The sequence below is a fragment of the Gordonia sp. ALPHA1B1 genome (genome assembly GCF_005502615.1).
Classification (GTDB): Bacteria; Actinomycetota; Actinomycetes; order Mycobacteriales; family Mycobacteriaceae; genus Gordonia; species Gordonia hongkongensis.
In genome coordinates, this window is sequence record NZ_SCOC01000020.1 from 1 (window position 1) to 57,671 (window position 57,671).

The window sequence follows — 57,671 nt, forward strand, 5'->3', positions numbered from 1 at the left end:
CCATGACAGAAGGCATAGCTCGCTAGGGATGGTCTCACCTATCGACTTCGAAATCAGATCACACACAAGTCAGCAAACAAGCTAACCGTGTCCACTTTTTCAGGGGAACCTCACTTCGTCCAACGGTTGCCGTTGATGCCCGTAAAGGCACCCACTCTGCCAGTGTCGGACTGGGCACGTTTCCCTGGCACACTGATGGGGCGATCGCGCTGAACCCACCTCAGTGGATGGTTCTAAGGTGCATTGAGGCCACACGTCCGACGTCAACTCAGATCTGTTCGCCATCCGATGATTTAAAGCAAGCGCTTCGCCGTCTGACCCTGCTTATCCGCCAAGAGTCTGGTCGGAACGCTTATCTACCAGCCTTCGTCAGCTCTGGTCCGAACACCTGGAAGCTGCGTTGGGACCCGCGAGCAACACCCGTCGGCCCCGACTCAGCGCGCGCAGCCGTGGAGGGCGCCCATCCGACCGGTGAGGTCGCCTGGCAACCGGGCCGGATTCTCATACTGGATAATCATCGAGTCATGCACCGGCGGCCATCGGTATCCGCCGCCACTGGGCGTGCTCTGGTTCGAACGTTCATAATTAAGTGAGGCACTTCAGGTGTGGGACTACGACGGGTTTATCGGTAAGGCCAAGCTCTACTTCACACGTGGTGCGGAGCACGAGCACTCCGATGACGACGAATTCACGATCTGGCACCTTCTAGGGTTCGAGTTCCTGTTACGGGCGCCCTTAGCGAAACTACATCCAAGCCTCCTTGCCGCGACAAACGATAATGACAGTTTGCTCGCCGCTAACGGCGTCACGACCCCCAAGGACCCGAAGAGCGTAACGAGCGGTGTGGTGATCGACCGCTTGGCGCGGATTGTGCCAGAGTTTGCCGGCGGCGCAGTTGCCGACTCTTTGTTTCTCATGAATCTGAGAAACGCGGAGCTGCATGCGTCCAACGCCGCTGTGAGTGAAGTATCGAATGACGTCTGGCTACCTAAACTGGTACGGGTCGTCAAGATCATTTGCCGACAGTTGACGATTGATCCCCAAGATATCCTTGACGACGACGTCGTGAAGCTTGGAGAGCGACTCCTTGACGAGGCCGACAAGAAAGTTGCTCACGAAGTCAATTTGAAGATTAAGGCGGCGCAAGGCTTCCTGCACAAACTGAGACAGGACGAAATCGATGCACGCGTCGCGGCGGCTAAGCCAACTGGTCTGGAGTGGTTTACGCGGCAGCGTACGACTGCAACCGTGAAGTGCCCCGCCTGTGAGCACGAAGTTTACGCCCCGAAGACTTATGTCCGCAGCGCCCGTGAGCACTTGGACGGCGATACGGTAATTCGCGACGAAATTTACCTCATCGACGAACTTAAATGCCATATTTGCGGACTTGAGCTCCTGACCGCCCCTGAACTTGTTGCAGCACAGGTGCCCCAGCAGGTGACCGAGCAAGAGCACGAGTCATTAGATGAGCGATACCAGGTCGAACCCGATTACGACGGTCCGGAATATATGGACGAGTGAATTTGGTCGGACATAACCGCCGCTTTCCGGGTATTGGAATGGTGTGCGTTTGACTTCAGGTTGTCGGATCGAGGCGAGCCGTCGTCCGCTTCCGCCCGGTAAATCGATCAGAACTTCCGACCACGCGCCACTTCCATCCCTGCCTCCGAGTGCCAAAGGTGTTTCCAGGCAGCGAGCAGCCAACACAACGGTCCCTCAGCGCAGCGCGGCTTCGACCTGCTCGGCCATCGCCTTTTGACCGCGCGCGTTGGCGTGCATCGCGGGGAAGCTGACCGCACCCAGCGTCGGCTCGACCCATCGCCGTTCGCCCGCGCAGGCGTCGTGGCCCGCGGAGACCTTGGTCATGTCGACGAAGGTCACGCGGGTGGCTGCGGCGGCGCGGCGCATGGCGGCGTTGAGGGCTTTGAAGACACGATGCAGGTACGCGGTGTCCCCGGGCGTGGTGAGCAACGACGCCGAGCAGAGCGCCGAACCCGTGGCCGGGAAGATCTGCGGATATCCGACGAGGACGACGCGTGCGCGCGGCGCTTCGCGGCCGACGAGGCGCAGGGCGTTCACGAGGTCGGGGTAGGTCGAGGATTTGATCTCGTCGACCAACGAGGTACCGAACTCGTCGCGACATGGGGTCGCTGACAACGGCGCGGCCATCCACGCCCGCTGGCAGGCCGAGGTCGAATTGCTGAACAGTCCGTTGTTGTTCGCGCCGATCGTGAGGGTGATCAAGCGGGTGGCCGGTCCGATCGCGCTGATCTGCGGTCCCTGCCACCGATACTGCGACTTGGTGAGGTCTTCGGTCGTCGCGCCCGCGCAACTGACATCGACGACCTCGGTCCCGCGTCGTTTGGCAACGAGGCTGGAGTAGTTGATCGCCGAGTTCGAGCAGAAGGTCGCCGCGCTCGTCGCCTGGGGGAACACCGATGCGCCTGCGCTGTAGCTGTCACCGAGATTCACGTATGCGTATCCGTCCGCTGCCTGGGCCCCGCCGGCCGTGACGAGTCCGGCGAGGAGAGCGAGGATGGTGGCCGCCGCCGTCAGCAGGGTTCGGATGCCGAGGCCTCGGCGGGGGCTGCGGCCATACGGCACGGACATGCGGTGACTCCAGATCGTGGTACGCGTGTTACTGGTGTTGCAGGTGATACCAACACTACCGGGCCGACGGCCCGAGATCGGTGCACACGTACCCCAGTTTCCAATCTGATACACATGTCAAGTTTCTGTGACGCCGAAGGCACCGATCGCTCCGCACACTTGACCCTCACGCGACGTCAGGCAGCAGGGTTGTCGATGTGAGCGAGGAAAAGCACACTTCCAAGGTGGACACCCGGGAGCTGACCGTCGGTGTCGTCGCCGGCATGGTCGGCGTCAGCATCCGCACGCTGCATCACTACGACCAGATCGGCCTGGTGGTGCCATCCGGCCGGACACCGGCCGGGTACCGCGTCTACGACGACACCGACGTCGAACGTCTCCACCAGGTACTCACCTACCGCGAGCTGGGCTTTTCCCTCGAGCAGATTGCGACCCTGCTCGACGATCCGGACGTGGACCCCATGGGTCACCTCGAGACGCAGCGCGAGTTGCTGACCGAACGGATCGATCGCCTGCTCCGGATGGTCGCCTCACTGGAGGAGATGATGAACGCAAAGAAGGAAGGCATCGCCCTGTCGGCGGCCGAGCAGGCCGAGATCTTCGGCGACCAATGGCCAGGCGAGGAGTACGCCGCCGAGGCCGAGGAACGCTGGGGGAACACCGACGCGTGGAAGCAGAGCTAGAAGCGGACCGGGCAGTTCTCCAAGGAGGACTGGCAGCGCATCAAGGACGAGACCGACGACCTGGAACGGCGGCTCGCGGACGCGATGCGTCGCGGGGTGACTCCTGGTATTGCCGAGGCGAACTCGCTCGCCGAAGAGCACCGCGCACAGATCGGGCGCTTCTACGACTGCGATCACGACATGCAGGTCTGCCTCGCCGACATGTACGTCGCGGACCCGCGGTTCACCGCACACTACGACGAGCAGGCGCCCGGCCTGGCCGTCTACCTGCGGGAGGTGATCCACGCAAACGCGGGGCGAGGGTGAAAGATCGCCACCCGCCGGTCGTCCGGGTCGGATAGGTTCGATGTCCATGACCACCGACCCGGGCGTCCACAACAAGAGCGGTGGCGCCCGCGCCACCACCAACATCGGCGATGCGATGACCCTGCGCACCGTCTTCAACCGCGAAGGCGAGGCCACCGACCTCCCCAAGTTCGCGCTGGGCGACTCGATGTTGTTGCCCGACACGGCTTATCAGATCGTCCACGACGAGGCGATGCTCGACGGGAACGCCCGCCTCAACCTCGCGACCTTTGTGTCGACGTGGATGGACGACGAGGCGAAGAAGTTGTACTCGGAGACCTTCGACAAGAACATGATCGACAAGGACGAGTACCCGCAGACGGCCGCGATCGAGGACCGGTGCTGGCGAATCCTCGCCGACCTGTGGCACAACCCGGACGTCGACAACGCGATCGGTACCTCGACGATCGGCTCGTCGGAGGCCTGCATGCTCGGTGGGCTCGCGCTCAAACGGCACTGGCAGACCCGGCGCCGCGCCGAGGGCAAGTCGACCGAGAATCCCAACATCGTGCTGTCGACGGCGGTCCAGGTGTGCTGGGAGAAGTTCTGCAACTACTTCGAGGTCGAGCCCAAATGGGTACCGATCAGCCCCGACCACCTCGTCCTCGACGGTCACGAGCTCGAGAAGTACGTGGACGAGAACACGATCGGGGTCGTCGCCATCATGGGACAGACCTACACCGGGATGTACGAGCCGGTGACCGCGATCGCGGCCAAGCTCGACGAGATCCAGGCCGACACCGGACTCGACGTCAAGATCCACATCGACGGCGCGTCGGGTGCGATGATCGCCCCCTTCTGTCAGCCGGACCTCGAATGGGACTTCCGTGTCGATCGCGTGGTCTCGATCAACACCTCGGGCCACAAATACGGACTGGTCTATCCCGGTGTCGGCTGGATCGTGTGGCGCGACACCGACGCACTGCCCGAGAGCATGGTGTTCCACTGCTCCTACCTCGGCGGCGACATGCCGACCCTGGCACTCAACTTCTCCCGCCCCGGCGCACAGGTCCTGCTGCAATACTACGTGTTCCTGCGGCTCGGGCGCGACGGCTTCACCCAGGTCCAGCAGGGTTCTCTCGATGTGGCGCAATGGCTTTCCGGACAGATCGCCCAGATCGACGGCCTCGAACTGGTCAGCAAGGGCGACACGATCCCGGTCTTCGCCTGGAAACTGAAGGCCGGGCACAGCGAGAACTGGAACCTCTACGACCTGTCCGACCGCCTGCGCATGAAGGGCTGGTTGGTTCCCGCATACCCGATGGCCGACGACCTCGCCGACCTGACCGTGCAGCGAATCGTCGTGCGCGCCGGGCTGAGTCACGACCTCGCCCGTGCACTCATCGCCGACATCCGGACCGAGGTCGACTTCCTCAACCGCCTGGAGAGCCCGATGCCACGCGAGGGCGACGGGTCACACTTCCACCACTGAGCTCGCCTGCCGCCCCCCCTCAGCCCAGCAGCGCCTGGGCCACCCGCTCGAGCGCGGCGACACGACTTCCCTTGACCAGCACTGCGGTCCCGTCGTCGAGGTCGCCGAGTTCGGCCGACACGCCGTCGACGTCGGAGACGTGCCGGGCGGTGTCACCGTAGTCGGCCTCGGCGACCGCGATGACCTCGATCCCCAGGTCCCTGGCCTCCAGTGCGATCGCACGGTGCTGGTCCGGCGAGTCGGCGCCGAGTTCGGCCATGGTGCCGAGAACCGCCACCCGACGCGACGCGGGGAGTGTCGCCAGCGACCGCAGCGCAGCCGACATCGACGTCGGGTTGGCGTTGTAGGCATCGTTGAGGACCGTGACGCCTCGCGACGAGGTGGCGAGTTCCATTCGTAGACCAGACAATTCGGCGGCGAGGAACCCGTTGGCCATCGACTCGACCGGCACCCCGAGCCCGCCGGCAGCGGCCGCCGCGGCCAGCGCGTTGGGGACCTGGTGCTCGCCGCGGGCGCCCAGTCGGACCTCCGACGAGCCCCACGGTGTGTGCAGCCGGAACGTCGCGCGCAACTCGTCGTCCAGGACGATGTCGGACGCGTACACATCGGCGTCCGGCGAGAGCCCGTAGCGCAGGACACGCGCCGAGGTGCGATCCGCCATCGCCGCGACGTACCGATGGTCGGCATTGAGCACCGCGATCCCGTCGGCCGGGAGCGATTCCACCAGTTCGCCTTTCGCGCGCGCGACGGACTCGATGTCACCGAACAGCTCCAGGTGCACGCCCTCGACGCGGGTGATCACGCCGACCGTCGGTTTCGCGATGGAACACAGCAGGTCGATGTGCCCGATGCCGCGGGCGCCCATCTCGAGGACCACCGCCTCCACGTCGTCGGCGGCCGCGGCGAGGGTGATCGGGAGCCCGAGCTCGTTGTTGAACGACTTCTCGCTCGCCGCGGTGCGGTAGGTGGTGCGCAGCACGCCCGCGAGCAGATCCTTGGTCGAGGTCTTGCCCACCGAGCCGGTGATGCCCACCACGCGATCGGGGACCCGGGCGCGGACCCCTCGACCGAGGTCGGCGAGGGCGAGCGCGGTGTCGGCGACGCGGATGGCGGTCCCGCCGACCGGGTCGACCCTCGAGGTGAGGTAGGCGGTGGCCCCGGCGTCGAGCGCCGACTTGATGAAATCGTGGCCGTCGCGCTCGGCGACGATCGGCACGAACAGCTGGCCCGGCCGAACACTCCGCGAGTCGATGCTCGCCCCGTCGATCTGCACGTCGGGGCCCAGCAGCTCCCCGCCCACGGCCTCCGCGACCTCGCTCGCTCTGAAATGCACGGTCTCACGCTAGCCGACGACCCTCTCCCGCCGGCTGAGCCGGCGACGAGCGCAGCGAGGAGCCGAGTCCCCAACACACGCCGAGAACCCGATTGCGTGGGGCCGTATCGTGACAGGCATGTCTTCTCGGCTGTTGCGTCTGGTGGTTCTCTACGGTGGCGTCTCCGCCGAGCATGATGTGTCGCGGGTCACAGCGGCTCATGTCCTGGCCGCGGCCGACCGGACCAAGTACGACCTGGTCCCCATCGGCATCGCCAAGGACGGGACGTGGTTGCGCAACGACAAGGCGATCGCCGCCATCGCCGACGGCACGCCACTCCCCGACACCCTCGAGGTCGCCGGAACCGCCGTCGACCCGCTGACCGAACTGCGTGGTCACGCGGACGAGGCCATCACGGTCGTCCTTCCCCTTCTCCATGGACCACACGGTGAGGACGGCACCATCCAGGGGATGCTCGAGTTGTTCAAGCTGCCGTATGTGGGCGCGGGTGTGTTGTCGTCCGCGGTATGCATGGACAAGGCGATGGCCAAGATCGTCGCCGAGCAGGCAGGCATCCCGCAGTGCCGCTGGGTCGAGTTCCGCGACGGTGTCGACGACCCGGAGACGATCACCGCCCGCGCGATCGATGCGCTGGGGCTCCCGGTGTTCGTCAAGCCGGCGAACCTTGGCTCGTCGGTGGGCATCACCAAGGCGCACGACGAGGCCGAACTCGACACGGCGGTGAATCTCGCGCTCCGATACGACAACGTGGTCATCATCGAGGAGGCCGTCACCGGGCGCGAGATCGAGGTCGCCGTTCTCGGTGACACGGCGCCCGAGACCTCGGTGCCGGGCGAGATCAAACCCGGGAGCGAGTTCTACGACTACGAGGACAAGTACGTCACCGGCGCCGCCCAGCTGGTCATCCCCGCTGCGGTGTCCGACGCGGCGGCCGCCGAGGTCCGCGAGCTCGCGGCGAGGACGTTCACCGCGATGCGCTGCACCGGCATGGCCCGCGTCGACTTCTTCTACGAGGAGTCCGGCCGTGGCTGGCTGCTCAACGAGGTCAACACCATCCCGGGTTTCACCCCGGGATCGATGTACCCCAAGCTGTGGGAGGCGACCGGCGTGCCCTACCCGGACCTGATCGATCAGCTCGTCACGTTCGCGCTCGAGGTGCACCGCCGTCGCACGGGGTTCTCCACCGAGCACTGAGCGCGGCGCACGCTCGTGACGCCGATGTGCAGACGCGCGCATGTTCCAGGGCTCCACGAGGGTGCCGGGTTGTAGCATGCCAACCGTGACCGACTCCCAGTCTGCGCGGGCCCTGCGGGTGCTGGTCTATTCCGACGACGCGCAGACCCGCGCGCAGGTCATCGGCGCGATCGGAACCCGGCCCGACCCGGGCATCCCACCGGTCAGCTACATCGAGGTCGCCACCGCCCCAATGGTGTTCGCGCAGCTCGACGCCGGTGTCGTCGACGCCGTGATCGCCGACGGGGAAGCCACCCCGGCCGGTGGCATGGGCCTGGCCAAGCAGATGAAAGACGAACTCGATCCCTGTCCACCAGTGCTCGTCCTGCTCGGGCGTGCCGACGACCGGTGGCTCGCGGACTGGTCCCGCGCCGACGCCGTGGCCGTCCTGCCCGTCGATCCGATCACTCTTCCGCGTGCGTTCGTCGACATGATCGGAAACGCCGAACTCTAGAAAACAGTGACTCGCGCCACACACTCACACTAGGCTTGTGTTGCAGCTCACATTCGTACTGCCGGACCAGATCGGCCGACGGCACGGATAGGACAAACACCCGGGCCGGCCGCACCGAACAGATGCCTTCCGGTCGCCACAAGCGAGGAGGGGTCCGCGCTTTGAACGCCTACGTCCCGATCATGGTCCTCGGGGCAATCGGCGTGGCGTTTGCCGTTTTCAGCGTCTTCATCGGCATCGCGATCGGTCCGAAACGGTACAACCGCGCCAAACTCGAGCCCTACGAGTGCGGCATCGAGCCGGTCGAACAGAGTCTGCTCTACCCGACGCGACGCACCGCCGGCGGCACGGTGGCAACCGGCTCGATCCAGCGCGTACCGGTCAAGTACTACCTCACCGCGATGCTCTTCATCATCTTCGACATCGAGATCGTGTTCCTCTACCCGTGGGCGGTCGCCTTCGACTCACTCGGGTGGTTCGGCCTCATGGCCATGCTCCTGTTCATCGTCAACGTCTCCGTCGCGTACGCCTACGAGTGGCGTCGCGGCGGACTGAGTTGGGACTGAGCGCTTTTCACCGATCCGATACGGCAAGGAGGTCACCCATGGGACTCGAGGAACGACTCCCCAGCGGATTCCTGCTGAGTACCGTCGAGGATCTGGCCGGGTTCATGCGCAAGGGCTCGCTCTGGCCGGCGACTTTCGGACTGGCCTGCTGCGCCATCGAGATGATGGCCACCACCTCGGGACGGTACGACCTCGCCCGGTTCGGCATGGAGGCGTTCCGGGCGTCGCCGCGACAGGCCGATCTCATGATCGTCGCCGGCCGCGTCAGCCAGAAGATGGCCCCCGTCCTCCGGCAGATCTACGACCAGATGCCGGAGCCCAAATGGGTTCTCGCCATGGGGGTCTGCGCGTCGTCGGGCGGGATGTTCAACAACTACGCGATCGTCCAGGGCGTCGATCACGTGGTCCCTGTCGACATCTACCTGCCGGGTTGTCCGCCACGCCCGGAGATGTTGCTGCACGCCATCCTGAAGCTGCACGAGAAGATCCAGGAGATGCCGCTCGGTGTCAATCGCGAGGAGGCCATCTGGGCGGCCGAACGTGCCGCCCTCCAGGCCACCCCGACGATCGAGCTGAAGGGGTTGCTCCGATGACCACGCCCGCAGGCCATCAGGACCCCGAGAACCCGGCACCCCCTCCGCACGACGCGGAGCAGATCGGCGTCCGACACGGGTTGTTCGGTCCGCCCGGAACCGGCGACACGTCGGGGTACGGCGGCCTGGTCCGGCCGGTCACGCTGCCGCCCAGTACGTCCCGACCCTACGGCGGGTATTTCGACGAGATCGCCGACCGTCTGTTCGACGAGATGGGCGACGGCCACGACGACGCGATCGAGAAGGTCGTGATCTTCCGGGGTGAGATGACCATCCACGTTGTACGACAGCACCTTCCCGCCGTCGCACTGACTCTGCGCAACGCGCCCGCGTTGCGATTCGAACTCTGCCTCGGCGTGAGCGGGGTCCACTATCCCGGCGACCCGGGCCGCGAACTCCATGCCATCTATCCGCTCGCCTCCCTGACCCACGGGCGTCGCGTCCGCCTCGAGGTCGCGGCGCCCGACGCCGACCCGCACATCCCGAGCATCTGCGACATCTACCCCACCAACGACTGGCACGAACGCGAGACCTACGACTTCTTCGGCATCGTCTTCGACGGCCATCGCTCGCTGACCCGGATCGAGATGCCCGACGACTGGGAGGGCCACCCCCAGCGCAAGGACTACCCGCTGGGCGGAGTCCCGGTGGAATACAAGGGAACCCGCGTCGACCCGCCGGACCGGAGGAGGTCGTACAACTGATGACCGACACCCACACCTACACCGTGTCCGGACAGGACTGGGACTCGATCGTGTCCGACGTCCGCACCCGCGCCGAGCAGCAACCGGGAGACGAACGCATCGTCGTCAACATGGGTCCGCAACACCCGTCGACGCACGGCGTCCTGCGCTTGATCCTGGAGATCGAGGGTGAGACCGTCACCGAGGCCCGTTGCGGAATCGGCTACCTGCACACCGGGATCGAGAAGAACCTGGAATACCGCAACTGGACGCAGGGCGTCACGTTCGTCACCCGGATGGACTACCTCTCCCCGTTCTTCAACGAGACCGCCTACTGCCTCGGCGTCGAGAAGCTCCTCGGCATCACCGACGACATCCCGGAACGCGCCACCGTCATCCGGGTGATGCTGATGGAGCTCAACCGCATCTCCAGCCATCTCGTCGCGCTGGCCACTGGCGGAATGGAACTCGGTGCCGTGACGGCGATGTTCCTCGGATTCCGCGAGCGGGAGATGATCCTCGACCTGTTCGAACTCATCACCGGCCTGCGGATGAACCACGCCTACATCCGCCCCGGAGGTGTCGCGCAGGACCTGCCAGAGGACGGCATCGACCGGGTCGCCGAGGTGATCCGACAGCTCCCCGGCCGCCTGGACGAACTCGGAGACCTGCTGAACGACAACTACATCTGGAAGGCGCGGACCCAGGGCGTCGGTTATCTCGACCTCACCGGTTGCATGGCACTCGGGGTCACCGGTCCGGTGCTGCGGTCGACCGGCTACCCGCACGACCTGCGCCGCGCCGAGCCGTACTGCGGCTACGAGAACTACGAGTTCGACGTCATCACCGAGGACACGTGCGACTCCTACGGCCGCTACCTGATCCGCGTGCGCGAGATGCGCGAGTCGATCCGCATCGTGGAGCAGTGTCTGGAACGGCTCCGGCCGGGGCCGGTGATGGTCGCCGACCGCAAGCTCGCCTGGCCGGCCGACCTCGCGCTCGGACCGGACGGACTGGGCAACTCGCCCGAGCACATCGCCCGGATCATGGGCACCTCCATGGAAGCCCTCATCCACCACTTCAAACTCGTCACCGAGGGGATGCGCGTCCCGGCCGGCCAGTGCTACGTCGCCGTCGAATCACCGCGGGGCGAGCTCGGCGTGCACATGGTCAGCGACGGCGGCACCCGGCCGTACCGCGTCCACTTCCGCGACCCGTCGTTCACGAATCTGCAGGCCGTCGCGGCGATGTGCGAAGGCGGGATGGTGGCCGACGTCATCACCGCGGTGGCCAGCATCGACCCCGTGATGGGAGGCGTGGACCGATGACCGATCCCGTGTTCGTGGACCTGAGCACCGCACCCCCGCCGGAAGGATCGGCGCCGGCACACGGCACCCCGGTCCCGCCGATCACCTTCGACGGCCCGGCCGGGTATCCCGACGTGGTCATCGAACAGCTGACCGCAGAGGCACTTCCGATCATCGCCCGCTATCCGCAGGCGCGGTCGGCGCTGCTGCCGCTGCTTCACCTGGTGCAATCCCACGACGGTCGTCTCACGCGTGCCGGGATCGAATTCTGTGCCGCACAACTGGATCTGACGCCCGCACAGGTGGCCTCGGTCGCCACGTTCTACTCGATGTACCGGCGCACGCCCACCGGCGAGTACCTCGTCGGGGTCTGCACGAACACCCTCTGCGCGACCCTCGGCGGCGACGAGATCCTCCGTTCGGTCTGCGAGCACCTGGGCGTGGAACCCGGGGACACGACGGCCGACCACCGCATCACCGTCGAACACGTCGAATGCAATGCGGCCTGCGACTTCGCGCCGGTGGTGATGGTCAACTGGGAGTTCTTCGACGACCAGACCCCAGAGTCGACCATCGAGCTCATCGAGGACCTTCGCGCCGGTGTCGAGGTCACCCCGGCTCGCGGTACCGGCCCCGTGCGATCGTTCCGCGAGACCGAACGCGACCTGGCCGGGGCCCGTCCTCCGCTGGTTGAGCCGGCACCGAGCGCCCCTCCGCTGGTTGAGCCGGCACCGAGCGAAGCGAGGAGCCGAGTCGAAGCCACCTCGCAACCACCCTCTCCGCTGGTTGAGCCGGCACCGAGCGCAGCGAGGCGCCGAGTCGAAGCCACCTCGCAACCACCACAACCCGACCCCGAACCCGAACCCCCCGAGACCCCGGTCCTCTCCCGCCACTGGGACGAGCCGGAATCCTGGACCCTGAAGAACTATCTGCGCCACAACGGTTATCGAGCGTTGTCGACCGCACTGACCACTCCCCCCGACGACATCATCGAGACGGTCAAGGCCTCCGGTCTCCGTGGCCGAGGCGGCGCGGGCTTCCCGGTCGGGATGAAGTGGTCGTTCATTCCCCAGAAGGATTCCACGCAGACCGACCCGTCGGTCCCGCACTATCTCGTGGTCAACGCCGACGAATCCGAGCCGGGCACGTGCAAGGACATGCCGCTGATGCTCGCGTCGCCCCACACGCTCGTCGAAGGCGTGATCATCGCGGCGTATGCCATCCGCGCGCACCACGCGTTCATCTACGTGCGCGGCGAAGTCGCCTCGGTTCTCCGTCGACTGCGCACCGCCGTCGACGAGGCCTACGCCGCAGGCTATCTCGGCACGGACATCCTGGGATCCGGCTTCGATCTCGAACTGGTTGTCCACGCCGGCGCGGGCGCCTACATCTGCGGCGAGGAAACCGCCCTGCTCGATTCGCTCGAGGGCCGCCGGGGACAGCCGCGTCTGCGCCCGCCCTTCCCGGCGGTTGCCGGACTGTACGCGAGTCCGACGGTCGTGAACAACGTGGAGTCGATCGCGAGCGTCCCGGCGATCATCCGCAACGGCGTCGACTGGTTCCGGTCCATGGGCACCGAGAAGTCACCCGGGTTCACCCTCTACTCGCTGTCGGGTCATGTGACGCGTCCCGGACAATACGAAGCGCCACTTGGGGTTTCGTTACGGCAACTACTCGACCGGGCGGGCGGGGTGCGCGCCGGGCACGAGCTGAAGTTCTGGACACCGGGCGGGTCGTCGACACCACTCCTGACGCCGGAGCACCTCGACGTCCCGCTCGACTACGAGGGCGTCGGCGCGGCCGGTTCGATGCTGGGCACCAAGGCCCTGCAGATCTTCGACGAGACGACCTGTGTCGTCGGCGCGGTCCTGCGGTGGACGGAGTTCTACGAACACGAGTCCTGCGGCAAATGCACCCCGTGCCGCGAGGGCACGTACTGGCTGGTGCAACTGCTGCACCGGCTGGAGCACGAGGGCGGAACCGCCGCGGACCTCGACACCCTCGCCGATGTCACCAACAGCATCGTCGGGAAGTCGTTCTGCGCGCTCGGGGACGGAGCGGGCAGCCCGATCGTGTCGTCGCTGAAGTACTTCCGCGACGAGTACCTCGCCCACCTCGACCACGGGTGCCCGTTCGACCATTCACGCTCGACCGTCTGGGCAGGAGGCGTCCGATGACACTCACCCACGGGAGCGACCCGGCGGCCGCGACCGACAACCTGGTCGGCATCACCATCGACGGTCGCGCCGTCCGGGTACCCAAGGGCACGTTGGTGATCCGCGCGGCCGAACAGATCGGCATCATGATCCCGCGCTTCTGCGACCATCCGCTCCTCGAACCGGTCGGTGCCTGCCGGCAGTGTCTCGTCGAGGTCGAGGGGCAGCGCAAACCGCTCGCATCATGCACGACGGTGGCCACCGAGGGGATGGTGGTGCGGACGCAGCTCAGCTCGGAGATCGCGGCGGGAGCGCAACGCGGGGTGATGGAACTCCTCCTGATCAACCACCCGCTGGACTGCCCGGTATGCGACAAGGGCGGTGAGTGCCCGCTGCAGAACCAGGCGATGTCGGCCGGCCGTTCCGAGTCGCGGTTCGACGGCGTCAAGCGGACCTTCACCAAGCCGGTCCCGTTGTCGTCGGAGGTCCTGCTCGACCGGGAGCGATGTGTGTTGTGTGCCCGCTGCACCCGGTTCTCCACACAGGTCGCGGGTGATCCGCTCATCGAGCTCGCGGATCGCGGTGCGCTACAACAGGTCAGCATCTACGCCGACGAACCGTTCGACTCCTACTTCTCCGGCAACACCGTGCAGATCTGCCCCGTCGGTGCGCTGACGGGGGCGCAGTACCGGTTCCGCGCCCGGCCGTTCGACCTGGTGTCGACGCCGAGCGTGTGCGAACACTGTGCGAGTGGATGCGCCCAGCGCACCGATCACCGCCGTGGAAAGGTGCTGCGCCGGCTGGCCGGTGACGATCCCGAGGTCAACTCGGAGTGGAACTGCGACAAGGGGCGATGGGCGTTCGCCTACACGTCGTCGCCCGACCGGATCACCGCCCCGCTCGTCCGGGACCGGCACGGCGATCTCCGTGAGGTGTCGTGGGCCGACGCCGTGCGCGCGGCGGCCGAGGGATTGACCCGTTCACCGGGCAACGTCGGTGTACTCACGGGTGGCCGGTTGACCGTGGAGGACGCCTACGCGTACTCCCGCTTCGCGCGAACCGTGTTGCACACCAACGACATCGACTTCCGCGCCCGAAGCCACAGCACCGAGGAGGCCGCCTTCCTCGCCGCGCGCATCGCCGGTCACGGACTCGCGACCACCTACGACGACCTGTCCGCCGCACCCGCGGTGCTGCTCGCCGGTTTCGAACCCGAGGAAGAGTCCCCGATCGTCTTCCTCCGTCTCCGGCGGGCAGTACGCACCGCCGGGCAGCGCGTCGCGACGGTCGCCCCGTTCGCGAGCCGCGGCGCCACCAAACTCGACGCCGCGGTCTTCCGGTCCGTTCCCGGCAGCGAGGCACAGGTGCTGCAATCGGAGGAGGTGACCGCGCACCTGCGGCCCGCCGGCTCGGTCATCCTCGTCGGTGAACGGCTGGCCACCCGGCCCGGCGCGTTGGCCGCAGTCGCGGCACTGGCCGACCGCACCGGCGCCCGGCTGGCCTGGATTCCGCGCCGCGCCGGCGAACGAGGCGCGCTCGAAGCGGGCGCCTTGCCGGGCCTGCTACCCGGCGGCCGGCCACTCGACGACGAGGACGCCCGTACGGCGGTGTCGGAGATCTGGGGCACCGATCTCGCCCCGCGGCCCGGACGCGACACCGCCGGGATCATCGACGCCGCGCGCTATCACGGGCTCTCGCTGGTGATCGGCGGCGTCGACGTCGACGACCTCCCCGACCCCGTCGCGGCGACCGAGGCGCTGACCGCCGCACCGTTCGTCGTCAGCCTCGAGCAACGCCGCAGCGCCGCCACACGCTGCGCGAACGTGGTCTTCCCGGTGGCTGCCGTCGCGGAGAAGGAGGGCACGTTCGTCGACTGGGAGGGCCGCCCGCGGAGCTTCACCACCGCCCTGACGGACTCGGGCCACCTGTCCGACCACCGCATCCTTGACGCGATCGCCCGGCAGATGGGTGTCGACCTGCGGTGCGCCGACGTCCCGACCATCCACATCGACCTGCGACGCATCGGCGCATGGTCCGGCCGGCGGGCCCCCATCGACGCCGCTGACAGGCCCCAGCCCGACCCGGCTGCCGGCCAGGCGGTGCTGGCGGGGTGGCACACGCTGCTCGACGACGGCCGGATGCAAGACGGGGAACCGCACCTCGCCGGCACCGCCCGCCCGCCGGTGGCCCGGCTCGCGCCGTCGACCGCCGCCGAAGCCGGTGTCGGGTCGGGCGACCTCCTGCGCGTCAGCACCGCCGACGGCGCCATCGTTCTGCCGGTGGAGATCACCGACATGCCGGATCGGGTCGTCTGGCTCCCGCTGTTCTCTCCCGGCTCGCACGTCCACGCCACGCTTCGCGCGCAGGAGGGTGACCTCGTGGCCCTCGCGCCGGCCCCGGTCGACGCCACCGACGCCGCAGGGGGTGCCGCGTGAACCTCGCCACCGACTTCCCGACCCTCGACGACTTCGGCCAGGACCCGATCTGGCTCGTCGTCGCCAAGGCGCTGGCCGTGTTCGTGTTCCTTGTGCTCAATCCGCTCATCGCCATCCTGCTCGAGCGAAAGATCATGGCACGCATGCAGACCCGCCTCGGGCCGAATCGGGTCGGCCCCAAGGGAATCTTGCAGAGCCTTGCCGACGGCGTGAAACTCGCACTCAAGGAGGGGATCATCCCCACCGGCGTCGACAAGGTGATCTATCTGCTGGCACCGATCATCGCGGTCGTCCCGGCGGTGATGGCCTTCGCGGTCATCCCGTTCGGGCCGATGGTGTCGGTCTTCGGTCACCAGACTCCGTTGCAGCTCACCGATCTCCCCGTCGGGGTGCTGTATGTCCTGGCGGTCACGTCGGTGGGTGTCTACGGGATCGTGCTGGCCGGCTGGTCGTCGGGCTCGACCTATCCGCTGCTCGGCGGACTCCGCTCGACGGCACAGGTCATCTCGTACGAGATTGCGATGGGACTCACCTTCGCCGCGGTGTTCCTCGACGCCGCGACCATGTCGACGTCGGGAATCGTTGCCGCCCAGGAACACCACTGGTACGTGTTGCTGCTGTTGCCCTCGTTCGTCATCTACGCCATCTCGATGGTCGGCGAGACCAACCGGGCGCCTTTCGATCTGCCCGAGGCCGAGGGTGAGCTGGTCGGCGGGTTCCACACCGAGTACTCGTCGTTGAAGTTCGCCATGTTCATGCTCGCCGAGTACATCAACATGGTCACCGTCTCCGCGCTCGCCACCACTCTGTTCCTCGGCGGTTGGCAGGCGCCGTGGCCGCTGAGCACGTTCGACTGGGCGAATTCCGGTTGGTGGCCCGTTCTCTGGTTCACGCTCAAGGTGTGGGCGTTCCTGTTCGTGTTCATCTGGCTGCGAACCAGTCTGCCGCGCTTGCGGTACGACCAGTTCATGAATCTGGGTTGGAAGGTCCTGATCCCCATCTCTCTCACCTGGGTGATGGTCGTCGCGATCATCCGCGCCGCCTTCGCCGGCGAGGACGCCGACCTCACCCGCGCGCTGGTCTCCGCCGGCGCCGGACTCGTCGTCACCGGGCTCATCGCCTACGCGGTGTGGCGGTTGATGCGGGTCCCCGACATCCCGGACCCGACGCAGGACTCCGCAGACCCGTCCGCCGCACCCGACGAGTTCGACCCGATGGCCGGCGGATTCCCCGTGCCGCCGATGCCCAGCACCGTGAGGGAGACCACCGATGCCTGACTTCCTGAAACCGGTGAGCGGATTGCGCGTCACCTTCGGCGGCATGTTCCAACCCACGATCACGGAGCAGTACCCCGAGCAGAAACGGCCGACCGCAGCGCGCTATCACGGTCGCCATCAACTGAATCGGCACCCCGACGGTCTCGAGAAGTGCATCGGGTGCGAGCTGTGCGCGTGGGCGTGCCCGGCTGACGCCATCTATGTGGAGGGCGCCGACAACACACCCGACGAGCGCTACTCGCCCGGCGAACGGTACGGGCGCGTCTACCAGATCAACTATCTGCGGTGCATCGGTTGCGGGCTCTGCATCGAGGCGTGCCCCACGCGCGCGCTCACGATGACCAACGACTACGAACTCGCCGATGACAATCGCGCCGACCTCATCTACGAGAAGGACCGTCTGCTGGCCCCGCTGCAGCCCGGCGTCGACGCGCCGCCGCACGCGATGGCGCCGGGCTCCACCGAGGAGAACTACTACCGGGGCGAGGTGACGTCCGACGGGCGGGTCGCCCTGCCCGATCCGACTGTCCCGACCAGACGCGAGCCGCGGTCATGACTTCCGGTGGCACCCTGTGGCTCGCCGACGAGGTGGTGCGAACCTCCACCGGTGAGGCGATCCAGTTCTGGGTTCTCGGGGCCGTCGCGGTTGCCGGTGCGCTGGGTGTCGTCTTCGCCACCAAGGCCGTCTACTCGGCGATCTTCCTGGCCACCACGATGATCGTGCTGGCCGTCTTCTACGTCGCGCAGGGGGCGCTGTTCCTGGGCGTGGTGCAGGTGGTCGTGTACACCGGTGCGGTGATGATGCTGTTCCTGTTCGTCATCATGCTGATCGGCGTCGACTCGTCGGACTCACTGCGGGAGACCCTGCGCGGCCAGCGACTGTCCGCGGTGTTGCTCGGTGTCGGCTTCGGGATCCTGTTGATCGCCGGGATCGGCAGCGCCACCGTCGGTGTCGTCACCGGTGCCACCAACCCCGACGTGGTGGCCGCGCAGAGCGACGCCGGTGTGGAGGCCATCGCCGAGCTGATCTTCGTCCGCTACCTGTGGGCGTTCGAGCTCACCGGAGCCCTCCTCATCGCCGCCACGCTCGGCGCCATGGTGCTCGCGCACCGGGAGCGTTTCGGCCCACGACTCACCCAGAAAGAACTGTCGCAGGCGCGGTTCCGCAGTGGGGTCAACCTGACCCCGCTGCCGACACCCGGGGTCTACGCGCGACACAACGCGGTCGACGTGCCGGCCCGTCTGCCCGACGGGTCGCCGTCGGACCTGTCGGTCAACGCCATCCTGGCCGCGCGGACACTCCGCACCCGCCCGGCCGACGACCCGGGGACCGACCGGTGAACCCGGAGAACTACCTCTACCTCGCAGCGCTGCTGTTCACCATCGGCGCGGCCGGAGTACTGCTGCGACGCAACGCGATCGTCGTGTTCATGTGCGTCGAGCTCATGCTCAATGCGGCCAACCTCGCCTTCGTCACCTTCGCCCGGATGAACCAGTCGTTCGACGGCCAGGTCATCGCGTTCTTCACCATGGTCGTCGCCGCGGCGGAAGTGGTGGTCGGGCTGGCGATCATCATGACCATCTTCCGATCACGCCGCTCGGCGTCGGTCGACGACGCGGATCTGCTGAAGAGGTAGAGGAGAATTGGTGAACGCCGAACTCACTGCGTCATTGCTCTGGCTGATCCCGGCTCTGCCGCTCCTGGGTGCGGCGATCCTCCTTCTCGGTGGTCGCGCCACGGACCGGTGGGGGCATCTGCTCGGGACGGGCCTCGCGATCGCGTCGTTTGCGGTGGCGCTGATCATGTTCACCGGCATGGTGTCCCGATCTGCTGACGACCGCGTCGTGTCGGACGTCCTGTTCAGTTGGGTACCGGTGGGCGAGCTCCAGGTCGACTTCGGGTTTCTCCTCGACCAGCTGTCGATGTGCTTCGTCCTGCTGATCACCGGCGTCGGCTCGCTCATCCACGTCTATTCGATCGGCTACATGCGGCACGATCCAGATCGTCGCCGATTCTTCGCCTACCTCAACCTGTTTCTCGCGGCCATGCTCGTCCTGGTCCTGGCCGACAACTACCTGGGTCTCTACCTCGGCTGGGAAGGCGTCGGACTCGCGTCGTACCTGCTGATCGGTTTCTGGCAGCACAAGCCGTCGGCGGCCACCGCGGCCAAGAAGGCATTCGTCGTCAACCGGGTCGGCGACATCGGACTCGCTGTTGCCCTGATGATCATGTTCGCCACCTTTGGCTCGGTGGCCTTCACCGCGGTGTTCGACGGTGCTTCCCTGGCAGGCGAGACGACACTCACCGCACTGGGTTTCGTGCTGCTACTCGCCGCATGCGGCAAGTCGGCGCAGGTGCCGCTGCAGTCGTGGCTGGGCGACGCGATGGAGGGCCCGACGCCGGTGTCGGCGCTGATCCACGCCGCGACCATGGTGACCGCCGGCGTCTACCTCATCGTGCGCTCGGGCCCGATCTTCGACCTCGCCCCCGCCGCCCAGGTCGGGGTCGTGGTCGTCGGCGCGGTCACCCTGCTGTTCGGTGCCGTCATCGGTTGCGCGAAGGACGACATCAAGAAGGCGCTCGCCGCGTCGACGATGAGCCAGATCGGCTACATGGTGCTGGCCGCCGGGCTCGGTCCGGCGGGTTACGCGTTCGCCATCATGCACCTCCTCACCCACGGGTTCTTCAAGGCGGGGCTGTTCCTCGGTGCGGGATCTGTGATGCACGGGATGAACGACGAGACCGACATGCGTCGCTACGGCGGACTGCGCGCCCTCATGCCGATCACGTTCGTCACCTTCGGCGTCGGGTATCTCGCGATCATCGGTGTGCCGCCGTTCGCGGGCTTCTACTCGAAGGATCACATCATCGAGGCCGCGTTCGGAGCGGGTGGAGCGAAAGGTCTGATCCTCGGTGGCGCAGCACTTCTCGGCGCCGGGATCACCGCGTTCTACATGACCCGGGTCATGTTGCTCACCTTCTTCGGCGAGAAGCGTTGGCACGACGGCACGGACGCGCCGGCACCTCACCCGCACGAGTCGCCGCGTGTCATGACCGGCCCGATGATCCTGATCGCGCTCGGCTCCGTTGCATCGGGCGGCCTCCTGGCCATCGGCGGGTCGCTGGAGACGTGGCTCGAACCCGTTGTCGGAGAACACACCGAGCACCATCTCGTCCCGGTGTGGGCCATGACGGCGATCATCCTGCTCGTGGTCGCCGTCGGCGTGGCTGTCGCCTACCGTCAGTACGCGACTCGACCGGTGCCGGTGACCGCGCCCGAGGACGTATCCGTGCTCACCGTCGCCGCTCGCCGCGATCTATACGGCGACGCCGTCAACGAGGAGCTGCTGATGCGGCCGGGTCAGCGGGTCACCGCCGGCCTCGTCGCGGTCGAGTCCGACGGCGTCGACGCGCTCACCAGTGGGGTCGGTGATGCGGTGACCGGCGCGTCGCGTCGAATACGCGGGTGGCAGAACGGTTATGTCCGGTCGTATGCCTTGTCGATGTTCGCGGGTACCACCGTGATCGTGGCCCTGGTGATGGCGGTGAACGTCCTGTGAGCATCCCCTGGTTGACCATCCTCTGGGTTGCGCCCGCCGTCGGCGCGGCCCTTGTCCTCGCGGTCCCGGCGCACCGGGCGACCGCGGCGAGATGGTTCGCGCTCGTGGTGTCCGTGGCTGTCCTCGTCCTCTCGGTCGGTCTCGCGGCCGGTTTCGATCCCGGTGGGGAGCGCTACCAGTTCGTCGAAGACGTCAGCTGGATACCGGCGCTGGGTACGCGGTATGCGCTGGGGCTCGACGGCATCGGACTCGTCCTGGTGCTGCTGACCGCGGCGCTCCTGCCCCTGCTGCTCGTGGCCGGCTGGCGCGATGCCGAGTCGGCGGGCTCGCTGGACAATTCGGGTGGCCGCGCGCAGAAGGGCCCGCACATCTACCTGGCGCTGTTCCTCGCCACCGAGGCGATGGTGCTGATGAGCTTCGTCGCGCTCGACGTGCTGCTGTTCTACATCTTCTTCGAGGCGATGCTCATTCCGATGTACTTCCTGATCGGCGGGTTCGGCACCGGACCCAACCGATCGGCAGCCGCGGTGAAGTTCCTGTTGTACAACCTCTTCGGCGGACTCCTTCTGTTGGCCGCGGTCATCGGACTGTACGTGGTGACCGCCCAGGACGGGGTGGGCCCAGACGGTGGCGGGACGTTCGCGCTGCCGGACATCGCCGCAGCTGTCGCGAGCGGACAGATCGACGACTCGACCGGGTTGGCCAAACTCCTGTTCCTCGGCTTCCTGTTCGCCTTCGCGGTGAAAGCACCGCTGTGGCCGTTGCATTCGTGGTTGCCCGACGCCGCCGTCGCCGCCACGCCCGCCTCGGCGGTGCTGATGATGGCCGTGATCGACAAGGTCGGGACCTTCGCGATGCTGCGATTCTGCATGCAGCTGTTCCCGGACGCATCCCAGTACTTCGCGCCGCTCGTCTGCGGACTCGCGGTCGTCAGCATCGTCTACGGCGCGGTCCTGGCAATCGGCCAGACCGACGTGATGCGGCTCATCGCCTACACCTCCATCTCGCACTTCGGCTTCATCATCCTCGGCATCTTCGCGATGACCGACCAGGGCCAGACCGGGTCGACGCTCTACATGGTCAACCACGGGATCTCCACCGCCGCACTGTTCCTCATCGCCGGCTTCCTCGTATCACGTCGTGGGAGCACCCTGATCGCCGACTACGGCGGCGTGCAGAAGGTCGCGCCCGTCCTCGCCGGCACCTTTCTCGTCGCCGGGCTCGCCACCCTCTCGCTCCCGGGGCTGGCCCCGTTCATCAGCGAGTTCCTGGTTCTCATCGGCACCTTCACCCGCTACCCGGTGGCGGCGGTGATCGCCTGCTCGGCGCTCGTCCTGTCGGCGATCTACATCCTGTGGACTTATCAGCGGATGATGGGCGGACCGACGAAACCGGCCGGCGACCGCTTGTCGTCGATGCGGGACCTGGCGGGTCGCGAACTCGTGGTCGTCGCTCCGCTGCTGGCTCTGCTCATCGCGCTGGGGGTGTATCCGAAGCCGATGATCGACCTGATAGATCCGGCGGTACAGGCAACCCTCACCACTGTCGGCGTCGAGGCGCCCGAACCGGCCGTCGCCGAGTCTGATCCGGAGGGCAACTGATGACATCGACCACCCTCGTCGACGGTCCGATGACGCTGGCCGCCATCGACACCCCCAGCGTCGAATACGCATCTCTCGCACCGATGCTCATCGTCTTCGGCGTGGGGGTCGTCGGGGTCCTGGTCGAGGCGTTCGCGCCGCGTCGTCTGCGGTATCCCCTGCAACTCTCGCTCGCGCTCGGCGGGTTGGTCGTCGGATTGGGTGCCCTGATCGCGGTGGCGGTCGCGCAGACACACGATGGCGCGAACGGCGAGTTCGCGATGTCGGGTGCGGTCGTGATCGACCGACCGGCACTGTATCTACAAGGGCTGCTGCTGATCATCGCGGTCGTCGCCGTCGGGTTCATGGCCGAGCGCCGACTCGAGCGAGTGGTCGCACCGGTGACGATGCGAAGGCTCGCCGGGGTCGGCGGCGGAGACGACGCGACCACGCGTGGCGGCCCGGCCGGTGGCGGTGTGGACGCCGACATGTTCACCCCCTCCGGTGCCTCGGTACCCAACACCGATGCCGAGTTCGAGGCCACCCGCGCCGGAGCGGTGACGACCGAGGTCTTTCCCCTGGCCCTGCTCGCGGTGGGCGGGATGATGCTGTTCCCGGCGTGTGGGGACCTGCTCACGATGTTCATCGCGCTGGAGGTGTTCTCGCTCCCGCTGTATCTGCTGTGCGGACTGGCCCGGCGTCGGCGCCTCATCTCGCAGGAAGCCTCCCTGAAGTACTTTCTGCTGGGCGCGTTCTCGTCCGCGTTCTTCCTGTTCGGAGCGGCCTTCGTCTACGGCGCCACGGGTTCGCTGAACCTCTCGACGATCGGTGCGTCGATCTCGGCGACCGCCGACAGCGGCGGTGACACGACACTGGCACTCATCGGGCTGGCGCTGCTCGCCGTCGGCCTGCTCTTCAAAGTGGGTGCGGTGCCGTTCCATTCGTGGATTCCCGATGTCTATCAGGGCGCTCCGACGCCGGTAACCGCATTCATGGCCGCCGCCACCAAGGTCGCCGCTTTCGGCGCGCTGCTCCGGGTCTTCTACGTCGGCTTCCCGGGCCTGAGGGAGCAGTGGGAACCCGCGTTGTGGGCGGTGGCCATCGCGTCGATGGTCATCGCCTCGGTCATGGCGGTGACCCAGAACGACGTCAAGCGGATGCTCGCGTACTCGTCCATCGCGCACGCCGGGTTCATCCTGCTCGGCCTGATCGCCTTCGACGAGGCCGGACTCGGCGCCACGCTGTTCTACCTCGCCGCCTACGCGTTCACCACTCTCGGCGCCTTCGCCACCGTCGCCGTCATCCGCGAGCCCGACACCGACTCCGGTCCCTCCGCCCGCACAGTCGCCATCCACGGCACGTCACCGCTGCCGCGAAACCCGCACCTGTCCGGCCGCGAGGCCACCTACCTCACCCAGTGGTCGGGGTTGGGGCGCCGTTACCCGCTGGTGGGCGCCATGTTCTCGGTGTACCTGCTCTCGTTCGCAGGCATCCCGCTGACCAGTGGCTTCATCGCCAAGTTCGACGTCTTCGCCGCCGCGGCCGGTTCCGGCGGCGGCGTCCTCGTGGTCATCGGCGTCATCAGCAGCGCCATCGCCGCCTATGTCTACGTCCGCATCATCGTCGCCATGTTCTTCGACGACGTTCCCACCGCCGGCGCCCCGCACGTGGTGAAACCCAGCGTGCTGACGACGACCGGCATCGCCCTGTGCACTCTGGCGACGGTCGCGCTCGGTGTCTTCCCACAGCCGCTACTCGACCTCGCCGACGCGGCGGCGGTGTTCTTGCGCTGACAGATGATCAGGAACGGATCTGTCAGCGAAAACGTCGACCACTGCGGAGTTGTGCAGGATCGTGCACGGTCACGCGTCGAGTTGGGGCATTTGGGTCCGGTATGCGACGCATACTGCCCCAACGTCAGGCGCTGTGTGTGGTCACTTCCCAGCTGAAGCCTTCCCGGGTGCAACCATGCCATCCTGGAACCCGTGGATCTGATCAGGCACTTGCGGTTCTTCGTCGCCGTGGCCGAGGAGGGCCACTTCGGCGAGGCCGCGGCCCGCCTGGAGATGACGCAGCCGCCGGTGTCGCAGGGTCTGCGTCGCCTGGAGAAGCAGCTGGGACTCCAACTCATCCGACGTACCACTCGCGGCGCCGAACTCACCGATGCCGGACGCGAACTGCTTCCGCGCGCACGTCTACTCGTCGACGACGCTTCGAGATTCGTCGGCGAGGCCCGTCGGCTCCACGAGCGCACAGGGGTATTGCGTTGGGGTACCCCATCACTGGTCGGCCCGACGGTCACGGCCACGCTGGCACGCCGCATCGCCGGAGTCGCGTCCGGACAGGACACGGTCAGCTCCTCGACGGTAAATCTCGTCGAACAGGTGTCGGCCGGGTCACTCGACCTTGCGGTCGTCGAAGCGCCGTGTGTCACCGGCTCTTTGACCACCGGCCCGATTGTCGTCCTCAAGCGTTCCGTCGTGGTGCCCGCTTCGCATCCGACAGCAGATGCCGACCGGCCGCGCCTGCGTCAACTCGCGGGGTTGCACTTCTGCCACACACCACGGTCGTTCAACCCGCCTGCGCACGACCAGCTGATCGACCGGCTCCGAGAGTCCGGCCTCGACCCCCAGCTGAATCCGGTGACGTCCGCCGACCAGGTACTGGCCGCAGTAGCTGCCGGGCACGCCTTCGCGCTGACCGTCGATCGCGGTGTCCTCGCCGCGGTCGATGCCGTCCGCTGTCTCACCGTCGGACCGGACGCCACCGCGCTGCGCCTTCGCGTCGTCTACCGCGAACCCGGCCTCAGCGAGGTGGCGGAGGTCGTCACCGCCGCCCTCTACCGGATCGGCAAGGCGACGTGAGCTCGTCGGCGCCCCTGCCCGAGTCGGTCCGCACCGAGCTCGACCGCGCTGTCCACGAGACCTTCGCCGACGCCGGCTGTTCGGGATGCGTGCATGTACGGACGATCGGGCCGACGCCGGTCGAGTACTGCCACGACGCCGACACCCCGGTCGTCCTCGCGTCGGTCTACAAACTCGCGGTGTTGGTCTCCCTGTGCCGCATGGCAGATCGCGGCGACATCGATCTCACGGCGTCGATCTCGGTCGATCCCACTCGGTGGGCTCAGGGCCCGACCGGGCTCGCACTGTTCTCGGACCCGGTCACCATTTCCTGGCGCGACCTCGCCACCTCGATGATGACCGTCTCGGACAACGTCGCCGCCGACGTCATACTCGCCCACATCGGACTGCCGCAGATCCACGACGACCTGGTCGACCTCGGCCTCACGCACACCCGCATCGTCGGTGGTGTCGCCGAATCGCACGCACGTCTGCAGCGGGAGACCGGCACGAGCACCGTCGCCGAAGCGTTCGCCGCCCTGGCCGATCCCGACTTCGACGCCTCGGTCAGCGCCTACGACGCCGCCTACTCCAGTGCCGCGACACCACGCGACTGCACGACGCTGCTGGACGCGATCTGGACCGATCGCGCAGCGTCCGCGACGTCGTGCGAGTTCATTCGCCAGACGATGAGGAAACAGGTCTTCACCTCGCGCCTCGCTTCGGGCTTTCCGTTCCGCCGGGTGAGCGTCGCGGGTAAGACGGGCACGCTCGTCGCCGTTCGCAACGAGATCGGCGTCATCGAGTTCCCCGGCGAAGTGCCGATCGCGGTCGCGGTGTTCACGATGAGCGCGAGATCTGAGATGGCACTACCCGAGGTCGACCGCGCCATCGGAGAGGTGGCCCGCGTGATCGTCACCGAACTCCGAAGACCGGACGACTGACCGGAAACCGGACCAGGAACAGCGACGATAGCGAACCGCTATCGGCCGATCGCGTGCCGAAACTTGGCATCACGGCGTCCCGATGGGTTGGCTCGGGTCATGCGTCGATGGTGGGCACTGGTGAGTGCATGTATGGCGATCGTGGGCACGATGTCGGGTTGCTTCCTGTCCTCAGAATCACCTGAGGACGCGCTACGGTCGTTCGCGGCCGCGCTGCAGGAGGGCGATGCCACCAGAGCCGCGGCGCTCACCGACGATCCGACCGCGGCAGGCGCGGCGATCACCGCCATGTTCGATGGCATGGGCCGCACGCCCAAGCTCTCGGTCGCGGCCGACCTGGTCGACGACAAGGAGGTCAGCGGCACACTCGACCATCGCTGGCAGATCCGCGATCGGAGCGTCGAGTATCAGACCTCTGTCGTTCTCGCCGAGTCGGATTCCCACTGGAAGATAAGGTGGCAGCCCTCCGTCCTGCACCGGCAACTCCGTGCCGGGGAATCGTTCTCGTACAGCGACGATCGCGCCTACCCGACGCCGGTCCTCGACACCAACGATCGGCCGCTCATGACCTGGCAGGCCGTCACCCTGGTCGCGTTGCAACGCACGCAACTCGATTCGGCGGAGATGCTCGCCCGCGCCCTCCGACCCGTCGAACCCGGTATGACCGCCGCCGGTATCCGCGCGGCCTTCGCAGGCAACAATGCGCCGCAGCACACGGTGATCCGGCTCCGCGAGTCCGATCTCCGGCGCGTCCGGCGCTCGGTGGAGTCGATTCCGGGTGTCGCGCTCAGCGAGCAAGGCGCGCTGCTCAGCGCCACCAGAGCACTGCATTCGCCGGCGATGTCGGGACTCGAGGAGATCTGGCGCGAGCACATCGACGCCACGGCGGGGTGGTCCGTCCAGATCGTCGGCGCCGACGGCACACCCACTCATCTCGTCGACTCAGCGCAACCCGGTGTCACGCCACCGGTACACACGACCCTCGATCGCGATGTCCAGACCCGAGCACAACTCGCCGTCGACGGCGAACGACGCCCTGCCATGGTCGTGGCCATCGAACCGTCGACCGGAGGCATCGTCGCCGTCGCGCAGAACGATGCCGCCGACAGGTCGGGATCGGTCTCGCTGTCCGGGCTCTACCCTCCGGGTTCGACGTTCAAGACCATCACGACCGCAGCCGCACTGGACGCCGGAGCCGTGCAACCGACGTCACAGGTCCGCTGTCCTGGCCGCACCACGATCGAAGGTCGGACGATCCCGAACGAGGACGACTTCGACCTCGGGACCGTGGCACTTTCAACAGCTTTCGCGCGCTCGTGCAACACGACGATGGGCGCCCTCGCGAACAGGCTGCCCGACGACGCGCTCACCGCCATGGCACGACGGTTCGGCATCGGCGCGGACTACACCGTTCCGGGCCTGACGACCGTCACCGGGTCGGTGCCCCGCGCCGATTCACCAGCGTTGCGGGTCGAGAACGGCATCGGTCAGGGTACGGTGACCGTCAGCCCCTTCGGTCTCGCCCTGGCCGAGGCGAGCCTCGCGCGCGGTGAGACCGTGACCCCCGGCCTGGTTCGCGGAAGGGACACGACGGGAGACGTGGAACCGCAACAGATCCCGGGCGACGTCACTCGTGCACTCCGAAGCATGATGCGCGACACGGTCACTCGCGGCACGGCCACCGCACTCCGCGACATCCCCGGTCTCGGCGGAAAGACCGGCACGGCGGAGTACGGCGACAACAAGAACCCGCACGGCTGGTTCGCCGGCATCGTCGGGGACCTCGCGTTCGCGACGCTCGTCGTCGGAGGCGGGTCGTCCGCACCCGCTGTCGAGGTGACCGGAGAGTTCCTGCGGCCGCTGAGCGAGTGAGCGCTTCCGCAAAGTGCGGGAAAGGTACCGGATTCCGGGACGAATCCCGCACTCTGTCAACGGGTCGTCACGACGCCGGCTCGAGGTCCTTTCGGTACAGGGTCTTGCCCGACGCGTCGACCAGATCCACGCTCAACACTTTGGTCCTGCCGTCGATCGTCACCTCGCCGAAGTGTTGAAACCCCTCCGCCGGTGACACATTCGACCCGGTAGGTGCATGGACGAATTGGTACTCGGCACCGAATGTGCTGTCCAACGGGCTCTCCGGGAACGCACCGGCGTGCAACGGTCCGGCGACGAACTCCCAGAACGGCGCAAAATCCTTGAAGCCGGCGCGGTCAGGCTCGTAGGAGATCGCGGCGGTGTAGTGGACATCGGCGGTCAGGAACACCACGTTCCGGACGTTCTTCGTCTGAGACAGGATGCGGGAGAACGCGATCTCACGACCAAGCGGATCGCCGGCATCACCCTGGGCCACCGCTTCCATTGCCTTCGGACCGTCCGGCGGTGTCGTGTTCTTGTCCGCCACGACGATGCTCAGCGGCAGGTCATTGGCGACGATCTTCCAGGTCGCCGTCGAACCCCGCAGTCCGTCGATGAGCCACTGGGTCTGTTCCGGACCGAGCAAGCCGTCGACGTTGTCCCCCGACCACGCATCGGGGTTCGGGTCCTTGTGGCTGCGCATGTCGAGGATGAAGACGTCGAGCAGTGGACCGTATGACACCCTGCGGTACAGACGATCCGAGGCACCGATCTCGACGGGTTGCCATTCCTGCCAGGCCTGACGTCCGTTGCGCGCCAACACGTCGACGCTCATCTCGGTGTATCCCTCGCGGCCCTGCCCCTCGAGACTCTCCCCGGGGAACCAGTTGTTGACGACCTCGTGGTCGTCCCACTGCACCAGTTGCGGGACTGATCCGACGAAGCGTCGGAAGTGGTCGTCGGTCAGGTTGTACGCGTAGTTTCCACGAAACTGATCGACGGTCTGCGCCACCTGCGCCTTCGCCGGACTGGTGATGTTCCGATAGGTCTTGCCGTCGTTCTGTTCCTGAGTCGCCTCGACCGGGTTGTCGGCGTAGATGGCGTCACCGGAGTGGATGAAGAACTGCGGATCACGGTCGGCCATGGTGGCGAAGATGGTCATCCCGCCCATATCGGGGTTGATGCCCCACCCCTGCCCGACCACGTCGCCGGACCACTGGAACCTGATGTCGCCGTCTCGTACCGGAGCTGTCGTGAAGATTCCGGTCGCCGGTTCGGAGAGCGCGCCGTCCTCACCTTCGAAGGTGACGCGATAGTGCACGGTCTGGCCGGGCTCCAGGCCGGCCACCCGCAGTCGGCCGGTCCCGTCGCCGGCGGGCGTCACCTGCGGTCCGCGGAATTTCCGTGCAGCGCCGAAGGACTCGCTCGATGCGGTCTCGACGATCATGGTCGCCGGCCGGTCCGACCGCGCCCACACCAGCGCCCCTCCGCTGGTCACCTCGCCGGTGGCCACCCCGTGGGTGAGGACCGGCCGGTTTCTGACCAGACTCGGGCGTCGCCGAACCAGGATTCGACGACCCGCAGGCTGCCAGCGCGGACCCGACCGGGACGAGGAGCGCCCCCGTAGCGGCAGTCCGCAGAATCGTGCGCCTGGACGTGGGACGGTCTGCTCGATGAGGTCGGGCCATGGGCGCCAGCGTGGCGTAGCACTTCCAATGGCTGGTGAAGCGCAGGTGAAGTCTCGGCGTCCGTCCGGCTCGCGCGCGGCAACACATCAGCGAGATCTACGCGTTCCGTCCCCTGATGGAACGAGACGCCGGGCCACCTCGGGACCGCCGACCTCCAAAACGAATTGCGGGTCTCCGCAAACGATCAACTGATCACGCGCCCGAGACAGCCCGACGTAGAGCCGCTCGCGTGACCGCTCCCACGACTTCTCCTCGTTGAGCGCAAGCACGATGACGCGCCGTTCCAGACCTTTGAAACCCAGCACGTGACCGTAGAAGACCTGTTCGGCATCCCAGAACGACGACCAGTACTCCCGGTTTCCCTGCGACTGGCGCGCCTTCTGTTCCTCGTGTCGGCTGCCGGTCGTCAGCAGCGCGATGTCTTCCGGGCGCCATCCGTCCTCGAGCAGCGGGTCGATCTGATCGTCGGCCACACCGAGTGCTTCCTCAGCCGTGCAGGCGATGAACCGGACCGACGGCCCGTCGCCACCGTTGAGCCTCATCCGTTGTCCGACGAGCGGTTTGAACGCCTCTGCGATCTGTTTGGTGTTGCGCAGATTGTGGTCGAGGACGAGTGGCACCAGGTCGACGGGCGGCGACCCCTGCCGAGCGAACACACGCTGGGCCTCGTCGCTGAACACGAAGATCCCGCTGGTGTCCTCGTCGCGCAGGCAGGCGAGCATCGGCTTCCACCATTCGTCGGCGAAGTCCTGCGCTTCGTCGACCACGATCGCGTCGAATCGCCTGCCCGGCGAAAGCGCCTGGGCCAGTTCGTACATCTGCTGCGGCAGCGTGTACTCCCAGAAGTCCGACGCGGCCTTGGTGCGCTCCTGCTCGTCGGGTCCGCTTGCGGCTCCCCACGTGATTCCCAGTTCATGGAACTCGCCCACATAGGCGGGTCGTTCCTTGCGACTCCAGGTTGCGGTGAGCCGCTCGAGATACGAAGCGAGTCCGTGTGAATAGCAAACCAGCGCAACACGTTGTCCGTCACGCGCCAGACGCCGAGCTTGTTCGATGGCGAGGAACGTCTTGCCGCTTCCGGCGCCACCCCGGATCTCGACGCGACGGAGTTGATGGGCGGCCCGTAGGATGACAGCCTGCTGAGAGGTCAGAGCGTCGGCCACCTCTTCGTTCTCCAGCGCGCGGGCCACAACGTCGCGCTGCGGCAGGCCACGCCCGCTCAGCACCGTGGCGAGCTGCTCGATCCCGGGACCGTCGAGGACCGGAAGGCTCCCGACTTTCTGCAGCAGAACCTCTCGAATCAGCGGCGATATCTGCTCAATCTGATTGCGGTCGACGATCTTCCACCGCGGACAGTCCGCCAGCGCGAACGCGGGCCCGACTTCCGAGTGCGGGAACACGACCATGTGATCCCATCTCACCCGCCCCTGAGTCCATCTCGGATCCGATTCGACGAACTCTCGCAGTGCGTAGCAGCCGCCGCGGGCCTGCCCGACGGGGTCGATACGTTTGGCAGACTGCCCTGCCCGCTCCTGCCACCACGATGTTCCGTCGTGCCACACTTCACCGCCTTTCACTTCGACGCAGACGATTCCGGCGCCGGCGACGGCAACGAGGAAATCGATCTCGTGATCCTTCGCGTGGTCGGTGACGCGCTGTCCGACGATCAGCAGGTCGTCCTCAAGCAACTGTCCGACGATCGCCTTGAACACAGTCTCTTCACTCGACGCCGCGAATCGCGGAGTCGCAGGAAGTACTGTCACCACCGCGTTCCCCTTCCACCAGGCGGTTCATCTACGTCGACACCTCGACTGTTACTCATCCTGCCCCCACTGAGGACCAGGGCGCAGGACTCGCAGGTAGGGACCAGCGATTTGAAGACTCTTTCGCATCAGAAAGCCGGCGGATCCGCACTCGGCAACCGCCATCCGAAGGTTGCCGTCGGCGGCGCCTCCTTCGCGAACAGCCGCGCCGGACGGCCGCCGGCGACACGTGTGACCGGGTTTCCGTCGCCGTCGGTCTGCGGCGCCAGCAGAGGCTGGACCCGCCGGTTGAACGAATCCCGCATCAAGCGTCGCCCCAGGATCGCCTCGTGAAGCTCTCGCAGTTCTGACAGGGTGTACGGCTCCCGCAGCAGATTGTCCGGGTCGGGCTTGTCCTCGTAGCGCTCGCGCAGATTGTCGGTGGCTGCTGCCAGTATGGCGTCGTGGTCGTACAGCAGCCGCTCCCCTGAAGCCAGAGCCCCGTCCGGCGTCACCTCGACAAGCTCCCCGGCCACTCCAACCAGTTCGTCGGCGCCCAACGCGACGACATGCGCGATCGAGATCGTCCAGCCCCGAGGATCCCGATCAGGATCACTGAACACCGCGAGAAGATGCGGATGAACGTGATCGGGCGAGAGCCCCAGCTTCAGCTCGAGTACCTCACGCACGGTGTCAGTGACCGAACGCCGCTCCCTCACGAACCGACCCGGCAAAGCCACGCGCCCCGAATCGGGATGCCGCTGTACAACGACGTGCACAGCACCTGCAGCGACGGTCAGCACGGCGATGTCGACGGCGACGTTCGGTCGCGGATAGTCGGTCAACTGTTCGGACGATCTCGTAGCCACTACTTGACACTATGCGAGAATTCGCGCAAACTACTAATCGCAATACTGCGTAAAGCGTCGGGCGGTTCGCCCAACCGCTGCTACTCGCCTCCCGGGTTCGCGCCCGTCCCACCACCGAAGGAACATCATGAAGCTCTCTGCCGCTCTCGACGTCGACGTCGTCGCTCTCGAATCCGCTGATGAGCTGACGGTTCTGGTGGAGCTGGTGGCACCGGAGGCGCCGGCTGCGCACCGGCCCCCGACGGCGCTGCAGGTTGTTCTCGACCGCAGCGGCTCCATGTCCGGTGCGCCGCTCGACGGTGCCAAGAAGGCGCTGGCCGGGGTGGTCGCCCAACTCGACCCGCACGATGTGTTCGGCGTCGTCACGTTCGACGACACGGCCCAAGTGGCGCTGCCTGCGTCGACGTTGACGGACAAGCAGCGCGCCGCCGACGCGATCAGGGCCATCGAAACCGGCGGTTGCACCGACTTGTCGTCGGGTTATCTACGCGGCCTGCAGGAGATACGGCGCGCCGGCGAGTCTGCCGGCATCCGCGGCGGGACCGTCCTGGTGATCAGCGACGGTCACATCAACAGCGGGATCCGCGACGTCGACGAGTTCGCGGGCATCACGGCGAAAGCAGGATCCAAAGGGATCGTCACCTCCACCATGGGCTACGGCCGCGGGTACGACGAAACGTTGCTGTCGGCGATCTCGCGCGCCGGCAACGGAAATCATGTGTTCGCCGATAGTCCGGATGCCGCCGGTGCTGCCATCGCGGGTGAGGTCGACGGCCTGCTCTCGAAGTCGGCGCAAGCGGCCACCTTGACCGTTCGATACGACCAGCGCGTCCAAGAGCTCGCGTTGTTCAATGATCTTCCCGCACACCAGATCGGCGATGGTGAGGTGATGATCGAGCTGGGTGATCTCTACGCACTCGAGGAACGAAAACTGCTGCTGCGCATGAAGGTCGGTTCTATTGCCGCCCTTGGCCTGACCGAACTGGCAACGTTGCAGCTGCGCTACGTCGAGACCGCGTCCCTCGTGGAACATACGGTGTCGCTGCCCGTCGTCGCGAACGTCGTCCCTGGCGACGAGGCTGCAGGCCGTGTCCCTGACCCGAAGGTGTACTCCGAGCGTCTCTACCAAGAAGGTCAGCAGGACAAGCTGGAGGCCTCCCGAGCGTACGAGGCCGGCGACATCGACGGCGGTACGCGGCGCCTCGCACGATCGCGTCAGAAGCTCGAGTACGCCATGCAGGAGGCTCGTCCCGAGGACCGTGCGGCCATCGCCGACGAGATCGCGATGCTTGACCGCTTCGGAATCAGCGCAGGCGCCCTGGACAGCGTGTATGCATCCAAGGCGATGCGCGCCTCGTACCACCGGACGAACCGCAAGCGTGGCCGACGCCATTGAGGATGTCCGCTTGTTCCCACCCATCCGACTGAAAGGACCTCACGTGAGTCGACTCACCATCGCCCAACTCGACCGAGCCGCAGGGGTTCTCCTCGGTACAGCCGCCGGGGACGCGCTCGGCGTTCCGTACGAGTTCGAAAGCAGAAGTCTGGGTTCTGACGAGAGACCGATGATGCTCGGCGGCGGACTGGGCGACTTCGCACCCGGCGAGTGGAGCGACGACACGTCGATGGCCATGGCGATCGCACTCGTTGCTGCCAAGGGCGCCGATCTCACCTCTGAGGACGCGATCGACGCCATCGCGACGAACTTTCTGAGTTGGTTCGACGGCAACCCACCAGATGTCGGAGTACAGACCCGCGCGGTGCTGAGCGCCGTTCGACGCGGGTCAGCTTCCAACCATGAGCGCGTCGGGTCCCTCATGCGGGAAGAGGCAGCGCGATTTGCGCAGACACATCCGCGGTCGGCAGGCAACGGAGCGCTCATGCGAACCGCACCGGTCGCGCTGGCGCACCTCCACGACCGGGACCGACTGGCGATCGCCACCCGCGCCGTAGCGGAGCTGACCCACGCCGACCCGCTGGCCGGCGACTCGTGTGTGCTGTGGTCCGAAGCCATCCGCACAGCCGTGCTCACCGGGCGGGTCGATGTGTCCACCGGCCTCGACCTGTTGCCCTCCGACCGCAGGTCGCGGTGGTCGCAATGGCTCGACGAGGCGACGACCGCAGATCCGAAAACGTTCACTCCCAACGGTTTCACAGTGACCGCGCTCCAGGCCGCCGTCGCCGCGATCATGCAGACGCCGATCCCGGACGACGTTCCGTGCCGCCACCTGCAGCACGCGCTCGATACCGCCATCCGCATCGGGAACGACACGGACACCGTCGCAGCAATCGCGGGCGGTCTACTCGGTGCCCGTTGGGGCGCAAGCGCGGTGCCCTGGTCCTGGAGGCGCGCGGTACACGGTTGGCCTCGGCAGGGTTGCTCACCGGAGGACCGGCCGAGCGATGCGCGGGACCTGGTGAGCCTCGGCACCTTGGCCGCGCGCGACGGGCGCGCAGATCCGAAGGGATGGCCGACCGTCGAAGACGTCCGCTATCGGGAGCATGTCGCCACCGAGGTGGTGGCGCATCCGTACGACGACGGCGTGTTGTTGGGGACGCACGCCACAGTCGACCATGGGGCTGACGCAGTGGTGTCGATGTGCCGGGTCGGTCGACGTCAGACTTGCTTCGCGGGCGCTGCCGACATCGTCGAATCACGGTTGATCGACTCCGACGATCCAGCCGACAACCCGAACCTGGAGTTCGTGATCGCCGACACCGCAGACGCGGTTCGTGGTCTGCGCGCCCAGGGCAGAACCGTGCTGTTGCACTGCGTGGCCGGACACCAGCGAACACCCAGCGTGGCTGTCGCTTACGGTGTCCTGCTCGGCCATCCGGTCGCTGAGGTACAGCAGAAGGTGCTCGAACTACTACCGGCGGCACGGGGTCGCGGACTCGTGTGGGACGCCGGCTCGTCTTCGATCGCAGTTATTTGACCGCCTCGGCCGAATCCAGCAACCGCGGCGCCTCACCGGCGTAGCTTCGCAACTGCATCCACCGTCCGACGCTCCCAGGGGAGACAACCATGTCCGGCTCACGCCTACGTGCCGTCCATCAACTGATCGTGGTCGCGGTTGCGCTACTGACCATCACCCTGGCCGCGCCCGCAGCATCAGCTGCTCCGCAACGGAGCCAACCGGTGGCCGGAACAGCGGGGCAAGGATTATGCCTCGATCTGAATTCGTCGGAGGTCAAGCTCGGCCTCCGCGCGGTCGGTCCCCCTTTCGGGCAGCCCGGACTGCGATGGGTAGCGCGTCGCGCACCGATGGCGCGATCGCTGGATCGCGCGCCTAACTGCCCGTCCCTGATGTGGGCGACGTTCGACGTCGCGGGCGGCACCGTCTCGTCGCCGGCCGTGGTGCTGCTCTTCCGGCCCGGAAAGTACCTTGGTGTCACCAACCGCCCGACCGGACACACCCGGGTCAGCGGATTCACTCCGGTGAGCGTCACCGTGACCTACCGCTGGCCACGTGCCGCGGACGCCAATGCCAATCCGACGGGTGGCCCGGTCTCATCGACTTTCGTACAGGTCTTCGACCGCGTGTTCAGGTTCGGGGAGTTGCCGCCGGGGGTGTGACAAGCGACTTTCATGGCTTGGGTACCAATGCGAAGGTTCTCGATTCTCGGTCTCACGTCTGCCGGCGACGCCTATCGTTGAACGATGGCGTCGACTTCACCCCGGCTCCGCCCAGGTCAGACGATCACCAACGACGATGGCCGGAAGTACTGTATTCAGGCGTACATCGCCGGTGGAGGTTACGGCTCTGTGTACCGCGCGACGGCAATGTCGGGCCGCGGACAACGCAAAGCCACCACCGTCTGCGTCAAAATTTGTGCGTCCGCTGACGACTGGCATTGCGAGGCACACTTCGGCAACCTGCTGTCCGGATACTCGGAGGTGGTCGAGCTTCTCGATTCGTTTGCGTTCGGCACCGGGGCGGGCCGGCGCACTCGCTATGTCCTTGTGACGGAGTACATGCCCGAAGGGACCGTCGCCGATCTGGCAGACGACCGGGACTGGCACGGTTGGACTCCAGGTCGAGTCCGTCGCGAGATCAGCCGCCTGCTGAAAGTGCTCGCACTCATGCACGCAAGTGGCGTGACCCACCGTGACATCAAGCCCGCGAACGTCTTCATCCGAGATGGGCATCTCGTTCTGGGCGACTTCGGTATTTCCAAACATTCGCTGACCCCCAGACGCTCCGCCATCGACGCCTACACCCCTGCCTACTCCCCTAACAACATGGACGAACGACAGAACTGGGCAACGTGGGTGGACATCTACCAGGTCGGGTTGCTAGCCGGTACCTTGCTGACGGGCAACGATTTCGACAGCAGTCACGTGGGCGGCATCCGCGACTTGGACATCCCCGACGATCTGAAATGTTGGATGTGGCACGCCACCGCACATCACGGCCTTCGATACGTGAGCGGGTTGCAAGCATCTCAGGCGCTTCGGCAGCTACGAGATGTCGACATGAGAGACAAGTCCGGGCCGAAATCGATACGGGGACATCATGTAACGCTCACAGGCCGGTTCGCAATGGGGTCGCAACGCAAGTTGGCGCAGATGATCAGTCGCGCCGGCGGAACCGTCCAATCCACGGTCACAGACAAGACGACAGTCCTCGTCCGGGCCGGCAATATGGCGAATACGGTAGGGGTCGGCGAGGGAAGCAAGCTGTTCGAAGTCCGCGAACGCAAACGTCGCGGCGAACGAATCCATGTCATCAACGAGGAGCGGTTAAGCACATTGCTCAACCGCTGACCCGTGCTGTTCATTCTCAAAAAATGGCAGATCCATGTCGCCCTACGAGTTCGAGTTAGTGCTCAATCAGCGAGCTCGGCGCCAGCGTCGAGAACCATCTTCTGATGTTCCATCCGGATCGAGCGGCTCTTTTGGATCGACCAGGCTCCCCAATTTACCAGCATCAGGGGAGTGCAGCTTCCCTTCCTCAGGGAAGTCAGCCTCCAACCGAAGTAATCGGACCTGAGTTCGTTCAGCACTCGCGCCTAACGAGAACCCGATCTTCGTCAACCGGTTGGCGATATCTGAGTCCATTCGAAACGCCGACTGGCTCTCGATGTTGATCGCTACCCGTCGAGCACCATTCAGCAACACAGCACGACGAGCAGCCTCAAAGCCTGCCTCATCAGGATAGACGCTCTGGCCCGGGTCAACAGGCGGTCCCCCTGTACCAAACTGTTCGAACGCCACTTCTTCTCGAGTGGTCCTCGAGAGGTCTGCAGATCCTCCTCCCGCCTGAGGAATTCGTCCCCGAATTGACAGTCGCGACACGCCACCGCGAAAACTCTTTGTGACGACAGTGTGTGCCCCTAGAGTCTGGACGATTCGCAGAGCCTCGTTGAACTTGTCCGTCATGACCAACGTGTCGTACTGCCCATAGGGAACTAGCCGCGCCTCGATTCGTGGATGTCTAACATAAATGACCTTCGCTATTGTCGGTTCGTTGCCGAAGGTATAGTCGCTGGCCTCTGTGAACGGAAACTGTAAGACCGACGCGTCGTCGGTCTTGACAGGATCCTTCTCATAAAAAGAAATTAGCTGCATCATGCCACCTCGATTTTCCTACCGTAGTGCCCACCATCATTGATCCATGCCGACTCAGTTTGTCCACCGTCGCGCCGACAGTAATCTGGACATTGCGTGCACGTCCCAGCTTTGGGGCACGCCCCGGCGCGAGAGACTTATCGGACTCAGAGCGTCCACCGGTCCGTCCACTGCGGCCGTGGGCTGATCCCCGCGATTCCATACCGGCGCGCATCAGACACTCCTTGCTATTACAGCTGCCGCTCCCACCCGACAGAACACCAACTCCAGTCGAACGACCCTCTCCCCCGTCGCCTTTCGCAGCAGATCGGCGTAGATCGCCAGCTGCGCCCAATAGGCCTCGAGCGTGTGCGCAGCGACACCGACGTCGGTCTTGTAGTCCGCGATGACGAGTCCGCCGTCGGGGTCGCGGTAGACCAGATCCGCGATGCCCTCGACCACCGTTGTGCCATCGGGACCCAGCCCCGCGAGCTGCATCTCCTTCCAGTGCTCGCCGACAGCCGCGCGATGGACGGGTTCGGACTCGAGTGCAGATCGGGCCAGTGCGACGAAGTGGTCGACGTCGACGATGCCGACGGCAGCAGCAGCCTGGCGGGCGACCGCCTCGAAGGTCTCGTCGAGGACCGCGCCTAACTCGGTCTGCTCCAAGACCCCGTGCAGGGCGGTGCCCAGCGAAGCCCCGCTGTCGACGCCTCCAATGCCGGGTGAAACACGCTCTCCTGCAGTGACAGTCAAGAGACCGGCTTCACGGTAGCGTTCCAGCAGCGCAACCTCGGCGGCATCATCACCATGCACTATCCGCGTCGCCGAGTACGACGCACGCAACGCCGACGACACCTCGATTGCGGCCGTCTCGGCTGTCCACTCATCCCAGGGCTGCCGCTCGAACTGCTCGATCGGATCGTCGTCGCGTCGTACCGGTTCGATCAGCTCTGGCACCCTGTTCGGCAGACCGTCCAGCGCGGGAGCCAGCGTCGCACCCCACGAGGCACCTTTGCCCGTGTATCCGGAAACGGCGAGGTGACTCTCTGCGCGAGTGCAGGCAACGTAGAGGAGTCGCTTCTTCTCAGCCTCGGCGTGGACCTTCTCCGCGTCGGCTGCCGGCTTGTACCCCTTCGACGTCACCGACTTCGACACGCATGCCTGCAGTGTGCCGCTCGCATCCCAGAGCAAGGACTCCGGCAGCGTGCGGAATCCGCCGCTCATCCCGGCGACCACGACCATCGGAAATTGCAGACCCTTGGCGGCGTGGATGGTCATGATCCGCACGGCGTCCACGCCGATCTCGGGAAGGACGGTCTCGGCCACACGCGCGTTTTCGTCGGCCTGGGTGTCGGCCCAGTCGATGTAGTCGCGCAACGATCCCCGATCCTCGGCGTACCACGCGCGAGCCTGATCGATGACGAACCGCAGTCGTCGCCACACGTCGCGGTGTCGGGGCGAATCCATCGAGACCTCGAAGACGCGTCGGTCGGTCGCCAACCGACTCAGCAGGGCACCGGGATTCAGGTCACCGAGCTCGAACGACAGCTCGCGCAGGTACCGATATGCGGCGGCAACGGGTGAGGATCCGAGCACCTCGGTCGGAGCGTCGGCGTGGATACTCCATCGGCCGTTCGCTGTGCTCCACCGCAGCAGGTCGTCGTCGCCACAACCGAACAGCGGTGTGCGCAACGCCGCGACGAGAGCCGCTTCGTCTGCGGTGTTCGCCAACGCCCGACAGGTCACCAGCAGGTCATGGACCTCCTGCGTCGAATAGACGAGACTCGATGCTTCCGAACGGAATTCGATCCCTGCCGCATCCAGACTCTTCTCCAGGAAGGGCAGAACCGTGCGCGACGGGATGAGGATGCAGATGTCTTTCCATGTCAATGCCGCATGCTCGTAGGTCTCGTCGTCGGCTCGCGACTCTCGACACCAGCCCTTGTCGACAGCCGTTGCGATGATCCGGGCGACATCGCGAGACTCCCGTGCTCGAATCGCCTCCGCCGGCGACAGCGAAGCCTCATCGTCGACGGGCTCGTCGTTGTCAGGGAATACGAATGGTTCCGGACCCCACTCGATGTCCCACCGAGGCCTGCTCGGCACGGGGTCCAGCGGCGTGTAGGTCGCCTGGACGTGACCGTCGGCGACGATCATCCGACCGAACACCGTGTTGATCCATTCGATGACCGGCCGTGTGGAGCGGAAGTTGGTCGTCAGTTGGACGACGTCGGCGGCAGGGGTCTGGTCACGCGCGGCCATGTAGGCGGCGATGTCGGCCCGGCGGAAGCGGTAGATGGACTGCTTGGGGTCACCCACTGTGAACAGCCTGCCCGCTTCGTCGGTGCCGGCGACGATACGTTGCGCCAGCTCGAGTTGCAGCGGGTCGGTGTCCTGGAACTCGTCGAGCAGCACCCGTTGGTAGCGCTCGTGGGTGGTCGCGGCGACGGCGTGCTTGCTGAGCACGTCGCGAGCGAGGACGAGTAGGTCATGGAATTCGAGTTGGCCGCTCCGCTGCCGCTCGCGCGCTTCGTCGAGGACGATCTCGGACAGATGCCGCACCACCACGCGAACTGCGCCGTCGACATAGGTGCCGACGATGTCGGGACAGATCTCGTCACGCAACGCCTTGACTCGAGTCTTGATCTCTTTGACCTGAGCGGACCCACCGCGCCAGTTCTTCCCTGCGCCACCGTTTCCCGGGCCTGGACAGAGAGCCGCTACAGGTATCCATCCTGTCGCATCGCGTTCTGCCGCAACAAGGATGCGCCACTCCTGCAGCTCGGTCAGCTTCTGCGCGAGCTTGTCGTCGAGGTCGAGGCAATCGGCGAGGTTGTCGGCGATCGCGTCTGCCTCCCACAGCATGCGGTCGATGTGTGCGGGAGCGATGCCTTGTGGGTTGTCGTCGAGGGTGAGGCGGTCCCAGTTGCGGTCGAGTGCGTCGGCGAGCGCGCGCATCTGATCGAGCGAGGCGCCGGCCGCCATGATGATGCCCATGGCGTCGACGAGAATCGGCGGCGCGGAGTCGGTGAAAAGGCGGGTGCGCATGCGTCGCCAGCGGCGTTCGAACGACAGCTGCGACCCCATCGCGTCGACGACCGCGATGCGCGGGGGTACACCGGCTTCGAGTGGATGCTCACTGATGATGCGGGCGGCGAACGCATGCAGGGTGCCGATGGCCGCGGTGTCGATCTGTTCGAGGGCACCGCGGGCACGTTCGGTGTCGTGCTCAGCCAACTCGACTCGGATTCGTTCGCGAAGTTCGGCTGCGGCCTTCTCGGTGAACGTGATGGCGGCGATCCGATCGAGTTCGATGCCGTCGTGCAGGACGAGCCGGCAGATGCGGCCGACCAGGGAGTAGGTTTTGCCGCTGCCGGCGCCGGCTTCGACGAACAGGGTGGTGGCGGTGTCGGAGGTGATCCGATCGCGGGCTGCTTGGTCGGCAAGAGGGAGTGCGGTCATGTCAGCCTCCGTACTTCCGTACATAGTCAGCGATTTCGTCAACGTCCTCCAACGCAGCCCAGGCACGGCGGAGTCCGGCGCGGCCGAGGAGGTCGATGACCGGCAGCTCCCAGTGTGTGTCCTCGACCTTGGGCGGGAAGTGGCCGGCGAGAATCGAGCGGTGGACGAGGGCCATGTCGTCGATCAGGGTCGCGATGACGTCGTCGGTGACGGGATAGCCGATGGAGGCGAACTTGCCTGTGGAGGTCACGAACCAGTACCGGGCCTCGACGTCGGCTCCTAGCGTGCGGGCGAACAGTCCGTAGACGGGGAGCTGGAACTGTAGCCCCGAATTGGTGGGAGCGACGTCGGAAAGGTCCTTGTACTTGTCACCCTTGCCGGTCTTGTAGTCGGTGACGCGGATGCGGCCGCCGCTGTGTCGGTCGATGCGATCGATCTGGCCGCGGAAGCGGATTCTGTTGTCGCCGAGCGCCAGTGACACCTCGGCTGCCGAGTCGATGCCGAATGTCTGTTCAGCGTGCGTCGGGCGCCAGCCATCGTCTTGGTCGGCGCGGTTGTGCTTGTGCCAGTCGGCGAGATCGCGGAGCATGATGCCGCGGTCTTTGGCCCACAGTTGCTCGAGCCAGCCGGGACTGTTGGCCTGCGCTTCGTCGAGTACCTCATGGGCGACGAGGTGCAGACGGGCGAGGTCCAGTTCGGCGCCGTCGATGGTGTCGAGAACGTAGCGCTCGAGGATCGTGTGAATGAGAGTGCCGCGGGTGAGGGCGTCGATCTGGGCGACCTCGTCGGGGTCGCCCAGCGCACGGAGCTGCAGAATGTGTTCGAGGAAGTACTGATAGGGACTTTGCACCCAGAGTTCGAGACCGGTCGGCGACACCGGGCGGTCGAAGGTGGTGATCAGCTCCTTGACCGTCGACAGGTTGCCGTTGAACCGGGTGAAGCGGCCGTTCAGGCGGTCGCTGCGCAGGTTCATGCCGAGGTTGATGATCGGGTCGTCGAGGGCGCCGCGGCGTTGATCGGCGGGGACGGCTGCGAGCTCGCGGAGCCGCCATTCGGTGTCGGATGCGGCTGATGCACCTATTCGGTCGTCGGCGCGCTGGGCGGCGACGTCGAAAGATTCGACCGCGACGATCGGCTCCACGTTCTCGGTTTCGCGTTGCCAGTTCACGACATTGACGTCACGACCGGCCAGTCCGCCCATCGCCGGGATGAGCCATCGTGACGGCACCCTCTCCGCGCCACCGCGCAGGTTGCCGCGGGGGAACGTGACGATCCGTTCCGTGCGCCCTGTGCTGACCGCACTCGCAAAGGCGATACGTTGCCGTTCCATACGCTCGCGGGCGGTGATGCCGGTGAGTTCTGCAGGTAGCAGCGGATCGTCGCGGCGGGGTGCGGGGATGATCCCTTCAGCGCTGCCCATGACGACACTGACGTCCAGGTCGCGCCCGGCGCCCGCGGCGATCGGTCCGATGGTCACGCCTGCGCCGGAGTCTCCATGCATTGTTCGGTGCGCAGTCAGGCGCACGCTGACCGCATCCAGAACGCGCGCAGCGTTCGGCGGCGGTGCGATGCCGTCCATGCCGGCAAGGCTGATGCAGTCGGCCCGGGTAGTGGCAAAGTCGGCCGCAGCGACCTCGCGCGTGGGTGTACGGAAGTAGCGGTCGACCAGTGCAACCAGCCGTCCGGCCGCGGTGGTCCAGTCGGGCGCTTCGACGATGGCGTGCAGGTCGGCTTGCAGCTGTCTGACGTACGTGTACAGCGCTACGGCCATCGCATGATGCTCTTCATGTGCACCGACACGGGTGAGTCGTTCCCAGTCGGCGCCGCCGACGATGGGTTCGTCCTCGCGGGTGAGGCGTTCGAGCCGACGTTGCGAGATCGGGTCGTCGTCGATTTCGGGGCGCCGGACTGCACCCCCGGCGAGGAGGGTGAAGAGTTCGCGGCGCGGCATCCCGTCGAGGTCGAGCTTGAGCAGCCCGAGTAGTGCACGGCCGGTGGGTCTGTCGACGAGCGTGTGGCATTCGGGCCCGGTGAAGGCGATGTGACCGGCGGTGAGGTGTTCGTGGAGCAGTGGTAGGTATGGGTCATCGCTGCCGTAGAAGACGCCGATGCGGTGGCCGGGTGTGCCCCCGGCCAGATGCTTGCGCACGAGGCGGACAACGGCTCTGACCTCGTCGTCGGCGTCAGAGGTGTGGATGATCCGGGTTGGCGAGACGGTGACCGCCTGTTCGACGGTCTCACCGTGTTGTTGGAGTGCACGCAGGAGCTTCTGCTCGGCGCGGGTCCTGCTGACAGGGTGGTAGACGATCACCGCGCCGAGGTCGGCCAGACGTTCAACTGCAATCGCATACGCCTCGTGCGGGAGGTAGTACCTGGTGATCAGACGCTCGATCGCTGCGCGATATACGCGGAGGAGGTCGGCGACCAGGGGCGTCGGTGAGTCCACCCGCGGCTCGTCGATTGCGGTGAGTTCCCAAGCCGCGCCGGCGAGGGCTTGCGCCGTGATGGATTGGTCGGCGACGTCGGTGAAGACTCCCGGGACGTCGGCGAGGACTCGCGCAATCGCGGCTTCCAGCAGTGGATATGCGAGTGCCAGGCGAGGTGCGAGAGTTGGACCCGCGAGATTCGAGACGACTTGCTGAAGCGTGAGAACGCTAGTGCTGGCCACGGACCCTGCTCGAGCCAGACTGTGGAGGACATCCCGTCCGGAGCCGTGGTCGGGCACGACGACAGTGACCTTGGCGAGTGGCGCACCAGCTTTCATCCGCATAACAGCTTCGGCCAGGAGGTCGATCGGGGGCATGGGGTCATGATGCCTGGTCCGTCTGACACATCATCGATGTTGGACTGACCGGTGGGTCGTGGTGCTCTCGGTCGAGAGCCTCTCCGCGATGTCCGGCTACAGAGTGTCGGACCTGCGTTCTATCCTGAGGGCGTCAAGTGATCCTGCGCCGGCTACGGCGCGGACCATCTCACCGCTCCCATTCGAGAGCACTCCCCAGCTCGCCCGCGTTCGGGTCCTCGTCGAGGTCGAACGTGGCCGGAAAGGAGACAACCATGGCCAACGACACCTTCGAGGCAGCCGTAGAAACGGCGTGGGCTCACTTCGAACGCACGCTGACAGCTCGGCTGGCAACGATGGAACTCGACGACATCGTCTTCGTCATGCCGACGGAAAACACCGGCCTCCGCTTCGCTCTGCGATTCGGCCGGCGGAGACACGGGTCATTGCACGCCACCATCGCCTGTGAGACAACCGGTTTGGACGATCTCATTCGAACGTCCGGTTGGCGGAAACGAACTGACGGGCGCTTGACCTGCGAACGGCACCAGGGACCCGCCGCCTTGGCGGAGATCGCCGCGCAGACGCTGCGCGAAGTCTGGAACGTCCCGGATCCCAGCTTCATCTGTGATGTCGGTCGGCCCCGTCCAGACCGGGCGCCGGTGATCGACCCCGAAAATCTCGGACCGGATCGGTTCCGCCTGCTGATCCGCGACGAACTCGCCACCTTCTGCGGCGGGTCCTTCCCCATCCGTTCCGACGCCACCATCGCACTTCCTACAGCGCATTTCACGTCGTCGATCGGCATCTCCCTTGACGCTCCGTGCATCGACATCTTCGGGCACCTCGAATCGGACGTCAGGCGCCCGCGATTCACTCAGGGCCTACTCGACGATCTCGCGGGTGACTACCCCACCGTCGAGTTCGTCCTCGACGGAACCGACCTTTGGGCTGTTCGACGCGTCGACGCCCGCTGCTTCGGACGCGACCATCTGTTCACGGGGCTCTACCAGTGGTTCGACTTCGTCGACAACGGGCTGCCCCGACTCAACGACCGGCTTCACCCGGCCCCACGGTTACAGACCGTTCGACGGGGTAGGCCCGCCGGTGACAGGATCGTCAACCTGCAGCCGCGGCTCCAGCACAACAGTGACTGACGCTCGGGGACTGCGACCCACTCTCAATGTGACAGTTCAATTCTCACCACAGGAGGAACCATGAGCACACCTTCCAAGAAAGTCCTCTACATCGACATGGACAACACTCTCGTCGACTTCGAGTCCGGCATCGCGAAACTGAGCGAGGCCGAGCAGCAGCGGTTCCACGGCGACCTCGATGACGTCCCGGGAATCTTCTCGTTGATGGAGCCGATGCCCGGCGCCATCGAAGCGTTTCACGAATTGTCCGGGCTGTTCGACACCTACATCCTGTCCACCGCACCGTGGGACAATCCGCTGGCCTGGACCGAGAAACTGCTCTGGGTGAAGTTGCATTTCGGTCGAGGCGAAGACTCGCCCGCCTACAAACGCCTGATTCTCTCGCATCACAAGAATCTGAATCTCGGCCATTACATCATCGACGACCGGACCGCGCGTGGGGTCGAGCAATTCCAGGGCGAGCACATCCACTTCGGGCAGCCGGACTACGAGAACTGGGAGAAGGTCGTCGCGCACATGCGTCCGCTGGCAGCGACATAGACTCGACCCCATGTCCGCGCCCGCCGATCCGCTCGAGCTCGGGCAGAAACTCGTGGCGATTCTCGAGGGCGGTAGGCGGACGGCAACGTACAAGCTGGCCGTGCTCGTCGCACTGTTGGACCTCGCAGTCGAGTCGGTTCCCGCCGACGCAAACGCTGAAGTCGACATCAGCCTCGACGACCTGACCGACCGCGTCATCGAACTGTACGCGCGACAGCTGCGACCGCTCGACGGTCACCGACTTCGTCAGTCCACTGACGGTCGCGGAGTCATCTTCAATGTCGTTGCGACTCTGGGTTCGTCCAATGTGGGGCCACGGGTGAGCGGGCTCAGAGTCGGCGGGCCCCACGACTCTGACGCTTATCGAGCCGCACACTCGACAGTCAAACGCACGCTGGTGAGGTACCCGCTGAAACTACTCCAGAACCTGACATCAGGCGACACCAACTCGCGCTTCCTGTACGACGATTCCTGGATGGGGACCGACTCCCGGAAAGTGGTTACCGCACACGGCGACAAGCTGACCTTGTTCCCCGGCGTATGCACGGCGCTCGCCCGCTTGGCACCGCTGCTCAAGCCGGCCTTTCAGCTCGCCTGGATCGACGACGTTCGACGCATGAACAAGTACATCCTCGACGACGGCCCCGATTTAGCGCACCATCTGTTCGGCGCCGACCGCGTATCCCTGCAGCGAGCAGGCGACGCACTGGTCGACGAGTTCGGGGCAGTGTGCTTCTACTGCGGCAACACAATTCGGCGCAACCGGCACGTCGACCACATCCTTCCCTGGTCGCGCGTAGGTATCGACGGACTCACCAACCTTGTGGTGGCCTGCCAGGTGTGCAACTCCAGCAAGTCCGATCGGCTTCCCGCCCCGACCCACGTGAGGCGCGCCCTTGGTCGCGGGAGGCCCACGCTCGACGCCATCGCCAGCGAGATCAACTGGCCGAGCCAGTACGACCGCGTCGTCGCGGCGAGCCGCGGACTCTACGCCACCCAGCCGATCAACACGCCAATCTGGCTGGACCGCAACACCATCACGCTACTGGCGCGGACCGACATCAGCTGGAACGCCTAGGTCCGCGTCTCGGTACACGTGTTCGCTGCGCCTCGGCGAACGTCCCAACCGAGACTCTGTTCCGTGATCCGACGCTCAGACGCCAGGCCGCGACAGCGAATGCTCCTTGACTGAACGTGTTGATCGACTGCTCGATCCACTGCAACGCGACCGTCTGCTCCTGCCCTGCCAACGGCCCCAACGTGTAAGTGCCCACCAGACAGACCACCAGAAACGCCACCGTCGTCACATCTCGGTCGCGCCATGCGTCGCGCGCGAGAGCTGCGTACAGCGCGGTGGCTCCGACGATGACACCGACCAGGTACCGGCCCGCGATATCCGGTACCGCGACGCCGATGGCAGCCGCACCCACTACGGGCGCCGCGAGAGCAATATTGCGGACTCCCCACGCGCTAGCGGCCAGAAGCAGGAACCCGCAACCCATCACAGGGAACAGGGCATCCGCGAGCCTCGGGATGTCCGCGATACCAGTGGCCGACAAGAGCTTCTCCGTCGCCTTGGCAAACCCACCCGCGAAGATCATCGCGGCACCGATGTACGCAAGCGCCGCCCCCAGGCGTCGCGCGACGAGGAAGGCTCCGACCGCACCCAGCACGACCGGCACATAGTCGAACAGTGCGAGCGGCACCGAGACCTGATCCACGGGTGTCACACTCACACCCGAGCTTCCACTGCCGTACGCACGGCGCGTCGTTCACCCATATTATTCAGCATGCTGAACAATATACTGGACGCGTCCACTGCCACCGCATTGAGCTGCGGTGAACTCTCGACTTCGGCACGCGACACGCTTGACCGCGCTCCAGCGGTGGGCTCAGATGGACTGATGAGCGACGAACTGTTCGAGCACAAGACCAAGACACAGCTCACCCGTGAAGAAGCAGCGAAGCGAATTCACGAACTCGCCGACGCGATCGCACGCCACAACGAAGTGTCGTATGTGGAGAACAACAAGACAGTGCGCGTCGACATCCCGGACACGGTGCAGTTGAAGATCGAGATCGAACGGGGCACCGAGGAGTCCGAGCTGGAGATCGAGATCTCCTGGTAGACAGGCGCAGCGTCTGTACTCAACAGTCCGTTGGGTGACCCGGCCACCGGCGAACCTCATCTCGACTCCTGGACTTCGATCGAGGTCTGGCCATCGAGTTGAGGTCTGGCGGTCGCGGGGGTACTGACCCCTGTGGTGCAGGATGCTCCTGGCTGCGACAACATCCAAGTGTTCCGCTCACGGTGATGCAGACTGTCGGCGTACTCAGCTGCGCCCGATAGCTTCGTCGGCAACCAGACCGTCGAAGGAGCACCATGACCGAGACCGCCACCCGCCTCAACGACGTGGACATAGACGCCGTCGGCCAATTGGTCGCAGCGATCCAAGGAGATGCGACCAAGGCACAGACAACGTGGGCCGCGCACGTCCGGTGGACCGGTTCGTTCGCATCCGAGGCCCGTATTCGAAACTTCCCGCCTGTGGCGTCAGATGAGCCCGCCGTCCTCGGTGGCGGCGACACGGCGCCCAACCCGGTCGAGCAGTTGCTCGGCGCCCTGGGCAACTGCCTGGCTGTCGGCTATGCCGCGAACGCCACCACTGCGGGCATCGAACTAAAGGACCTGCGAATCGACCTGAAGGGCGACCTCGACCTGCACGTGTTCCTCGGCCTTGCAGAAGGTCACGCAGGCTTCGAATCCATCACCGCGAGAGTCACACTCGACTCCGACGCACCGCGCGAGAAGCTCGACGAACTGCACGCCAAGGTCCGGGCCAGCTCACCTGTCGGACACACCCTCGGCAACGCGGTGCCAGTGGAGATCGTACTGACCTGAGGACTCCGAAGTTCTCGGACTCGGCGACCGTCTGGTCTACGAGTCGGCTATCGGATTCTCGCGTACCCAACCGGGCGCATCGTCATCCAGTGATCAAACGATCCAACTTCAGACTCTTGGGCTACACCACTTACCGTCTCATCGCCGCGAGGACATCCGAAGCTATCGAAAGGCCCTTCTCGGATTCGATGTTCGGGAAATCCTCGAGAACCTGTCTTCTGAATTCAATCAATTCGCTGTTGGCCTTGCGGCGCGGCGCCCCAGGCGGCAGTTGCGGCGCCATCGGAACGAACAGCGCAAGCAACATGACTACGAAACCGGTCCAGAACAGCGACATTGCGATCGACTCCATTGCAGCGTCGTCGGCTATCACTCCCGCGAGTCCGATACCGCTGCCGGTGAGAGCGAGGATCCCACCCGGAACGAACAGAAGAAGAAACCAACGGGCACGAACACGGGTGGAACTCAGTAGTGCGCCGCGCACGAGCACATCCCTGTACTGGTCGAGCCGAAGACGCAGGTTGCCTTCCGGCAGCTTCTCGCTGATCTCTATCAGCAGCATTATTCTCTCCCAGCTCCCCTTGGTAGCCATGTCGCCGCGCGCTTTCACAGTCACAGCAAGCGCGCCGATCAACGCAGTAGCCAATCCGCCGATCAGCGGTATCCATTCAGTCATATGTCGATACTCGCCCAGGGGTCCGACAAAGCCTCGACCTGACGTCCCCTTATCTGGCACCGAGACCTGGATGCGGGTCACGGTGCTGCGTGGGCCAGGACGCCCTGGGTTCGGCGGACGACCCTGAAGTGCGAAGACACCCGAGCACCGGCCCCCACCGCGCGGGCGTATCGTCACCGTGTGACCGACCGCATCACCGACGAACGAACATCCGAACATGGCGTCGCAGGTCACGCGATGCTCGAAAATCCGGCTCTCGCGGCCCTGACCGGACCGCATGCCCACTTCGCGCAGCGCCACGGTGCGGCCCTGCGGTACCACCCCGACGTATGCCCCATGGCGGCTCTGCCCGACTCCCCCACCGCGAAAGACTGGTCGGACGCCGCCCAACTCGTCGGTCCGGGTGGCTCCCTGTTCCTGCCGGTGGTCACGAATCGAGCTCCCGCCGAATGGGATACGACGATGTATCTGCCCGGCGTGCAGATGATCGACGCCGGACTCGACACTCGAGCAGACGACGAAGCCGTGACACTGGCGCACGAGGATGTGCCCGAGATGACCGAACTGGTCCGACTCACGCGCCCTGGCCCGTTCCGGCCGAGGACCATCGAGATGGGCACCTACGTCGGGATCCGACGCAACGGCCGCCTCATCGCGATGGGTGGCGAACGGTTGAGCCCACCGGGATACACCGAGATCAGCGCCGTCTGCACCGATCCCGACCACCGCGGGCACGGACTCGCGTCCCGGCTCGTACTCGACCTGGCGCACCGCATCCGGACACGCGGCGACATCCCGATCCTGCATGCTGATGCCCGCAACGTCGGCGCAATCCGACTGTACGAGCAGCTCGGCTTCGTCGTCCGACGGGAAGTGCTGTTCCAGATCGTCACTGCCCCACAGTGATCACGGTGCCAGAAGCCTACAGTCGATCGCGCCTCAGCGATTTCACCAGCGGCGCAATCTCATCGAGGTAGATCGAGGCCAGCACATCCGATTCGTCGGCCAGGTGCCGCACCCGATCGGCCTCGGCCCGATCCCATTCGGTGGCGACGGCGTGCTCGAAATCGTCGATCTCACCGACACGGTCGAGCCATGCTTGCTTCTCCTGGCGGTGCTGAATCTGCGCGACGATCTGCTCGTACCCGGTGAACGCCTCGAGCCGCCGCACGAGTTCGTCGAGTCGACCCGAAAGGAGGAGCGATTTGTCAGCGAAGGTCGAGACCACTTCCGGGTCGGCGGCCAGGTGTCCAGACGGCGCCTCGCCGAGCAGCGCGAACTGGTCGCGAAGTCCGACGGCCGCGCTCGCGATGGCGGTGACCTCACCGCCCAGGTCGACGCGCACGGAGTGGCGATCGAAGAAGTCGAGACGCCACGCGGGTAGTTCACTGATGCGGTCGGCAACCGCCGCAGTCGTCCACGCGATCTGGCCTATCGGGTCGGATGCGAAGCGGTCGAGTGCGCCGGTGTCGGATCCGACGTCGATCCCCTCGGGCGACCGACCGCACCAGATGTCCAGGGCACGGAGCCTGAACCCGCCGGCACCGGCCTTCCCACAGTCAGTGGAATCGCCGTCCAGTCGCTCGCGGATTGCCTGACACGACTCCCAGCGTCGAGCCTGTGCGAGTCGAAGTGTGTCAGCGAGGTCGCCCAGCGGATCCGCCGGGGATTCCTGAGGCGCCCGCGCCGGGCCCGGATCGCCCGACCGCAACCGTGCCGCCGACCTCCGGGCGCGTCGGTCGTCGCGCATGTCCGTGAACATCGTCGAGAACGCGCCGATGGCCATTCCCAACAAGACGACGAGGGCCGCCGCCATGACCACCACGAAGACGGCAATCACGACGTACATCATCAATCCAGTACACCACGGTTGACGACGAGGTGGCCGATTCCGGTGCAGGACAGCGCACGCCTGAAGATGTCGGACCCCGTGCATACCCTCAAGCCACAACCGACTCCGCGGAGGCCCCCTATTCCTTTGACCATCGACGACGACTGTTTGGACTTCGCATTCCCCGAGGTCCACGCCGAGGCCCGCCTGTCCATCGCAGTGCAGCGAACCCTGCGCGTCCCCGATGACCAGGCCACATACGGTCTACCGCCCGGGCTGGGACGCTTCCACCTCACGAACGCAGGCAGACTTCGAGGCCGGCGTGCCGATTGGTCCGAATCCGACACGCTGCTCCCCATGTGGCAGGCCGAGGCGGCATGGTTTCGCTTCACCTCCACGACCGACTACCCGTTCCTCGTACGCATGTCTGTCGGCGGGATCGATGCGATCACCGGCGAGGATTTCGCGCAGACCGTGGACTTCGACGCCGAGGACTATTTCGAGGTACCCGAACAACCCTGGCTCGACGGTTTCCGCGTCGACGAGAGATCCGTCCGTCAGTTCGTCGCCATGCCACTCGGCTCCGGTTACACCGCCGCGGAGCAGCTCGTCGGGTCCGACGACGGCGCGATACGCATCCAGGTCACGCCCCTCCGCGCGTCGACATGGAACGAGCGCCTGGCTGCTCGACGCGCGACACCGGAGCCGCCGGCTGATCTCGGCACCCTGAACTTCTGTCCCGCACCTACATCCGACTCCGCGATGGGCCTCGGCGCGGGTGGGTCGATCACCCAGTCCATCGCCAGTCCGCTCGAGCCGCGCGAGAACTGGGCGGTGGGCGACACCGTCGAGGCGACCCTGCGGATCGTCAACAGTGACGCATGGCACGATCTCACCGGGTCCGCACCGCACCATGCTCCACCGACGATCACCGAGTACCAGCGATACGGTTATCCGTGGTTCGAGTGGTACGACGACTCGCTCGCCCGCCGCGGCGCGTCGAAGCTGTCGGGAGTGAAGACCATCAAGGAGATCGGTGACGGTCTGGGTCAGACACCGCTTCCGGACAATCCCAGCTTCGACCCACCTGAGCCGCACATCGTCGGGCCCTAGGCGGCTTCGCTCGTCAGCCCCCCGGCGTGGTCCCGCCGAGCAACTCGCGGATGTCATCGGCGCCGATGGCGGCGCCGAAAAGGTCACCATCGTCGACGACGGCGTCGAACAGGTCGCGCTTACGTTGTTGCAGCGCAACCACTTTCTCTTCGATCGTGTTCGCCGACACCAGGCGATAGACCGTGACCGGACGAGTCTGACCGATGCGATGGGCGCGGTCCACGGCCTGGGCCTCGGCCGCCGGGTTCCACCACGGATCACACACGAAGCAGTAGTCCGCCTCGGTCAGGTTCAGCCCGAAACCGCCCGCCTTGAGACTGATCAGGAACACCTTCGACGCCCCGCTCGTGAACTGCTTGATCGCCGCAGTGCGCCGACGCGCGGTCATCGATCCGTCGAGGTAGCTGTATTCGACTCCGGCATCGTCGAGGGCGCGTTCGACCAATCGGAGGAAACCGGTGAACTGGCTGAAGATCAGGGCGGAATGACCTTCGGCGATGAGCTCGGGAATCTGCTCGACGAGGAACTCGATCTTGGCCGAGTCCATGTCGGTGTGCTTCTCGTCGACGAGCCCGGCGTGCAGGCTCAGTTGCCGGAGCATGGTGAGCGATCGGAAGATCTGGAACCGGTTGGCTTCGAAGTCGTCGAGCAGGCCGAGCACGCTCTGCCGTTCCCGAGTGAGGCGCGTCTGATACAGCTTGTCGTGCTTCGCGTTCAGGCTGATCGACAGCACCTGTTCCTGCTTGGCGGGCAGGTCCGTGGCGACCTGGTGCTTCGTGCGCCGCAGCATGATCGGACGAATCCGTCGTCGTAGCAACGCCAACCGCCCGGGCTCCGTGCCACTTTCGATCGGCTTCCGGAAGTACGACGTGAAGGTCTTCGCCGACGGGAACAGACCCGGCACGGTCAACGCCATCAGCGACCACAGTTCCATCAGGTTGTTCTCCAGTGGCGTGCCGGTGATCGCGATCTTGACCTCGGCATCAAGACGGCGAGCGCACTGATGAGCTTTGCTCGCGTGATTCTTGACGAACTGTGCCTCGTCGAAGAACACGGCCGACCAACTGGCCGATGTGAACTCGTCGATCCCGATGCGCATCAGCGCGTACGAGGTGACGACCAGTTGCGCTCCCGCAATACGATCGGCGAACGCGATCTTCGCCCGTCCGCTCGTCTCGGTCACCGTTGCAATCCTCAGACCTGGTACGAACCGTTCCGCTTCGACCGCCCAGTTCGAGATCACGCTGGTCGGTGCGACAACGAGAAAGCGAGCCTGCGGTTCCTCCTCGATGACCTTCGCGATCAATGCCAGGGACTGGAGGGTCTTGCCCAGCCCCATGTCGTCGGCCAGCACTCCGCCGATTCTGTTCTCCCACAGGAAGTTCAGCCAGTCGAGGCCGGCCCTCTGATAGTCACGCAAGTCCGCATGCAGCCCGGTCGGCACCGGACAAGGCACCGGCGGTGTCGCGGCGGCCAGACGACGCAACTGCTCGCGCCACTTCGTAAGATCGTCGTCGACCGTCCCCAATTCGAGCAGCTCGTCCCACAACGTGGCGTTGTGCGTATCCCGGCGGACCCGCCCACGGTCGAGTTCACCCAGTGCGCGGGCCTCGGCCACCAGTTCGGCCAGGCGTTGCAGCTCCGGGGTGTCTAGCACGAAATAGGCCCCGTCGGGCAACAGCATGTGTGTCGCTCCGTTCGACAACGCCGTCAGCACCTGGTGCAGCGGCACTGCGACGCCGTCGACCTCGACGGTGATCGACAGGCCGAGCCAGTCGTTGTCATCGGACCGTTCGGCACCGAAACCGATCTCGGGGACGACCTCGGCGGCACGGTAGTCGGGGAGCTCGCCGACGATCTCCACCTCGATCCCGTCAGCCCGCAGCTCCGGGGCGACCTCGGTGACGAACCGCGCAGTGTCGACGGGCGAGTAACGGTAACGGCGGGTCAGGAGCGCAATCGATGCCGATGCGAGAGCCTCGTCGCGCGTCATCTCGGCGAGTTCCGGATCGTCTGCGAACTTGCTTCCCGGAAACCCGGCCACCTGGATCTGCCATCGATCACACACCCGAGCCGCAGCTTCGAGGTGACCACGGAGTTGCTTCCACAGGCGACGTTCGGCCACGTCGTCACCGAACCCCGAGCTCTGCCCGGACGGGAAGAATCGTCTGCTCCCGTTCACGCGGTAGACGACACCCCACTCGAGGTGCGCGCCGCCATCGTCGGCGACCCGAAGCGTGACTGCCGCGTCGGGACCGGTGATCTCGGGTCGGGTCACGGCGCCTTCGGCCACGGTCACAGACATCCGACCGGCGAGGTCGGGGAGGACCTCGTCGGCGAACTCCGCGATGTCGGTGTCGGGAATCCTGATCGTTCCGGCGTCGAGAAGTGCCCGGAGGGCTTTCGACGACCCGTCGTCGACGAGCGGCGCCAGGAACATCGTGCCGCCTCGTACCAGGCTCGCTCCGTGAGGTACCGAGCCGAACAGCATCAAAGCGTCGTCCGCGGACGGCCCGACGGTCGGGAAGTCGACACCGCCCGACACCACGAGACCCTCGTCGCCGCGATCAACGGTCAACGCGGGCGTCGCGGGTGGAAGCAGCTCGACTTTCTTGGCGCCCGTCGACTTATGCGCCACCAGTACGACACCATCGTCTACCGCCGCCCGTAGAGCGGTCCAGATCTCGGCGGACGCCTGGTCCAATCGGTGAACCTGGGAGGTCCCGTACAGGTGTTTGTCCCCGGCGCAGAGGTGGACGGCACGGACTCGTGCCAGGTGAACGGGGTCGAAGTGCTCAGCCGGATGGTCGGTGGTGGACCTGTAGTACTCGGTCACATATCCCGGCTCGATGGAACTCCACGTGATCCCCGTGCGTACCCAGTTGCCCTTCTTGCCGGGGGTCACCAGGCGCAATGTCACCGTCTTCAGGCTCATCCACTCGGGATCGTCGAGCTCGACGAGCAGACCGATGGGAGCCGATCCCGGCTCTTTCGAGGTGGCACCGGCGACAAGGTCACCCAGCAAAGCCCGCCACGGCTCCGACGCGTGCCCAACGTGTTGAGGCAACGCACCGATGAGCCCAGCACGCATCACCCCCAGCGCCAGAGCAACGGCGTGCTTGCAGTTGGCACCGACCGGACAGTCGCATTCAGCGACATCGACCACGTATCCGCGGGCGCCGTCACCGAACCCGATCTCGAGTGAGTAGAGTTCGCCACTCGAACCGACGCAGGTCCCGGTCGCCGACATGAATAGCGGGTCCCAGTCGTCGAGAGCTACGCGCCCCTGCTGTGCGTATGCGGCACCTCGGCCTATCGTCGCGACGTCGAAATACACGAGCAGGCCCGACTCCGCGGGCGATAACTGATCGAACGCTGCCACACGACGAGGCTAGGCGATTCTGCCGGCGGCGGGACCCAACGTCTGCACCGCATCGGATGTCATCCACGTTTCTCCACAGCGTCACCGAATCAGCACCAAGCAAGCACTTGGTTTGTTAGGTTCTCGGTCGATGGGATTCCTGAAGCAGACCACGCCGGAGATCGACTTCCCGACCTGGAGTCAGGGCACGCGCGCGGAGAAGATCGAGCCGATGGCGCGGCACTGGGCCGAGGTCGGGTTCGGGACGCCGGTGGCGCTGCACCTGTTCTACGTGGGCAAGATCCTCCTCTACGTGCTTGTCGGCTGGGTCATCGTGATCAGCACACCCGGGATCGACGGCTTCTTCGACGTCGCCGACTGGTACAACGAGCCGATCGTCTTCCAGAAGATCGTGCTGTACACGATGCTGTTCGAGGTCGTGGGCCTCGGGTGCGGGTTCGGGCCGCTGAACAACCGGTTCTTCCCGCCGCTCGGTTCGATCCTCTACTGGCTACGCCCGAAGACGATCCGGCAGCCACCATGGCCGCGGATTCCGTTGACTGCCGGCGATTCCCGTAACCCGGTCGACGTCATCCTCTATGGCGCGCTACTCGCCTTGCTGGTCATAGCGTTGTTCAGTCCGGGTACCGGCGCTATCCCGGAGCTGGACACGACCGTCGGAGTCCTCCCCAGCTGGCAGATCTGGGCCGTCCTGGGTGTGCTCGCGGCGATCGGTCTGCGTGACAAGACCGTCTTCCTCGCGGCGCGCGGTGAGGTCTACGGCGCGTTCACCGTGGCGTTCCTCTTCAGCGGGGTCGACATGATCGTCGCCGCGAAGCTGGTCTTCCTCTGCATCTGGCTCGGGGCAGCGACGTCGAAGTTGAACAAGCACTTCCCCTTCGTCATCGCGACGATGATGTCCAACAACCCGATCTGGCGTTCCCCGAAGATCAAACGGAAGTTCTTCGAGGACTTTCCCGACGACCTGCGGCCGGGCCGTCGATCACGATGGATCGCGCACTTCTCCACTGCGGTCGAAGGACTCGTGCCGCTCGTCCTGTTCTTCTCCCACGGCGGGTGGGTGACCGCGGTGGCGGCGACGATCATGCTGATCTTCCATTTCGGCATCCTGTCGTCGATCCCGATGGGCGTCCCGCTGGAGTGGAACGTCTTCATGATGTTCGGCATCCTGGCGATCTTCGTGGGTCACCCCGACATCGGACTCGCCGACCTCCAATCACCCTGGCCGCTACTGCTGTTCGCAGTTTCTGCCGGCACGGTGATCATCGGGAACCTGATGCCGCGCAAGGTCTCGTTCCTGCCCGGCATGCGCTACTACGCCGGCAATTGGGACACCGGCCTGTGGTGCATCAAGCCGTCCGCGTCGGCGAAGATCGAACAGGGCATCGTCGCCATCGCGTCGATGCCGGCCGCGCAGCTCGAACGGTTCTACGGCAGCCCCGAAGCGGCCCAGATACCGCTCTACATGGGATATGCGTTCCGCTCGTTCAACAGTCACGGTCGGGCCCTGTTCACGTTGGCGCACCGAGCGATGGCCGGCGCCGGGAGCGGAGCGAGCGGGCCGGATGAGAACGGCGTTGCGGAGTCGGAGTATGTACTGACCGACGGCGAACGAATCTGCAGCACGGCGATGGGATGGAACTTCGGCGACGGGCATCTCTCCAACGAGCAGCTCATCGAATCCCTACAGCGGCGTTGTCATTTCGAGCCCGGGGAGGTCCGGATCGTGCTGCTCGACGCGCAGCCGATCCTCCGTCAGACGCAGGAATACCGACTCGTCGACCCGGCCATCGGCGAGTTCGAACGCGGATACGTACGCGTTGCCGACCTGGTCACGCGACAGCCGTGGGACGACCAGGTTCCCGTCACGGTGACCTGGCGCGCCGACGACGGCCGGGCAGATCCCACCGGGTGAGTCGGGGCGATTGGGTCCGCCAGGCGGATCACAATGCCCCCACAGCTTCAGCAGCCCGGCGCCGGTCACGCACCTTGGTCGACGACTCCGCCCGATTCACGACCCAGGTGGCGCCACCGGCCATGGCAAGCCCGAGAGCCGTTGCCCAGCCGAAGGGTTCGCCGTACA

Annotated in this window: 44 protein-coding genes and 2 pseudogenes (1 of these 46 running past the window's edge); 33 read left to right on the forward strand and 13 right to left on the reverse strand. The window is 65.8% G+C overall.

The features are described from left to right. The first annotated feature begins 603 nt into the window (after nucleotides 1–603). Nucleotides 604–1,521, forward strand: coding sequence for a hypothetical protein (locus tag FFS52_RS14450; RefSeq protein ID WP_137810090.1), 918 nt, complete (start codon nucleotides 604–606; stop codon nucleotides 1,519–1,521). Nucleotides 1,522–1,716: 195 nt separating this feature from the next. Here the strand turns inward: FFS52_RS14450 and FFS52_RS14455 are convergent, their stop codons facing one another. Further along, on the reverse strand, nucleotides 1,717–2,610 hold the full coding sequence (locus FFS52_RS14455; protein ID WP_065631162.1) for an SGNH/GDSL hydrolase family protein: 894 nt from the start codon (nucleotides 2,608–2,610) through the stop codon (nucleotides 1,717–1,719). A gap of 224 nt (nucleotides 2,611–2,834) precedes the next feature. Between FFS52_RS14455 and FFS52_RS14460 the strand changes: the two are divergent. Next, nucleotides 2,835–3,599 (forward strand): annotated as a pseudogene (locus FFS52_RS14460) (MerR family transcriptional regulator). A gap of 46 nt (nucleotides 3,600–3,645) precedes the next feature. Continuing rightward, nucleotides 3,646–5,070: a glutamate decarboxylase gene (locus FFS52_RS14465; protein WP_137810091.1), complete on the forward strand. Its 1,425-nt coding sequence runs from the start codon at nucleotides 3,646–3,648 to the stop codon at nucleotides 5,068–5,070. 19 nt (nucleotides 5,071–5,089) lie between these two features. On the opposite strand, the gene murF is transcribed toward FFS52_RS14465, so the two are convergent. Further along, nucleotides 5,090–6,403 (reverse strand): UDP-N-acetylmuramoyl-tripeptide--D-alanyl-D-alanine ligase, encoded by a 1,314-nt coding sequence (murF, locus tag FFS52_RS14470; protein WP_171011640.1) that lies wholly within the window; start codon nucleotides 6,401–6,403, stop codon nucleotides 5,090–5,092. Nucleotides 6,404–6,521: 118 nt separating this feature from the next. Here murF and FFS52_RS14475 point away from each other — a divergent pair, with 118 nt between their 5' ends. The 18 genes from FFS52_RS14475 (at nucleotide 6,522) to FFS52_RS14560 (ending at nucleotide 27,908) form a co-directional block, all read left to right on the forward strand. Then, nucleotides 6,522–7,598, forward strand: coding sequence for a D-alanine--D-alanine ligase family protein (locus tag FFS52_RS14475; protein WP_137810092.1), 1,077 nt, complete (start codon nucleotides 6,522–6,524; stop codon nucleotides 7,596–7,598). Nucleotides 7,599–7,683: 85 nt separating this feature from the next. Next, nucleotides 7,684–8,091, forward strand: a complete 408-nt coding sequence (locus FFS52_RS14480; protein WP_068972076.1) for a hypothetical protein — start codon at nucleotides 7,684–7,686, stop codon at nucleotides 8,089–8,091. 161 nt (nucleotides 8,092–8,252) lie between these two features. Beyond that, the gene (locus FFS52_RS14485) at nucleotides 8,253–8,657 is read left to right on the forward strand and encodes an NADH-quinone oxidoreductase subunit A (RefSeq protein WP_004021559.1); all 405 of its coding nucleotides are present in this window, start codon (nucleotides 8,253–8,255) and stop codon (nucleotides 8,655–8,657) included. Between the two features lie 38 nt (nucleotides 8,658–8,695). Beyond that, nucleotides 8,696–9,250, forward strand: coding sequence for an NADH-quinone oxidoreductase subunit B (locus tag FFS52_RS14490; protein ID WP_004021558.1), 555 nt, complete (start codon nucleotides 8,696–8,698; stop codon nucleotides 9,248–9,250). Further along, nucleotides 9,247–9,954 carry an NADH-quinone oxidoreductase subunit C gene (locus tag FFS52_RS14495; RefSeq protein WP_137810093.1) on the forward strand — a complete coding sequence of 236 codons (708 nt, stop codon included), beginning with the start codon at nucleotides 9,247–9,249 and terminating at the stop codon, nucleotides 9,952–9,954. The genes FFS52_RS14490 and FFS52_RS14495 overlap by 4 nt, the downstream gene beginning before the upstream one ends. After that, nucleotides 9,954–11,261: an NADH dehydrogenase (quinone) subunit D gene (nuoD, locus tag FFS52_RS14500; protein ID WP_137810094.1), complete on the forward strand. Its 1,308-nt coding sequence runs from the start codon at nucleotides 9,954–9,956 to the stop codon at nucleotides 11,259–11,261. Before FFS52_RS14495 ends, nuoD begins: the two co-directional genes overlap by 1 nt. Beyond that, nucleotides 11,258–13,417, forward strand: coding sequence for an NADH-quinone oxidoreductase subunit NuoF (gene nuoF / locus FFS52_RS14505; protein WP_137810095.1), 2,160 nt, complete (start codon nucleotides 11,258–11,260; stop codon nucleotides 13,415–13,417). The genes nuoD and nuoF overlap by 4 nt, the downstream gene beginning before the upstream one ends. Further along, nucleotides 13,414–15,831, forward strand: coding sequence for an NADH-quinone oxidoreductase subunit G (locus tag FFS52_RS14510; RefSeq protein WP_065631170.1), 2,418 nt, complete (start codon nucleotides 13,414–13,416; stop codon nucleotides 15,829–15,831). Before nuoF ends, FFS52_RS14510 begins: the two co-directional genes overlap by 4 nt. Continuing rightward, nucleotides 15,828–17,108, forward strand: coding sequence for an NADH-quinone oxidoreductase subunit NuoH (gene nuoH, locus FFS52_RS14515; protein ID WP_068972607.1), 1,281 nt, complete (start codon nucleotides 15,828–15,830; stop codon nucleotides 17,106–17,108). Before FFS52_RS14510 ends, nuoH begins: the two co-directional genes overlap by 4 nt. Continuing rightward, nucleotides 17,101–17,664: an NADH-quinone oxidoreductase subunit NuoI gene (nuoI, locus tag FFS52_RS14520; RefSeq protein WP_137810096.1), complete on the forward strand. Its 564-nt coding sequence runs from the start codon at nucleotides 17,101–17,103 to the stop codon at nucleotides 17,662–17,664. Before nuoH ends, nuoI begins: the two co-directional genes overlap by 8 nt. Next, the gene (locus FFS52_RS14525; protein ID WP_137810097.1) at nucleotides 17,661–18,449 is read left to right on the forward strand and encodes an NADH-quinone oxidoreductase subunit J; all 789 of its coding nucleotides are present in this window, start codon (nucleotides 17,661–17,663) and stop codon (nucleotides 18,447–18,449) included. The genes nuoI and FFS52_RS14525 overlap by 4 nt, the downstream gene beginning before the upstream one ends. Continuing rightward, nucleotides 18,446–18,745, forward strand: coding sequence for an NADH-quinone oxidoreductase subunit NuoK (gene nuoK / locus FFS52_RS14530; RefSeq protein WP_058251017.1), 300 nt, complete (start codon nucleotides 18,446–18,448; stop codon nucleotides 18,743–18,745). Before FFS52_RS14525 ends, nuoK begins: the two co-directional genes overlap by 4 nt. A 10-nt stretch (nucleotides 18,746–18,755) precedes the next feature. Beyond that, nucleotides 18,756–20,669 (forward strand): NADH-quinone oxidoreductase subunit L, encoded by a 1,914-nt coding sequence (gene nuoL / locus FFS52_RS14535; RefSeq protein ID WP_137810098.1) that lies wholly within the window; start codon nucleotides 18,756–18,758, stop codon nucleotides 20,667–20,669. Beyond that, entirely contained in the window at nucleotides 20,666–22,270 is a 1,605-nt protein-coding gene (locus tag FFS52_RS14540; protein ID WP_137810099.1) for an NADH-quinone oxidoreductase subunit M, read from the forward strand. The genes nuoL and FFS52_RS14540 overlap by 4 nt, the downstream gene beginning before the upstream one ends. Further along, a complete protein-coding gene (gene nuoN / locus FFS52_RS14545; RefSeq protein WP_137810100.1) occupies nucleotides 22,270–24,042 on the forward strand; it encodes an NADH-quinone oxidoreductase subunit NuoN in 1,773 nt (590 codons plus the stop codon). The genes FFS52_RS14540 and nuoN overlap by 1 nt, the downstream gene beginning before the upstream one ends. A gap of 192 nt (nucleotides 24,043–24,234) precedes the next feature. Then, nucleotides 24,235–25,113 (forward strand): LysR family transcriptional regulator, encoded by an 879-nt coding sequence (locus FFS52_RS14550; protein ID WP_137810101.1) that lies wholly within the window; start codon nucleotides 24,235–24,237, stop codon nucleotides 25,111–25,113. Continuing rightward, entirely contained in the window at nucleotides 25,110–26,036 is a 927-nt protein-coding gene (locus FFS52_RS14555; RefSeq protein ID WP_065631178.1) for a serine hydrolase, read from the forward strand. The genes FFS52_RS14550 and FFS52_RS14555 overlap by 4 nt, the downstream gene beginning before the upstream one ends. A gap of 99 nt (nucleotides 26,037–26,135) precedes the next feature. Further along, entirely contained in the window at nucleotides 26,136–27,908 is a 1,773-nt protein-coding gene (locus tag FFS52_RS14560; protein ID WP_137810102.1) for a penicillin-binding transpeptidase domain-containing protein, read from the forward strand. Nucleotides 27,909–27,975: 67 nt separating this feature from the next. Here FFS52_RS14560 and FFS52_RS14565 read toward each other — a convergent pair. From FFS52_RS14565 to FFS52_RS14575, 3 genes and pseudogenes are all read right to left on the reverse strand, one after another. Continuing rightward, a pseudogene (locus FFS52_RS14565) lies at nucleotides 27,976–29,578 on the reverse strand (alkaline phosphatase D family protein). Nucleotides 29,579–29,664: 86 nt separating this feature from the next. Continuing rightward, nucleotides 29,665–31,344, reverse strand: a complete 1,680-nt coding sequence (locus FFS52_RS14570; RefSeq protein WP_137810103.1) for a nuclease-related domain-containing DEAD/DEAH box helicase — start codon at nucleotides 31,342–31,344, stop codon at nucleotides 29,665–29,667. 125 nt (nucleotides 31,345–31,469) lie between these two features. Then, nucleotides 31,470–32,189, reverse strand: coding sequence for an NUDIX hydrolase (locus FFS52_RS14575; RefSeq protein WP_137810104.1), 720 nt, complete (start codon nucleotides 32,187–32,189; stop codon nucleotides 31,470–31,472). 127 nt (nucleotides 32,190–32,316) lie between these two features. Between FFS52_RS14575 and FFS52_RS14580 the strand changes: the two genes are divergently transcribed. The 4 genes from FFS52_RS14580 (at nucleotide 32,317) to FFS52_RS14595 (ending at nucleotide 36,957) form a co-directional block, all read left to right on the forward strand. Further along, nucleotides 32,317–33,585, forward strand: coding sequence for a VWA domain-containing protein (locus tag FFS52_RS14580; RefSeq protein WP_137810105.1), 1,269 nt, complete (start codon nucleotides 32,317–32,319; stop codon nucleotides 33,583–33,585). Nucleotides 33,586–33,628: 43 nt separating this feature from the next. Beyond that, nucleotides 33,629–35,125 (forward strand): ADP-ribosylglycohydrolase family protein, encoded by a 1,497-nt coding sequence (locus tag FFS52_RS14585; protein WP_065631183.1) that lies wholly within the window; start codon nucleotides 33,629–33,631, stop codon nucleotides 35,123–35,125. An 89-nt stretch (nucleotides 35,126–35,214) separates the two neighbouring features. Next, a complete protein-coding gene (locus FFS52_RS14590; protein ID WP_137810106.1) occupies nucleotides 35,215–35,766 on the forward strand; it encodes an LppP/LprE family lipoprotein in 552 nt (183 codons plus the stop codon). Nucleotides 35,767–35,850: 84 nt separating this feature from the next. Then, complete coding sequence (locus tag FFS52_RS14595) at nucleotides 35,851–36,957, forward strand: protein kinase (RefSeq protein WP_137810107.1); 1,107 nt, start codon at nucleotides 35,851–35,853, stop codon at nucleotides 36,955–36,957. Nucleotides 36,958–37,023: 66 nt separating this feature from the next. On the opposite strand, the gene FFS52_RS14600 is transcribed toward FFS52_RS14595, so the two are convergent. From FFS52_RS14600 to FFS52_RS14610, 3 genes are all read right to left on the reverse strand, one after another. Continuing rightward, a complete protein-coding gene (locus tag FFS52_RS14600; protein ID WP_137810108.1) occupies nucleotides 37,024–37,764 on the reverse strand; it encodes a hypothetical protein in 741 nt (246 codons plus the stop codon). Between the two features lie 210 nt (nucleotides 37,765–37,974). After that, complete coding sequence (locus tag FFS52_RS14605; protein ID WP_137810109.1) at nucleotides 37,975–41,205, reverse strand: UvrD-helicase domain-containing protein; 3,231 nt, start codon at nucleotides 41,203–41,205, stop codon at nucleotides 37,975–37,977. Nucleotide 41,206: 1 nt separating this feature from the next. Continuing rightward, nucleotides 41,207–43,873 (reverse strand): PD-(D/E)XK nuclease family protein, encoded by a 2,667-nt coding sequence (locus tag FFS52_RS14610; protein WP_249356378.1) that lies wholly within the window; start codon nucleotides 43,871–43,873, stop codon nucleotides 41,207–41,209. A gap of 389 nt (nucleotides 43,874–44,262) precedes the next feature. Here FFS52_RS14610 and FFS52_RS14615 point away from each other — a divergent pair, with 389 nt between their 5' ends. The 3 genes from FFS52_RS14615 to FFS52_RS14625 are packed head-to-tail and all read left to right on the forward strand — an operon-like array spanning nucleotide 44,263 to nucleotide 46,762. Then, on the forward strand, nucleotides 44,263–45,144 hold the full coding sequence (locus FFS52_RS14615; RefSeq protein WP_137810111.1) for a hypothetical protein: 882 nt from the start codon (nucleotides 44,263–44,265) through the stop codon (nucleotides 45,142–45,144). 60 nt (nucleotides 45,145–45,204) lie between these two features. Beyond that, nucleotides 45,205–45,684 carry a hypothetical protein gene (locus tag FFS52_RS14620; RefSeq protein ID WP_065631191.1) on the forward strand — a complete coding sequence of 160 codons (480 nt, stop codon included), beginning with the start codon at nucleotides 45,205–45,207 and terminating at the stop codon, nucleotides 45,682–45,684. Between the two features lie 10 nt (nucleotides 45,685–45,694). Next, nucleotides 45,695–46,762, forward strand: a complete 1,068-nt coding sequence (locus FFS52_RS14625; protein WP_137810112.1) for an HNH endonuclease — start codon at nucleotides 45,695–45,697, stop codon at nucleotides 46,760–46,762. Here FFS52_RS14625 and FFS52_RS14630 read toward each other — a convergent pair. After that, complete coding sequence (locus FFS52_RS14630) at nucleotides 46,746–47,420, reverse strand: hypothetical protein (protein ID WP_137810113.1); 675 nt, start codon at nucleotides 47,418–47,420, stop codon at nucleotides 46,746–46,748. The genes FFS52_RS14625 and FFS52_RS14630 overlap by 17 nt on opposite strands. A 168-nt stretch (nucleotides 47,421–47,588) precedes the next feature. Here FFS52_RS14630 and FFS52_RS14635 point away from each other — a divergent pair, with 168 nt between their 5' ends. Both FFS52_RS14635 and FFS52_RS14640 read left to right on the forward strand, forming a co-directional pair. After that, nucleotides 47,589–47,813, forward strand: a complete 225-nt coding sequence (locus FFS52_RS14635) for an amphi-Trp domain-containing protein (RefSeq protein ID WP_065631193.1) — start codon at nucleotides 47,589–47,591, stop codon at nucleotides 47,811–47,813. A 254-nt stretch (nucleotides 47,814–48,067) separates the two neighbouring features. Next, entirely contained in the window at nucleotides 48,068–48,586 is a 519-nt protein-coding gene (locus FFS52_RS14640) for an OsmC family protein (RefSeq protein WP_065631194.1), read from the forward strand. Between the two features lie 130 nt (nucleotides 48,587–48,716). Here the strand turns inward: FFS52_RS14640 and FFS52_RS14645 are convergent, their stop codons facing one another. Then, on the reverse strand, nucleotides 48,717–49,262 hold the full coding sequence (locus FFS52_RS14645) for a hypothetical protein (protein WP_065631195.1): 546 nt from the start codon (nucleotides 49,260–49,262) through the stop codon (nucleotides 48,717–48,719). Between the two features lie 180 nt (nucleotides 49,263–49,442). Here FFS52_RS14645 and FFS52_RS14650 point away from each other — a divergent pair, with 180 nt between their 5' ends. Continuing rightward, nucleotides 49,443–50,168: a GNAT family N-acetyltransferase gene (locus FFS52_RS14650; protein WP_137810114.1), complete on the forward strand. Its 726-nt coding sequence runs from the start codon at nucleotides 49,443–49,445 to the stop codon at nucleotides 50,166–50,168. Between the two features lie 16 nt (nucleotides 50,169–50,184). On the opposite strand, the gene FFS52_RS14655 is transcribed toward FFS52_RS14650, so the two are convergent. Then, nucleotides 50,185–51,114: a hypothetical protein gene (locus FFS52_RS14655; RefSeq protein WP_137810115.1), complete on the reverse strand. Its 930-nt coding sequence runs from the start codon at nucleotides 51,112–51,114 to the stop codon at nucleotides 50,185–50,187. 126 nt (nucleotides 51,115–51,240) lie between these two features. On the opposite strand from FFS52_RS14655, the gene FFS52_RS14660 reads away from it, so the two are divergent. After that, a complete protein-coding gene (locus FFS52_RS14660) occupies nucleotides 51,241–52,206 on the forward strand; it encodes a hypothetical protein (RefSeq protein ID WP_249356381.1) in 966 nt (321 codons plus the stop codon). A gap of 13 nt (nucleotides 52,207–52,219) precedes the next feature. Here the strand turns inward: FFS52_RS14660 and FFS52_RS14665 are convergent, their stop codons facing one another. Next, on the reverse strand, nucleotides 52,220–55,588 hold the full coding sequence (locus FFS52_RS14665; RefSeq protein ID WP_249356382.1) for a DEAD/DEAH box helicase: 3,369 nt from the start codon (nucleotides 55,586–55,588) through the stop codon (nucleotides 52,220–52,222). Between the two features lie 130 nt (nucleotides 55,589–55,718). Here FFS52_RS14665 and FFS52_RS14670 point away from each other — a divergent pair, with 130 nt between their 5' ends. Next, nucleotides 55,719–57,503 (forward strand): DUF3556 domain-containing protein, encoded by a 1,785-nt coding sequence (locus FFS52_RS14670; RefSeq protein WP_137810116.1) that lies wholly within the window; start codon nucleotides 55,719–55,721, stop codon nucleotides 57,501–57,503. Between the two features lie 28 nt (nucleotides 57,504–57,531). Here FFS52_RS14670 and FFS52_RS14675 read toward each other — a convergent pair whose 3' ends face one another. Next, nucleotides 57,532–57,671, reverse strand: partial view of a DMT family transporter gene (locus tag FFS52_RS14675; protein WP_171011641.1) — the 3' portion only. The gene runs 817 nt beyond the window's last position; only the last 140 of its 957 coding nucleotides appear in the window; the start codon falls outside the window, past its right edge; the stop codon is at nucleotides 57,532–57,534.

Excerpts from the sequence above, each read along its gene's own strand:
- FFS52_RS14580 (WP_137810105.1), top strand. The coding sequence starts at position 32,317 with ATGAAGCTCTCTGCCGCTCTCGACGTCGACGTCGTCGCTCTCGAATCC.
- FFS52_RS14465 (WP_137810091.1), top strand. The coding sequence starts at position 3,646 with ATGACCACCGACCCGGGCGTCCACAACAAGAGCGGTGGCGCCCGCGCC.
- nuoF (WP_137810095.1), top strand. The coding sequence starts at position 11,258 with ATGACCGATCCCGTGTTCGTGGACCTGAGCACCGCACCCCCGCCGGAA.
- FFS52_RS14595 (WP_137810107.1), top strand. The coding sequence starts at position 35,851 with ATGGCGTCGACTTCACCCCGGCTCCGCCCAGGTCAGACGATCACCAAC.
- FFS52_RS14490 (WP_004021558.1), top strand. The coding sequence starts at position 8,696 with ATGGGACTCGAGGAACGACTCCCCAGCGGATTCCTGCTGAGTACCGTC.
- FFS52_RS14635 (WP_065631193.1), top strand. The coding sequence starts at position 47,589 with ATGAGCGACGAACTGTTCGAGCACAAGACCAAGACACAGCTCACCCGT.
- FFS52_RS14600 (WP_137810108.1), bottom strand. The coding sequence starts at position 37,764 with ATGATGCAGCTAATTTCTTTTTATGAGAAGGATCCTGTCAAGACCGAC.
- FFS52_RS14495 (WP_137810093.1), top strand. The coding sequence starts at position 9,247 with ATGACCACGCCCGCAGGCCATCAGGACCCCGAGAACCCGGCACCCCCT.
- FFS52_RS14620 (WP_065631191.1), top strand. The coding sequence starts at position 45,205 with ATGAGCACACCTTCCAAGAAAGTCCTCTACATCGACATGGACAACACT.
- nuoN (WP_137810100.1), top strand. The coding sequence starts at position 22,270 with ATGACATCGACCACCCTCGTCGACGGTCCGATGACGCTGGCCGCCATC.
- FFS52_RS14560 (WP_137810102.1), top strand. The coding sequence starts at position 26,136 with ATGCGTCGATGGTGGGCACTGGTGAGTGCATGTATGGCGATCGTGGGC.
- FFS52_RS14510 (WP_065631170.1), top strand. The coding sequence starts at position 13,414 with ATGACACTCACCCACGGGAGCGACCCGGCGGCCGCGACCGACAACCTG.
- FFS52_RS14475 (WP_137810092.1), top strand. The coding sequence starts at position 6,522 with ATGTCTTCTCGGCTGTTGCGTCTGGTGGTTCTCTACGGTGGCGTCTCC.
- FFS52_RS14455 (WP_065631162.1), bottom strand. The coding sequence starts at position 2,610 with ATGTCCGTGCCGTATGGCCGCAGCCCCCGCCGAGGCCTCGGCATCCGA.
- FFS52_RS14615 (WP_137810111.1), top strand. The coding sequence starts at position 44,263 with ATGGCCAACGACACCTTCGAGGCAGCCGTAGAAACGGCGTGGGCTCAC.
- FFS52_RS14590 (WP_137810106.1), top strand. The coding sequence starts at position 35,215 with ATGTCCGGCTCACGCCTACGTGCCGTCCATCAACTGATCGTGGTCGCG.
- FFS52_RS14645 (WP_065631195.1), bottom strand. The coding sequence starts at position 49,262 with ATGACTGAATGGATACCGCTGATCGGCGGATTGGCTACTGCGTTGATC.
- FFS52_RS14625 (WP_137810112.1), top strand. The coding sequence starts at position 45,695 with ATGTCCGCGCCCGCCGATCCGCTCGAGCTCGGGCAGAAACTCGTGGCG.
- nuoD (WP_137810094.1), top strand. The coding sequence starts at position 9,954 with ATGACCGACACCCACACCTACACCGTGTCCGGACAGGACTGGGACTCG.
- nuoI (WP_137810096.1), top strand. The coding sequence starts at position 17,101 with ATGCCTGACTTCCTGAAACCGGTGAGCGGATTGCGCGTCACCTTCGGC.
- FFS52_RS14655 (WP_137810115.1), bottom strand. The coding sequence starts at position 51,114 with ATGATGTACGTCGTGATTGCCGTCTTCGTGGTGGTCATGGCGGCGGCC.
- FFS52_RS14640 (WP_065631194.1), top strand. The coding sequence starts at position 48,068 with ATGACCGAGACCGCCACCCGCCTCAACGACGTGGACATAGACGCCGTC.
- FFS52_RS14605 (WP_137810109.1), bottom strand. The coding sequence starts at position 41,205 with ATGACCGCACTCCCTCTTGCCGACCAAGCAGCCCGCGATCGGATCACC.
- FFS52_RS14670 (WP_137810116.1), top strand. The coding sequence starts at position 55,719 with ATGGGATTCCTGAAGCAGACCACGCCGGAGATCGACTTCCCGACCTGG.
- FFS52_RS14525 (WP_137810097.1), top strand. The coding sequence starts at position 17,661 with ATGACTTCCGGTGGCACCCTGTGGCTCGCCGACGAGGTGGTGCGAACC.